The organism is Modicisalibacter radicis (assembly GCF_900961225.1).
GTDB lineage: Bacteria > Pseudomonadota > Gammaproteobacteria > Pseudomonadales > Halomonadaceae > Modicisalibacter.
The window spans coordinates 56,909-111,754 of sequence record NZ_CAAHFN010000087.1 but is presented as its reverse complement, the minus strand read 5'-3'; the positions used below and the strand labels follow the sequence as shown (position 1 = coordinate 111,754).

Sequence of the window (54,846 nt, the reverse complement as noted above, 5' to 3'; positions counted from 1 at the left end):
CATCGCCGTCAGGCAGGCCTGCTCGGCGGCGGCGATTCCGGTCGAGAAGTTGCCCTCGCCGACCAGTTCGCGCAGCTGGTGGTTGCTCTCGAGACTGGCCCGCGGCGAGCCGATGCCGATCACCCGGCGCGCGGTGCGCAACAGGTCGGCGCCGCGGTCGAGCGCCGCATCGACCTCCAGGGTAACCGGGGCGTCGCCGCGGTCGCTGCGCCACTCGGGGCGCAACGGGCGGTCGCTGCGATTGACGTAGCCGTAGCCGAAGCGCCCCCGGTCGCACAGGAAGTAGCGGTTGACCTCGCCGTGGTAGCGGTTCTCGATGCGCCGGATGTCGCCGTAGCGTTCGCCCGGGCTGATGTTGCAGCCCGAGGCACACTGATGGCAGATGCTCGGCGCGAACTGCAGGTCCCACTTGCGGGTGTAACGCTCGGAGTGGGTCTGGTCGGTGAATACCCCGGTGGGGCAGACCTCGGTGAGGTTGCCGGAGAACGGGCTCTCGAGCACGCCGTCCTGGTGACGGCCGAAATAGATGTTGCTGTTGGCGCCGAAGGCGCCGAGGTCGGTACCGCCGGCGTAGTCGCGATAGAAGCGCACGCAGCGATAGCAGGTGATGCAGCGGTTCATCTCGTGGGCGACGAACGGGCCCAGGTACTGGTTGCGGTGGGTGCGCTTGCGAAAGCGATAGCGACGCCGGTCGTGGCCGGTCATCACGGTCATGTCCTGGAGGTGGCAATGACCACCCTCCTCGCATACCGGGCAATCGTGCGGGTGGTTGATCATCAGCCACTCGATGACGCTGGCGCGGAACTCGCGCGCCTCGTCGTCGTCGATCGAGATCCAGCTATCGTCGGTCGCCGGCGTCATGCACGACATCACCAGCATGCCCTGGGTATCGTCGGCGTCCTTGTACTTCTTGACCGCGCACTGGCGACAGGCACCGACGCTGCCCATCGCCGGGTGCCAGCAGAAATAGGGCACATCGAGGCCCAGCGACAGGCAGGCACTGAGGAGGTTGTCCGCCCCGTCGACGTCGTAGCTGTGCCCGTCCACGTGAATCGTCGCCATGCCGTTACCTCGCCTTCAGGTTGATGGTTGCGCTCATACCGCGCCCACCGGGATGGGATCGGCGTGGGCGTTGCTCGGCGGATGCGCGACGCCGCGCTCGAACTCGTCGCGGAAGTACTTGAGCGCCGACTGCAGCGGCATCGCCGCGCCCGGGGCATGAGCGCAGAAGGTCTTGCCCGGCCCCAGGTCGCTACCCAGCTTGTCGAGCATCTCCAGGTCGCCGCGCTCGCCCTCGCCGCGCTCGAGCGACTGCAGGATCTTGACGGTCCACGGCAGGCCATCGCGGCACGGCGTGCACCAGCCGCACGACTCCCGGGCGAAGAACTGCTCGAGGTTGCGCACCAGCGACAGCACGCTCTGGTCCTCGTTGATCACCGTCAAAAGCCCGGTGCCCATGCGACTGCCCAGCTTGCCGATGGTGTCGAAGTCGAGCGCTTCGTCGAGGTGCTCGGGCAACAGGAAGCCGGTACTGCCGCCGCCGGGCAGCCAGGTCTTGAGCGCACGGCCGTCGCGCATGCCGCCGGCGCGCTCGAGCAGTTCGCTGCCGCGGGTGCCGATCGGCAATTCCCACAGCCCCGGCTTGGCGACCTTGCCCGAGACGCCGTAGAGCTTGGTGCCGCCATCGTTGCTGAGTTCGCCGGACAGCGCCTGATACCACGCGGCGCCGTGGCGCATCACCGCCGGAGCGTTGCAGAAGGTCTCGACGTTGTTGACCACGGTGGGCTTGCCCCAGGCGCCCGACTGGCCCGGAAACGGCGGCTTGGCACGCGGGTTGGCGCGGTTGCCCTCCAGCGAGCTGATCAGCGCCGTCTCCTCGCCGCAGATGTAGCGCCCGGCGCCGGTGTGCAGGGCAATGTCGAAATCGTAACCGCTGCCGGCGATGTCGTTGCCCAGCCAGCCGGCGGCACGCGCCTCTTCGATCGCGCGGGTCAGGGCCCGGGCGGCCTCGACGTACTCGCCGCGCAGGAAGATGTAGCCGAAGCGCGAGTGGTTGGCGTAGCCGCCGATGATCATGCCTTCGATCAGCAGGTGCGGCAGCTGTTCGAGCAGCAGGCGATCCTTGAAGGTGCCCGGCTCCATCTCGTCGGCGTTGCACACCAGATAGCCGCGCGGGATGCCCTCGCCCTTCATGGTCAGGCTCCACTTCATGCCCGCCGAGAAGCCGGCGCCACCGCGCCCGCGCACGTTGGCCTCCTTCATGGTGGCGATCACGTCGTCGGACGACTGGTGGTCGAGCACCTCGCGCGCGGCGGCGTAGCCGTCCTTGTCGAGGTACTCGTCGAGCCCGACCACGGCGCCGTCCTCGCGCAGCCGCCAGGTCAGCGGGTGGGTCTCGGCGCGGCGCTCGGCGGCGCTCTGGCGCAGCTGGCAGTGATAACGACTCACGCTCATGCATAGCCCTCCAGCAGATCGGCCACGTCGTCGGGCGCGACGGGACCGTAGGTGTCGTCGTCGACCATCAGCGCCGGGCCGCGGTCGCAGGCGCCCAGGCAGCACACCGGCAGCAGCGTGAAGCGGCCGTCCTCGGTGGTCTGGCCCAGGCCGATGCCGAGCCGTGCCGACAGCGCCTCGAGCAGCTCATCGTAATCGTTGAGAAAGCACGAACTGCTGTCGCAGACCAGGATCACATGGCGCCCTACCGGCTGGCGGAAGATCAGGCTGTAGAAGGTCGCCACGCCCTCGACGGAGGCCGGGCCGATGCCCAGCACCTCGGCGATGGCGGGGATCGCCGCGTCGGGCACCCAGCCGTGGCGGCGCTGGACGATCTTCAGCGCTTCGATGCAGGCGGCCTGGGGCTGCTCGTAATGGTCGCGCTCGTGCGCGATGGCATGGCGGTCCTCGTCGGCGAGGGTAAAGCCTTCGCCATCGCTGGCGATCTGTCGTGCGGTCTCGGTCATGTCAGCGATCCACGTCGGCCATCACGAAATCGATACTGCCCAGGTGGGCAATCAGGTCGGGCACGAAGCCACCGCGCATCACCGCCGGAATCTGCTGAAGGTGCGGAAAGCTCGGCGTGCGGATACGTGTACGGTAGCTCATGGTATTGCCGTCACTGGTCAGGTAGTAGCTGTTGATGCCCTTGGTCGCCTCGATCATCTGCTGCGACTCGTTGGGCTTGAGCACCGGCCCCCACGACACCTGCAGGAAGTGGGTGATCAGCGTCTCGATGTGCTGCAGCATCTTGTCGCGCGGCGGCGGCGTGGTCAGCGGATGGTCGGCCTTGTAGTCGCCGGCCGGCATGTGATCCACGCACTGCTGGATGATCCGCAGGCTCTGGCGCATCTCCTCGATGCGCAGCTGGCCGCGATCGAAGACGTCGCCATTGCTGCCCAGCGGAACCTCGAAATCGAAATTCTCGTAGCCGCCGTAGGGGCGCTTCTTGCGCAGGTCGAAGTCACAGCCGGTGGCGCGCAGGTTGGGCCCGGTCACCCCCCAGGCGAGCGCCTCGCGGGTGGTGAAGGCGGCGACGTGGCGGGTCCGTTCGCGGACAATGGCATTCTCCATCATCGCCCGCTCGTACTCGCGCAGCCGCTTGGGCATCCAGTCGAGAAAGCCCTGCACCAGCGTCTCCCAGCCGCGCGGCAGATCCATCGTCACCCCACCGATGCGGAACGACGCCGGGTGCATGCGAAAACCGGTGATCGCCTCGATCACCTCGTAGCCCTTCTGGCGATCGGTAAAGGTGAAGAACACCGGCGTCATGGCCCCCAGGTCCTGCAGGTAGGTCCCCAGGAACAGCAGGTGGCTGGTGATGCGGAACATCTCGGCCATCATGATGCGAATGGTCTGCGCCCGCTCGGGCACCTGGATCCCGGCGAGCTTCTCCACCGCCAGGATGTAGGGAAAGTTGTTCATCACCCCGCCGGTATAATCGACCCGGTCGGTGTAGGGAATGTAGCTGTGCCAGGATTGACGCTCGCCCATCTTCTCGGCGCCGCGATGGTGATAGCCGATATCCGGCACGCAGTCGACGACCTCTTCGCCGTCGAGTTGCAGGATGATGCGGAAGGCACCGTGGGCCGAGGGGTGGTTGGGTCCCAGGTTGAGGAACATGAACTCGGTGTCGGCGTTCTCGCGCCGCATGCCCCAATCCTCGGGCTTGAACTTCAGCGCCTCCTGTTCGACGTCCTGGCCCTCGACGGTCAGGGTGTAGGGGTCGAACTCGGTGGCCCGCGCGCCATGGTCCTTGCGCAGCGGGTGGCCGTTCCAGGTCGGCGGCATGAGGATCCGGGTGAGATGCGGATGCCCCCGGAAATCGATGCCGAACATGTCCCACACTTCGCGCTCGTACCAGTTGGCGTTGGGGTAGATCGACACGCTGGTGGGCAGCGCCAGGTCGTCCTCGTGCAATGCCACCTTGAGCATCACATCGCGGTTTCGCGCTATCGACAGCAACTGGTAGAAGACCGTGAAATCCGACGCCGGCAGGCCGCGCCGATTGCCGCGCAGACGCTCGTCGATCGCCGACAGGTCGTAGAGCATCTCGAAGGGCTCGGGCATGTCGCGCAGGAAGCTCAGTACCTCGATGACTATGTCACGGGCCACCCACAGCACCGGCATGCCGGTCAGCGTCGCCTGCTCGAGGATGGCTTGATCGCCGAAGCGCTGCTTGAGCGCGCCGACGACAGGATCGTCGGCGGCCGTCGAATCGATGGTCGGTGTGGCAACGCTCATGGACGTGAACTAGCTCCTGCAACAGAAGGTGGAGACGGGTTCAGGTACTGCTCAGACACTATCGGGCGTACGCAACTCGGTGGCCTGGATGCGCCGCTCGCGGTGCTTCTCGCGCTGCGAAGGCATCTCGGCGCGGTAGACCCCCTGGTCGCCGACGACCCACGACAAGGGCCGCCGCTCCTCCTGGATCGAGTCCTGGAGCAGCTGCAGCCCCTGCAGGAACGCCTCGGGCCGCGGCGGGCAACCGGGTACATACACATCCACCGGCAGGAACTTGTCGACGCCCTGCACGACCGAATAGATATCGTACATGCCCCCGGAGTTGGCGCAGGAGCCCATCGAGATCACCCACTTGGGCTCGAGCATCTGATCGTAGAGCTGCTGGATGACCGGCGCCATCTTGATGAAGCAGGTCCCGGCGATGACCATGAAGTCCGCCTGGCGCGGGGAGGCACGAATCACCTCGGAACCGAAGCGGGCGACATCGTGCGGTGCGGTGAACGCCGTGGTCATCTCCACATAACAGCACGACAGGCCGAAATTATAGGGCCACAGGGAGTTCTTGCGACCCCAGTTGACGGCCGAGTTGAGCACTTCTTCCAGCTTGCCGGTAAAGACGTTGCGATGGATCTGCTGCTTCATCGGGTCGTCCTCGACCCGCTGGCGCTCGCCCAGCGGATAGCGCGCATCCGCTGACACGGCGTCTTCGGCACGCGTGAGGGTATAAGCCATGCATCTCCTCCAGCTAGCGGCTAGCTGCCACGTCGTTGTTGAGCATCCGGACCGATGCCGGAACGGGCCCGGCCACGGTCGAGGCCGGAGCGCCCGGGTCAGGAACCGGGGTCGCGCATCTTGCGTTTCGGGGCCCAGTCGAGGGCACCGACACGGCTGTCGTAAACCAGGCCGGCGAGCAGAATGAAGATGAAAACCGCTGCGCCAGCGAAGCCGACCCAACCCACTTCACGCACCGACACGGCCCAGGCGAACAGGAACACGGCCTCGATATCGAAGATCACGAAAAGCATCGCGACCAGATAGAACTTGACGGAAAAGCGCTGGCGAGCACTGCCCGTACCCACCACGCCGGACTCGAAAGGCAGGGATTTGCTGCGTCCCTTGCTGCGTCCACCCAGCAGGCTGGAAGCACCGACCATGAAGGCGCACAGGGCCATGACGGCAACGACGAACAGGCCGACAGCCCAGTATTGCGCGATGATCGCGGTAGCGTTCTGGTTCATGCATTCCCTCGTTCAAACCATGAACGGCAGGCAGGCCCAATCGTCAAGCGACCAGTGTTTGTATAGTGGTTATTACCTGTCATTTGCCCGTACGGGTTAAGCATAGGAGATCATTAGAGAATTGTCAGAGGCAAGCTGTACTTTCGGTGCACCCTCGCGAACTGAGAAACATTCGTAGTCATCGACATCCCGCGCCGTTCACCCTACCCACCCCATCGGCCGGCATGGCTCGTCCTTGAATCCGGGCAACGTGTCAGCACAGCGGCGCGAGCCAGCGCCCGGCCAGCCATAACAGCACCGCGTAGCGTGCCCCCTTGGCGAACGCGATCAGCAGGCTCGCGCGCCACCAGGGCAGGCGCATCACACCGGCCACCACGGTCAGCGCATCGCCCACCAGCGGCGCCCAGCTCAACAGCAGGCTCCACGCGCCCAGCCGGGCGTACCAGCGCTCACCGCGCGCCAGGACGTCCGGCGAGACAGGGAACCAGCGCCGCCCCTGAAAACGGCGGGCATAGCGCCCCAGGGCAACGTTGACCAGGCTTCCGAGCGTGTTGCCCAGCGTCGCCACCCCCCACAGCGCCAGCGGCGGCTCGCCGAGACACCACTGGCGCGCCAGCCACACTTCCGAGCCGCCGGGCAACACGGTGGCGCTGGCCAGTGCCACCAGAAACAGGCTCAGCATGGCCGACACCCGGGCCGATGCACTAGGCTATAGCTTTCCCGACACAGTAAGCCGTCTTCGATAATGTCCGCGACTCCTCGTATCGCCAACGTCCTGACCATCGCCGGCACCGACCCTTCCGGCGGCGCCGGCATTCAGGCCGACATCAAGACCTTCTCGGCGCTGGGCACCTATGCTACCAGCGTGATCACCGCCGTCATCGCGCAGAACACCTGTGGCGTGCGCGCGGTCACCCCCGTGGCCGCCGAGATGGTGCGCGCGCAGATCGATGCCGTATGCGAAGACATCGCCATCGATGCGGTCAAGATCGGCATGATCGGCGACATCGACCTCGCGAGAACGGTACGCGACGCCCTGCAACGCTACCGGCCGCGCTGGGTCGTGCTCGACCCGGTGATGGTCGCCAAGAGCGGCGACATCCTGGTCGACGACGAGGGCATTGCCGCAGTACGCGAGATCCTGGTGCCCTGCGCCGACCTGATCACCCCCAACCTGCCCGAGGCGGCGGTACTGCTCGGCGCCGACACGCCGCGCGACGCCGATGCCATGCAGGCACTGCTCCCGCGCCTGCTCGACCTGGGCGCACCGAACGTGCTGCTCAAGGGCGGCCACCTCGACGGCGAACGCTGCCCAGACCTGCTGGGCTCCACCGAGGGCTACAGCTGGCTCGAGGCCGAGCGCATCGCCACGCAAAACCTGCACGGCGCCGGCTGCACGCTGTCCTCGGCGATCGCCGCCCACCTGGCGCGCGGCGAACCGCTGGTCAGCGCCGTCCAGCACGCCAAGGTATGGCTCAGCCAGGCGCTGCACGAGAGCCACCGACTCGACGTCGGCCGGGGTCGCGGTCCGGTGCATCACTTCCATGCCTGGTGGTAGCCGGCCGGCGAGACTTGCAGACCCCGATGGGCCGCACCATGCTTCCAGTCACGCTCGAGACGTCAGCGCCGAGCGACCAACCGTGGGAGGATGCCGTCATGCCTCAGACCCTGCTGTTCGCCTGTGACCTTTCCGCCGAGAATCGCGCCGCCTTCGCCCGGGCGGTGCGCCTGGCCGTGGACAACGGCGCGCGCCTCGACGTGCTGCATGTGCTCGATCCGCATTTGCCGCGCCAGGCGTTGCACGATCTGGAAGGCGCCGTGGTCGCCGACATGGAACGCACCCTGCAGGACCTGCGCGAGGACTATGCGCTCCCCGAGCCCGAGGTGCTGATCCAGACCATGACCGGCGACCCCTACGCCGAGATCGTGCGCGAGGCGCACGAACGCGGGGCATCGCTGATCATGCTCGGCGCCCACCGCAAGCGCGGCCAGCCCGACCTGGCGGGCGGCACCACCCTGGCCCGGGTGATGCGCAGCGCCCCCTGCCCGGTGTTCTCGGTCAGCCATTCGCCCGACCAGCAGTGGCGCGACATCCTGGTGCCCATCGACTTTTCCCTGGCCGGCAGGCAGGTCCTGCGCCAGGCGCTTACCCGCTTCCCCGAGGCGCGCTTGACGCTGCTCCACGCCTGGGACATTCCCGGTGAGCATGAACTCGCCTCGAACAGCGACTACGCCCGCTGGCGCGATAGCGAGGTCGGGCGCCTGCGCAGCCAGCTCGAGCGCGAGATCGACCAACTGCTCGACGAACTGGGCGACGTGCCCGAGCTCGAGCTGGTCCTCGAACAGGGCGACCCCAGCGAGGTACTGATGAGCCGCCTGCGGCGCCTGCCCCCCGATCTCCTGGCTTTGGGCAACCAGTACCGCCGAGGCCGCCCCAGCCCGCCATGCGAGCAGCTGCTCGCCGAGCCCCGCTGCGACCTGATGGTCTGCCGCGCCTGGTAGCAGCCGGCACGACGCCCGGGCGGACCCGATCAGGCGGCCACCGCCATCAAACAGGCCCGGCGCAATGCCGGGCCCGCTGCTTGTCGGCCGCGCGGATCAGTTGCCGCCTCGGCCACCCTCCTGCTCGGCGGCCGCGATATCCCTTTCCAGCGTCTCGAGAATCCTCTTGCCGCGCTCGCCGGCCCGTTCGACGTAAGTGTCGCGGACCGGCATGCTCAGCTCGCGGAAGGCGGCACGCTGTTCCTCGTCGAGTGTGGAAACCTGAATGTCGCTGCTCTCCTCGATGGCCTCGAGACGTGCGTCGTTGAACTGCGCCTGCGTGGCGAAGATGTAGCGGCGCAGGTCCCCGGTGACCTCGTCGATCATCCGCCGCCGCGCGTCCGGCAAGCCCTCGTAAAAGTCGTTGGCGACCACCAGCGTGGTCATGAACTGCGCCGGCTTGGCCTGGATCAGGTAATCCTGGACTTCGTGGAAGCCCATCTCCGCGATGGCGAAGAGCGGGTTGGCCTGACCATCGATCCGATCGAGCTGCAGCCCTGAATAGACCTCGGAATAGGGCATCGGTACCGGATTGGCACCATAGGCACGGTAGGACTCGACCAGGATCGGCGAGGTCATGGTGCGAATCCTGAAGCCTTGCATATCGACGGGCATGCGGATCGGGCGATCGGCGGTCCAGGCCATCCAGCCTTCGGGAATCACCCCGAGCAGCTCGAGGTTCTGCTCGTTATAGGCTTCTTCAAGCATGCCGACGGCCTCGGAACCGCTCAGCACCTCCTCGTTGATCGCGTTATCGTCCGAGAACAGGAAGTGCAGGGTGAAGACCCCGGTCTCCGGTATCACCGAGGCCAGATGGCCCGGCGAGGCGAAAGCCAGCTGGACGGCATCCTGCTGGACCAGCTCGGTCAGCTGCGAGGAAGTCCCCAGCGAGCCATACGGATAGATCTCGACCGTGATATCGCCGTTGGACTGTTCCTCGATACGCTCCTTGAACGCTTCGGCATAGGCGTCCTGCACGCCGCCATCGGCTTCTTCGAGGGCGAAACGCCAGGTTTCCGCGTGAGCCAGGCCCATCAACGGGAGCCCCGCGATGGCGACAGCGGTGGCCAGGGCGATTTTCCTGCGCATCGGGTTATCCCCTTTTCGATGGTGACCTGTTCAGGACAGCTTGAGCGAGGGCTGGCCGGAAATCCAGCCGCCCCTGGTGGCGACATGCTACGCTCGTCCGGCGGACAAGGTTCTTGGCGACGGGGGTGCCCATGCGAGCATTGATTCAACGCGTCAGCCACGCCAGCGTCGCGGTCGACGGCCGGACCGTCGGTGCGATCGATCACGGCCTGCTGGCGCTGATCGGCGTGCAGAAAGGCGACGATGCGGCGTGCGCCGACAGACTGTTGCACAAGCTGCTGCACTATCGGATGTTCGGCGACGCGGCGGGCAAGATGAACCGCGACCTGCGACAGGTCGACGGCGGGCTGTTGCTGGTCTCGCAGTTCACCCTGGCCGCCGATACCGGCAAGGGCCTGCGGCCGGGCTTCTCCAGTGCGGCCCCGCCCGATGAGGGCCGGCGGCTTTTCGACCACCTGCTCACCCAGGCGCACCGGGCCTGGCCGCGCGTCGCCAGTGGCGAATTCGGCGCCGACATGCAGGTCGCGCTGGTCAACGACGGACCGGTGACCTTCCTGCTGGAAACCTGAATCACACCTCCGATCGAGTGCTCCGGATCAGCTTTCGCCGACCAGTTCGGCTTGCAGTTTTTCCAGTTTCTCCTCGGCCTCGAGCCAGGCCTGCTCGAGTGCATCCACCTCGGCCTTGAGTTCGCCCTGGCGGGTCAGCAGATCGGTCAGCTCGGCCTTGCGCGCCGCATCGGTGTAGAGCTCGGGCTCGCCCAGCGCCGCCTCGAGTGTCTCGAGCCTGCCCTGGGCCTCGCTCATGCGCCGCTCGACCTTGTCGCGCTCGCGCTTGAGCGGACGCAGCTTCTCGCGCAGCTCGGCAGCGGCACGCCGCGAGGCCTTGCGGTCGGGCGCCGGCGCCTCGGCCGTTGCGTCGCCGGCCTTCTCGGCACGCGCCTCGCGCCGCGCTCCCTCGAGACGCGCCTTTAGCCAGGCCCGGTAGTCGTCGAGATCGCCGTCGAACGGCGTCACCTTGCCATCGGCGACCCGCCAGAACTCATCGACCGTGGCGCGCAGCAGGTGACGGTCGTGCGAGACGATGATCACCGTGCCCTCGAAGGCGGCCAGTGCCTCGGTGAGTGCCTCGCGCATCTCCAGGTCGAGATGGTTGGTGGGCTCGTCGAGCAGCAGCAGATTGGGCTTCTGCCAGGCCACCAGGGCCAGCGCCAGGCGCGCCTTCTCGCCGCCGGAAAAGCGTCCCACCTCGCCGAACGCATCGTCGCCGCGAAAGCCGAAGCCCCCCAGGAAATTGCGGATCGCCTGGTCGCTGGCCGTCGGCGACAGCCGCTGCACGTGCATGAACGGCGTGGCGGTCAGGTCGAGCCCATCGAGCTGATGCTGGGCGAAGTAGCCGACCTTGAGATGCTCGCCGGGCACCCGCTTGCCGGCCAGCAGCGGCAGGTCGCCGGTCAGCGACTTGATCAGCGTCGACTTGCCGGCGCCATTGGGCCCCAGCAGGCCGATACGCTGCCCCGGCAGCAGCGTCAGCTTGACGCCGTCGAGCAGCGCCGAGTCCTCCGCATAGCCCAGCCGCGCCTCGTCGAGCACCAGCAGCGGATGCGAGGTCTTGTCGGCGGACGGCAGCGTGAAGTGGAACGGCGAATCGACGTGGGCCACGGCGATGGTCTGCATGCGCTCGAGCATCTTCAGCCGGCTCTGCGCCTGACGGGCCTTGGTTGCCTGGGCGCGGAAGCGCGCCACGAAGCGCTCGATCTCCTCGCGTCGCGCCTGCTGCTTGGCGGCCTCGGCCTGCTGCTGGGCAAGCTTGTCGGCACGGGTGCGCTCGAAGGTGGTGTAGTTGCCGCTGTAGAGCGTCAACTGGCGCCGCTCGACATGCACGATGTGTTCACACACCGCGTCGAGGAAATCGCGGTCGTGGGAGATCAGCAGCAGGGTGCCGGGGTAGCGCGTCAGCCACTGCTCGAGCCACAGCAGCGCGTCCAGGTCGAGGTGGTTGGTGGGTTCGTCGAGCAGCAGCAGGTCGGAGGGCATGAACAGCGTCTGGGCGAGGTTCACGCGCATCCGCCAGCCACCCGAGAACGCCGCCAGCGGACGCTCGAGATCGGCCTGGGTGAAACCCAGGCCGACCAGCAGCCGAGCGGCCCGGGCCGGCGCGCTGTAGCCGTCGAGCGCCTCGAGCCGACCGTGCAACTCGGCCTCGCGATGCGCCTCGCCGCTGGCGCTGGCGGCATCGAGCGCGGCCTGGGTGCGGCGCAGTTCGCGGTCGCCGTCGAGCACGTAGTCGAGAATCGAGCGCTCGAGCGACTCGACCTCCTGGGCCATGTGGGCGATACGCTGACCACCGGACAGGCTCACCTCGCCGCGGTCGGGGGCCAGCTCACCGAGCAGCAGCTTGAACAGGCTCGACTTGCCGCTGCCGTTGGCACCGACGATACCGGCCTTGTGACCGTGGTGCAGAGTCAGCTCGGCGTCCTCGAACAGCGGCTGAGTGCCGCGTTGCAGGGCCAGCTGGCGTAATGCGATCATGCCGTTCTCCCGTCGACTCCAAAGGCTTCAAGGACGCACTGTTCGTCGTCGCTAATGACCGACCATTGTACCCAATCCCCCTTCGCCTTGGCCGCCCCCGATGCACTCTGGCGCTACGCCCTGGCCATGTACGCCGATCCAGCGATCGCCGGCGCCTGCCTCGACCTGCAGGACCGGGCCGATGCCGACGTCTGTGAACTGCTGTGGCTGGGCTGGCTCGATCACCTCGGCCTGGTGACGACCCCGGGGGTCTCGGAGGCCCTGGCGCCGGTTCGCGAGCATCAGGCCCGCCAGACCTATCCCCTGCGCGCCCGTCGCCGCGCCCTCAAGCCCCTGGCCCGGCCCGGCTCGCCACTCGCCGATTGGCGCGAACGGCTCAAGCATGCCGAGCTGGCAGCCGAACGCGAGGCCCTGGCACAACTGCAGGCCCTGACACGACGCGGCGAGGGGGTTCGCCCCTGGCGCGCAACCGACGATGACCTGTACATCCGCCTGGCCCGGCACATGGAGCGCCGGTTCGACGCCACCTTCGCCGGCCCGCTGGCCACACTGGCCGTCGGCCTGCAGGCGACGCAAGCCCCGGGCGACGTGTGGCACTGATGCCGCAAAGGCTGTAACTTCAAAACGAGTGCTTCGCCTGCGTCCATGGGCCACGCTGCCGGTGGCCCTCAGGCCGGATGTCCGCCATCAACGGCACGCCAATCCTGACACAACAAGGAAAGCTTGCGACATGACCCAACCATCCTCGCCCCCCGGCGATAGCCAGAAACGATACGGCGGTCTGCTGCGCATACTGAGCATCCTCGATCGGGGGCTTGGGGTGGTCGAGCGAACCATCGTAGCGGGCAGCGTACTCATCATGGCCGCCCTGATGAGCGCTCACGTGGTCGGCAACATCCTCTTCGGCAGCGGTATCGCCGGCACCTACGAAGTCACCGAGATGCTCATCGTGGTGATCACCTTCGTCGGCGTAGGCTACGCCGCGCGACACGCCCGTCACATCAGCATGTCGGCCATTTACGATCAGCTCGGCGGTCGCCTGCGCAAGGCGCTGATGATTGTCATCTGTCTCGGCACGGCCGTGCTGATGTTCTATTTCGCCTACAAGTCGGCCGAGTACGTCATCACCATCTACGGCCGGGGGCGGGCCAGTGCCTCGCTGGGGATCCCGCTATGGATCGTCTATCTCGCGCTCCCCGTCGGTTTCATCCTGGCTGGGGTCCAGTACCTGCTGACCGCCGCACGCAACTTCGCAAGCGACGACATCTATCGCTCATTCACGGAGAAGGAAACCTATTCCGAGATACCCGACGACGACAACGACAACAACGATGCGCCTGGCCGCGACGAGTCAAAGCGCGATGTATAACCACGCGACAAGACCAAAAACCATGGTAGACACGGGGATTATCTCATGCTCATCTGGCTAGGCGTAATCATGCTCGTGCTGCTCCTGCTCGGGTTTCCGATGATGGTCCCCCTGGCGGCGGGCACGCTTTACATGATGTTTACCGGCATGACCTTCTTCGGCCCGGACCAGGCGGTCAGCTGGATGATCAACGGTGTGGGCAGTTGGGTGCTGGCCGCGGTACCGATGTTCATCTTCGCCGCCGACATTCTCACCAAGGGTCACACCGCCAACCGGCTGCTCGACGTCGTGGACGTCTTCACCCGCCAGGTGCGTGGTGGCCTGCCCATCACCACCGCCGCATCCTGCGCCCTGTTCGGTGCCGTATCGGGCTCCACCCAGGCAACGGTAGTGGCGATGGGCGGGCCGATGCGACCGCGCCTGCTGGCCCGCGGCTACTCCGACAGCTTCACGTTGGCGCTGATCATCAATGCCAGCGATATAGCGTTGCTGATTCCCCCCAGCATCGGCTTCATCGTCTATGGCGTGGTGATGAAGACCTCGATCGGCGACCTGTTCCTGGCCGGCATCCTGCCGGGGGTGCTGATTCTCGGGATGTTCGCGGTCTACTGCTACATCGACGCACGCCTGAAGGGCATCGAGCCCGAACCCAAGGCGACCTGGAGCGAGCGCTTCCGCGCCATTCGCCGGGTGATCCTGCCGATGGGCTTTCCGGTGCTTGTCGTCGGCGGCATCTATGGCGGTTTCTTCAGCGCCGTCGAGGCTTCCGCGGTGGCCGTGGCCTATGCCCTGATCCTGGAGGTGGTCATCTACCGTCAGGTCTCGATCCGCGACCTCGGCAGCCTCGCCCTGTCCACCGGCATGATCACCGCCGTGGTGTTCATCCTCGTCGCCATTGGCGCCGCCTTCTCCCAGACCCTGGGAACGGCCGGCATCCCGGAAAAGATCCTCGGCCCCATCATCGATGGCATCGGCGACAATCAGTTCCTGGCCTTGCTGCTGATCGCCGCCGCCTTCTTTGTCGGCTGCATGTTCGTCGATCCGATCGTGGTCATCCTGATTCTGGTGCCGATCTTCAAGCCGCTGGTCCAGTCCACCGGACTCGATCCGGTGCATGTCGGCGTCATCGTCACGCTGCAGGCCGCCATCGGCTCGGCCACGCCGCCGTTCGGCTGCGACATCTTCACGGCCATCGCCGTGTTCCGCCGCCCCTACATGGACGTGATCCGCGGCACGCCACCGTTCATCGCCATCCTGCTGCTGGCGACCCTGGTGCTCATCCTGTTCCCCCAGATATCCCTGCTGCTGCCCTCCCTGGGCGGCGATTGATCGCTGCGGCCCGGCTACGCGCCGGGCGATTGGCCCGCGTGGCCACGCCACAAGGGACATGCCCGGCCTGCCGCATCGAGCGGGCCGGGCATGTCCATGCCACGGAATCGGCCGGCGCTGCCGCGGCAGCACGCCAGGCCCCGCACGAGAAAGCCCCTGCCGCGCACCGGAACCCCGGACGAAAACGAAATCGCCCGGAAGCAAGGCTTCCGGGCGATGGTGACGCGGCGGGCCGGCTAACCGGCCTGCCAGGCTACGACATCAGGAACCCTGATTGCCGGCCCCTGCCTTGTCGATCTCCTCGAGCAGGATGTCGAGCGACTGCTTGCCGCGCTCGCCGGCCATGTCGACATAGGTCTGGCGAACCGGCTTGGCGAGTTCACGGAACTTGGCACGTTCCTCGTCATTCAAGTAAATGACGTTGATGTCACTCTTTTCCTTGATGATGTCGAGACGCTCGGAATTGAACTGCGTCTGAATATCGTGGCCCTTCTGGACCATTTCATCCAGCGTGGAACCGACCATCTGACGCTGCTCGTCGGACAGCCCTTCGTACCAATCGAGGTTACCGATCAGGTTGGCGATGAACTGCGACTGATCGGCGAAGATCATGTAGTCCTGAACTTCGTAGAAGCCCATGTTCTCGTGGGCGAAGACAGGCTGGATGTTGCCTTCGGCCTGGCCCTGCTGCAAAGCGCTGTATAGCTCACCATAGGCGATGGTGATCGGGGCCGCGCCGTAAGCCTGATAGGTGCTGCGCAGCAGGCTGTTATCCATGACGCGGATCTGCAGCCCCTGCATGTCTTCCGGGGTACGGATCTCCTGGTTGGCGGTCCAGACCTGATAGCCCTCGGGCAGCGCGCCCAGCGGTACCAGATCGCGCTCGCGATACGCCTGCTGCCAGGGATCGCTCTGCAGGAAGGCATCGGAGTTGAGTATCTTCGCCGTTTCGAGCTGATCGTTCGGCATCACGAAGTTGAGACTCATCAGCTGACTTTCCGGCACCGTGCCGCCGAGAAAGCCAGAGCCGAAACCCATCTGGATCGAACCGTTCTGAATTGCATCGTAGAGCGCCGAGTAGCTCGAGCCCCAGGACCCGTAGGGGAGAAGTTGCACGGTGATATCACCGTTGCTCTTCTCCTCGATCATTTTCTTGAATTCTTCGGCGTAGCCATACTGAACACTGCCTTCGGTCTCCTCGAGGCCGAAGCGCCAAGTTTCGGCGAATGCCGATGAAGCGACACCCACCATACCCAAAGCGGTCACACCGATAACGATATTGCGCATTTGCATACTTGTCCCCTTTATTGTCGATGTTGATTCAGAAAAGAGCAAAGCCACAGCAATGTCAAGTCGGGGCCCGGGCGTCGCATGGGTGCGGAACAAAATCAGCCCTGTTAGAGTCCCATGACACGTTTGGCGCCCCATCATTGTGCCGAATCACGCAACCAAGGAGGTTTCATGAAAACTCGGGTGACCGCCGTTGCCTTAACGCTACTGGCAAGCGCGCCGTGGGCCCTCGCCGCCCCCCAGAGCGATCAGGAAAAGCTCAGCTACAGCATCGGCGTCACGCTCGGCCAGAGCCTCTCCCAGGATATCCAGGATCTGGATATCGACAGCTTCAACCAGGCCATCGAGGACGTTTACGCCGACAACGACCTGCAGATGAGCAAGGAAGAGATGACCCAGGCGCTGACCCAGTTCCAGCAGCAGCAGAACGCCGAGCGCCAGAAGCAGGCCAAACAGGCCGCCGAGCAGAACAAGGCCAAGAGCGAGGAGTTCCTCGCCGAGAATGCCGAGAAGGAAGGCGTCGAGGTCACCGATTCGGGGCTGCAGTACAAGGTGCTCGAATCGGGCGACGGCGCCTCGCCGGATGCCAACGACACCGTCAAGGTCGACTATGAAGGCAAGCTGATCGACGGCACCGTCTTCGACAGCTCCTACGAGCGCGGCGAACCGGTCGAGTTCCGCGTCGATCAGGTCATTCCCGGTTGGCAGGAAGCACTGCAGATGATGAGCGTCGGCGATACCTGGATGGTCTATCTGCCTTCCGACCTGGCCTACGGCCCCGCCGGCACCGGCGGTCCGATCGGCCCCAACCAGGCACTGACCTTCAAGGTCGAACTGCTCGACGTGACCAAGGCCGACGCCCAGGACTCGGGCCAGGCGGAAAACGCGGAAGGCGATCAGAGCGATAACGACCAGAACGGCTGAGAGTGCGCGTTGCAGGACCGAGCCCTGGCGCCGGTATACAGACGTGTTCCTGATGCGCTCCAAGGCTCTCGAGCAAGACTCGCCACGCGAGTGACGCTCGACCCTGCACGCCAATGAACTGCACCCCGAAAGTTGGACACCCGTCCGACCTTCGGGGTGTTTTCGATGGCAAGATACGACGGGAACTGCAAGCGGCGGGTCGTAGAGCCGTGCCTACGTGAGGGCGACAGTCAGCGAGAGGTGGCGGTCGCGCATTGTCGTCGTCCGGGCGATACGATGGGCGTTGTGGCAAGTCCATCCTGGCCGGCAAGATCGCGATAAGCCTAGCAGCTCGTCAGCGCCGGCGACCCGGGCAGGATGTCGCATCCGCCGGCCGCTTCGGTCGAACTCGATGACGAAGGAGAGCCGATGAGTAGCGTTCAGGGTGCCCTGGGCCCGCTGTTCCTGTTGATCCTGCTGGGAGCCCTGCTCGGCTGGCGGCGCCTGCCCGGCGGCGACTTCTGGGCGCAGCTGGAGCGCCTGGTCTATTTCCTGCTGTTTCCCGCCATGCTGGTATCGACGCTGGCCACCGCCGATGTTTCCCAGGTCCCGGTGGGGCGCGTGGCCATCGTGCTGCTGGGCGCCATCGCCGGTTTCGCGGCCGTGCTGTGGTGGGCCCGCCCCGCGCTGGGACTCGACGCCGCGGCGTTCACCTCGGTGTTCCAGGGGGCTCTGCGCTTCAATACCTACGTCGGTGTCGCCGGCGCGGCCGCCCTGCACGGCGCCGCCGGGGCGACGGTCGCCGCGGTGGCGGTGGCGCTGATGGTGCCGATCGTCAACGTGCTGTGCGTGGCCTGTTTCATCGCCGCCGGCACCCTGGGCCCGTCGAGCCTCGCCAGGAGCCTGGCGGCGCTGACCCGCAACCCGCTGATCCTTGCCTGCCTCATCGGCATCGGGCTCAATCTATCGGGCATCGGCCTGCCGGGCTGGAGCGAGCACGCCGTCGGCCTGCTGGGTCGTGCCGCCCTGCCCCTGGGCCTGGTCGCGGTGGGCGTGGCGCTGCGTCCGCGCGCGCTGGTCCGCCTCGACCGGGGCGTGTGGGTCACCCATCTGGTCAAGCTGTTGCTGATGCCGGCCACGGTGCTGGCGCTGGCCCGGCTGACCGGGCTCGACCCGGTCAGCCGCGATGTCGCGCTGCTCTTCGCCGCCCTGCCCACCGCCACCTCGGCCTATATCCTGGCGCGTCAGCTGGGGGGCGATGCCGAACTGATGGCGGCGCTGATCACCGGTCAGACGCTGCTCGCCATGCTCAGCCTGCCGGCCTGGCTGGCGCTGTCCGGGTAGCCGCGGACCCATCCCGGGCTTTATTGAAAATATTTCTCTTTTAGATTTGACAACCAAAATGAGAACCATTACCTTTTGATTGTGGCGTTCGCCAAAGCGCCACGGACCATCGCAGCGAATGTCAGGTTCCTGCCATGGTTATCTCCTCATCAAGCTAGTCACGGTCTTACAGCCGCCCTCACGGGCGGCTTTTTTTGTGACGCCATCCCGACGCGTCGTTTTGCTCACCGGCCCCCTGCATCGTGTCCGCCGTCATCGGCGGCCACTCAGCGCAGCGTCTCCGCGCGCCATGGCCCGCGTGCGAAAAGCCGTTCGCGCAGCAGGCCGGCCAGCGCCTCGACGGCGGGGCGCGAGGCTCGTTCGATCTGCGTGGCGCAGTGCAAGCGTGCCTCGCAGGGGGCAAGTGTCGGCAGCCCTTGCGCCTCGCCCAGCTCGCGCATCGACGGCGTCAGGCGCTGGCGGTCGATCACGCCGATCGCCAGTCCCGCCTCGATCGCTTTCTCCACCGCCTGGATGCTGGTACTGGTAAACACCGCATGCCAGGGCCTGCCGATGGCCTCCAGCGATTCCACCGCCAGGTCCCTATAGGGGCAATCGATGGGATGCAGCGCCAGCGGCAGACTGAAGCGCTCGGTGAGCTGCCCCAGGCGGGGGCCAGCCCACACCGGTGAGGTCTGCCACAACGCTTCGCCACCGGGCAGGCGCCGCGGTCGATCCAGCAGCACCGCCAGGGCCAGCCTGGATTGGCTCAACTGACGGGCCAGCTCGCCGCTGGTCGCGGTGAACGCCTCGAGCAGGACGTCGGGATGGCGCGCCATGAAATCGGGAAGTACATCGCCCAGCAATTCACGCGCGTAATCCTCGGGCAAGCCGAAACGCACCCTGCCACCCAGCCCGCGGCCGGTGAAGCGCGCCAGCATGCCATCATGCAAGCGCAGCAATTCGCGCGATTCACGCAGCAGCGACTCGCCCGCCGCGGTCGGTATGACGCCGCGCGGGCCGCGCTCGAGCAGCCGGGTCCCCAGCACGTCCTCGAGCCGCTTGAGCTGCATGCTGATCGCGCTGACGGTGCGGTGACGCTGCTCGGCGGCGCCAGCCAACGAGCCCAGGTGCGCCGCTGCCTGAAAGGTACGCAACAGCTCGAGATCGAGGGCGGCGGTGGAGACTTCACTCATGCTGAACCCTGGATGAAATATTATTCGATTTATTGAAGCCCGATGCTGCGCCACGCTCAAGCCCTGAATTCGCCTACACAGGGAAAAGCGCATGGCGACATCGCTGGTGTCCTTGCTGGTCGCGTTGGGCTTCGTGGTGTGCTGGAGCTCGGGATTCATCGGCGGCCGGCTGGCAGCCGAGGCCGCCCTGCCGCCGATGGCGCTGTTTGCCTGGCGCTTCGCGTCGGCCGCGCTGTTGACTGCCGCCTGGTGGCGGATAGCGGGGACCCGCTCGGCCCCGCGCCGCGACCTGCTCATCGAGGCGGGGATCGGTAGCCTGACCATGGGCGGGTATCTGCTCGGCGTGATGCTGGCGATCGAGGCCGGCGTAGGCACCAGTGTCACCGCCTTGATCACCGCGCTGCAGCCGCTACTTGCGGCGTGCCTGGCCAGCCGGCTGCTGAAAGAACGCTCGGGCGGGCTGCGCTGGCTGGGCATGGCCATCGCCAGCGCGGGGGTCGCCCTGTGCGTCGCCGACGATTTCAACGCCCAGGGCGGCGCGGCGTTGTGGGCCTATGGACTGCCGCTGCTGTCCGTCGTGTCGGTGACGCTGGGCAGCGTACTCGCCGCGCGCTACCCCACGGCCCTGGCCATGGATGCCACCCTGACCGCCCAGTTGGCGGCGGCGACCGGCGTGTTCGCGGTCGCCGCGCTGATCGAGGGCCACGGCCGGGTGCCGCTTCCGGCGCTGGATACGTCCACCCTGGCGGCCATCGGCTGGCTGGTGTTCTTCTCCAGCCTCGGCGGTTACGGCTTCTTCGTCGCCTGCCTGCGCCGCTTCGGGGTCAACCTGACCTCGACACTGATTTATCTGACCCCGCCGGTGACGATGGTCTGGGCGGCGGCGATGTTCGGCGACACGCCGGGAACGCTGGGGATACTGGGCATGCTGCTGGCCTCGGCCGGCGTCGGCGTGGCGTTGATGGGAGCCGTCACGCGATCGCCGGTCGCCGGCAGCCGGCGTGCCTGCTGAACACTCGCCAGCCGCGCCGTCGCTCAGTCGCGGGCGAAGATCAGGTCCCACACCCCATGACCGAGCTTCGCGCCGCGCCGCTCGAACTTGGTGAGCGGGCGGAACCCGGGGCGCACCACGTAATCGCCCTCGGTCGCGGTGTTGCGATAGCCCGGCGCTGCGGCCATCACCTCGGCCATATGCTCGGCGTAGGCCTGCCAGTCGGTGGCCATGTGCAGCGTGCCGCCGGGCTTGAGCCGGGTGCGCACCAGCTCGACGAACCCCGGCCGGACGATGCGCCGCTTGTGGTGTTTCTTCTTCGGCCAGGGGTCGGGGAAGAACAGTTGCAGGCCATCGAGGCTGGCCTCGGGAATGCACTGCGACAGCACCTCCAGGGCGTCCTCGCGGTACACCCGAAGGTTGGCCAGTTCGCGCTTGTCGGCCTCGTCGAGCAGCTTGCCCACCCCCGGGGCGTGAACCTCGATACCGATGAAATCGGTTTCCGGGTGGGTCTCGGCCTGCTCGATCAGCGAGGCGCCCATGCCGAAGCCGATCTCCACCACCCGCGGCGCGCGGCGCCCGAACAGCGCATCGAGATCCAGCGGGCCATCGGCGACACGCAGCCCGAGGCGCGGCCAGACCTCCTCGAGGCCGCGGTTCTGGGCAGCGGTCATGCGCCCGGCGCGCAGCACATAGCTCTTGATGCCGCGCTGAGGGCGCGGCTCGTCGGATGCTGGAATCCCGGGGTCGACGCTCGAACGGTTATCGGTCATGCCACTCGCACTTGGGTTGGTTGGAATGGGAAGCTTCGAACGTGGACGCTCTGACGCGACGTGCCGTGCGCTCAGGCATTGATCCGCCCGCTGGCGGGAGACGAGGCCTCGGCGCGCTCGCGCCGCGGCATGCGCTCGGCAAGAAAGGCTTCGCGACCCGCCTCGATGGCCTTCTTCATGGCCCCGGCCATGACCACAGGATGGCGGGCGTGAGCGATCGCCGAATTCATCAGCACCCCGGCACAGCCCATCTCCATCGCCAGCGCCGCGTCGGAGGCGGTGCCGATGCCGGCGTCGACCAGTACCGGCACGCCGGCATTTTCGACGATCAGCGCCAGGTTCGCCGGGTTGAGCAGGCCGTGCCCCGAGCCGATCAACGAACCCAGCGGCATCACCGCGCTGCAGCCGAGCGCCTCGAGTTCGCGGGCGACGATCGGGTCGTCGCTGGTGTAGACCATCACCTCGAAGCCGTCGCGGACCAGCTCGTCGGCGGCCTTGAGCGTCTCGACCACGTTGGGGTAAAGCGTCTTGTCGTCGCCCAGCACCTCGAGCTTGACCAGGTTGTGACCGTCGAGCAGCTCGCGCGCCAATTTGCAGGTCCGCACGGCGTCCCTGGCGGTGTAGCAGCCGGCGGTGTTGGGCAGCAGCGTGTAACGCTCGGGGGAGACGGCGTCGAGCAGGTTGGGCTCGTCGGCGTTCTGCCCCAGGTTGGTGCGGCGCACGGCGAAGGTGACGATCTCGGCGCCGCTGGCGGCGACCGCCGCGGCGGTCTCGTCGAGATCGCGGTACTTGCCGGTGCCGACCAGCAGCCGGGAATGGAAAGCACGTCCGGCGACCTGCCACGGCCGGTCGAGTTGAAGATCGCTCATAAGGGCTCCGAGAGAATAGTGACTGCGACCATCGCCGCTGTCGCGCTGCCCGCCATCAACCGCCGCCGATGGCATGTACCACTTCGACCCGGTCGCCATCGGCCAGCCGGGTCGCGGCGTGCTGGCTACGCGGCACGATCGCTTCGTTGACCTCGACCGCGATACGCCGCCCCGTCAGGCCCAGCGTCGCGACCAGGTCGTCGATGGTCGGCTCGCCGTCGAGAGCGTGGCGTTGTCCATTGAGCTGTATCTGCATGGCGCCTCTACCTCTGATGATCAAAGCAATGACGGCCCGTCGTGGGAACGGACCGTCATTTTAACGCCAAACCGCGTCGCGAACACCCTCGACGTCAGGCGTCCCGCGGCGGCCAGACGTCGCTGTCGACCTGCTCGGGCTTTCTGAGCACCTTGGGGTCGAACACCGGCTCGGCGATGCCCTCGCGGCGCTGGCGCTCGTAGTCCTGGAGCACGCGAATGGCGATCGGCGACATGATAAGGATCGCGAACAGGTTGGTGGTCGCCATCAGCCCCATCGCCAGGTCGGCGAAATGCCAGACGAATTCGAGCTCGGCCAGGGCGCCGATCATGGTCATCCCCAGGACCGCCCAGCGCAGCACGCTCACCGCCCGCTTGGCGTGGCCGCGGAACAGGTACTCGATGTTCACCGCCGAGAACGAGAAGTTGGCGATGATCGAGGTATAGGCGAACAGCAGAATGGCGATGGCGATGAAGATCTCGCCGAACGTCCCCAGGTGATCGGCCATCGCGTCCTGGGTCAGCTTGATGCCCTCGATCGAGTCGCCGGGGGAATTGCTCAGCAGCGTTTCGTAGACCCCGGACAGCAGGATCGCCACCGCCGTGCAGCTGCAGATCACCAGGGTATCGACGAACACCCCGAACGACTGCACCAGCCCCTGCGCGGCGGGATGCTTGACCGTGGCCTGGGCCGCGGCGTTGGGCGCCGAGCCCATGCCCGCCTCGTTGGAGAACAGCCCGCGCTTGATGCCGTTCTCCATCGCCGCCTTGATCGCGTAGCCGGCCGCGCCGCCCACCGCCGGGCCGAAGCCGAAGGCACTCTTGACGATCAGCGCCAGCATCGCCGGCACCTCGCCGATATTGGCGAACAGGATCCACAGCGCGACCAGCAGGTAGGCGATGGCCATCACCGGCACGATCATCTCAGCGGTACGCGCCACCGACTTGAGGCCGCCGAAGATCACCACCGCCACCACGCAGACCAGCACGATGCCGGTCAGCCAGTTGGGGATACCGAAGGCGCCGCTCATGCCCTGGGCGATGGTGTTGGACTGGGCGGCGTTGAAGGCCAGGCCGTAGGCGATCAGCAGGAAGATCGCGAACAGCGCGCCCAGCCAGCGCCAGCCCAGGCAGCGCTCGATGTAATAGGCCGGGCCGCCGCGAAACACGCCGTCCTCGTTGCGATGCTTGTAGGTCTGCGCCAGAGTCGACTCGACGAAGGCCGTGGCGAAGCCCACCAGGGCGGTCATCCACATCCAGAAGATCGCCCCGGGGCCACCGACCCACAGGGCGATCGCCACCCCGGCCAGGTTGCCGGTGCCGATCCGCGCCGCCAGCGAGGTGGCGAACGCCTGGAAGCCGCTGACCCCCTCGCCGGCGCCACGCGCCGAGACGGTGACCCGCGCCATGTGGCCGAACAGCCGAAACTGCATGCCGCGGGTGAGCACGGTGAACAGCAGCCCCGCGCCGAGCAGCAGATAGACCAGTATGTAGCTCCAGATGAAGTCGCTGACCGGCATCATCACCGCTTCGATACTGTCGCGCAGCGGCGCGACGAGCGACATGAGGGCTTCCATGGCAGTATTTCTCCTTGGCTGTTGTTGTCTCTTCGCGGTCGGCCGGTGAGCGAACGGCTTCGTCAGGCAGTCCGACGCGGCGGCATCATAGCGAGCCACGCCGAGCGACGAAAGCCTTGGAGTGCGGTTCCAAACCGAGCCCTGCCCGCCGGTACACGGGCGTGTTTCAACAGGCCCACACTCGACGACAACCGGTGGCTTCGAACAGCCCCCTCGTCCACCAGGTCTCACTAGAACAGCGTAGTCAGGAGTACTCCATCATGCCCCATCGGTTCATCTGGATCGGCGTCGCGCTGAGCGGATTCATCAGCGTGGCCGCCGGCGCCTTCGGTGCCCACGGCCTGCAGGGACATGTCGCGCCACGTCTGCTCGAGGCCTTCGAGACCGCCGTGCGCTACCAGGCCTGGCATACCCTGGCAATGCTGGGCGTGCTGGTCTGGCGCGAGACCCGGCCGCTGCGCGGTCAGCGCCTGGTACTGGCGCTGTGGGCCACGGGGATCGCGCTGTTCTCGGGCTCGCTGTACCTGCTGGTGGTGACCGGCGCCCGCTGGCTGGGGCCGGTCACGCCGCTGGGTGGGCTGTTGCTGATGGCCGGCTGGCTGGCGCTGGCGGTCTGCGCCGGTCGGGCACGCCCCGAGACGTGATCAATCGTCCTCGTCCTGGTCGGGCAGCACGTAGGTCGCCGTGACCAGCGCCACCGGCTGGTCGTCGCCGGCCGAGAACAGCTCGACCTCGCCCACCGCCAGGCGCTGGCCCAGCTTGACCAGCCGGGCATTGGCGATCAGGTCGCGATCGCCGCGCGCGCGGCGCAGGAAGTGGCAGTTCAGATCGCTGGTCACCGCCATCGCCTCGGGGCCGATCTGGGCGAGGATCGCCACGTACAGGCAGACATCCGCCAGCGCCATCATGCTCGGCCCCGAGACGCAGGCGCCGGGACGCAGATGCTCGTCCTCGATCGCCAGGCTCATGGTGGCACGCATCTCGTCGACCCCTTCGATGGTGCCCTGACGGTGGGGGAACACCTCGTCGAGAAACTCCTCGATGGCGGCGGCGGTCATTACGGTCATGGCTCTCTCCTGGCGGGCTCGATGGCGCTCGGCGGTTGCGCCCAAGATAGCGCAAGCGACTCGCGACGCACAGACCGCGAGCCGCGAGCCGCGAGCCGCGAGCCGCGAGCCGCGAGCCGCGAGCCGCGAGCGCCAGGATAGCTCTTGGCTCGAAACCCGAAGCCCAAAGCCCGAAGCCCGAAGCCCGAAGCCCGAAGCCCGAAGCCCGAAGCCCGAAGCTCAGGCTTTCGCCTTGTGCACCGCGCGCCAGTGATGCAGCAGCGGCTCGGTGTAACCGGCCGGCTGCTCGCGCCCCTTGAAGATCAGGTCCGAGGCAGCCTGGAAGGCGCTGGAGTCGGCCAGGTGCGCGGTCATTGGCGTGTACTCCGGGTCGCCCGCGTTCTGGTCGTCGACCACCCTGGCCATGCGTTCCAGGGTCTCGCGCACCTGGGCCTCGCTGACCACGCCGTGATACAGCCAGTTGGCGATGTGCTGGCTGGAAATGCGCAGCGTGGCGCGATCCTCCATCAGGCCGACGTCGTGGATGTCGGGCACCTTGGAGCAGCCCACGCCGTGCTCGACCCAGCGCACCACGTAGCCGAGGATGCCCTGGCAGTTGTTGTCGAGCTCCTGCTGGATCTCGTCGGCCGCCCAGTCGGCCGATTCGACCACCGGCACCGTCAGCAGGTCGTCGAGCAGGTCGCTTTCGCCCCGGCTTTCGAGCTCCTGCTGGATGGCGGCGACGTCGATCTGGTGGTAATGCAGCGCATGCAGCACCGCCGCGGTCGGCGACGGCACCCAGGCGGTGTTGGCGCCGGCCCTGGGGTGGCCGACCTTCTGCTCGAGCATCGCCGCCATCTTGTCGGGCATCGCCCACATGCCCTTGCCGATCTGGGCGCGCCCGCGCAAGCCGCAGGCCAGCCCTACCTGGACGTTGTTCTTCTCGTAGGCGGCGATCCATGCCGCACCCTTCATGTCGCCCTTGCGCAGCATCGGCCCGGCTTCCATGGCGGTGTGCATTTCGTCGCCGGTGCGATCGAGGAAGCCGGTGTTGATGAAGGCCACCCGCGAGCGCGCCGCGTCGATGCAGGCCTTGAGATTGACGGTGGTGCGCCGCTCCTCGTCCATGATGCCGATCTTCAGCGTGTCGCGGGCCATCCCCAGCACCTCCTCGATGCGCGAGAACAGCTCGTTGGCGAACGCCACCTCCTGCGGGCCGTGCATCTTGGGCTTGACGATGTAGACCGAGCCGGTACGGCTGTTGCCACCTTCGCGCTTGAGATCGTGCAGCGCGATCAGGCTGGTCACCAGGCCGTCGAGGATGCCCTCGGGGATCTCGTTGCCGTCGCCGTCGAGCACCGCCGGGGTGGTCATCAGATGGCCGACGTTGCGCACGAACAGCAGCGAACGCCCGGGCAGGCTCAGCGCGCTGCCGTCGGCCGCGCGGTACTCGCGGTCCGGATTGAGGCGGCGGGTGAAGGACTTGTCGCCCTTGGCGATGGTCTCGGTAAGATCGCCGCGCATCAGCCCCAGCCAGTTGGCGTAGACGCCGACCTTGTCCTCGGCGTCGACCGCCGCCACCGAGTCCTCGCAGTCCATGATGGTGGTCACCGCCGCCTCGAGCACCACGTCCTTGACATGCGCCGGGTCGGTCTTGCCGATGGCGTGCTCGGCGTCGAACTGGATCTCCAGATGCAGGCCGTGGTTGGCGAGCAGAATCGCCGTCGGCGCGGCGGCCTCGCCCTGAAAGCCGAGGAACTGGTCGGGGCGTTTCAGGCCGACATCGCGCCCGTTTTTCAGCGTCACCACGAGATGACGGCCGCTGACGCTGTAGCGCTGTGCATCGCGATGCGAGCCCTCGGCCAGCGGCGCGGCCTGGTCGAGGACGTTACGGGCGTAGCCGATGACCTTCTCGCCGCGCCTGGGGTTGTAGCCGCCGCCCTTCTCGGCGCCGTCTTCCTCGCCGATCGCGTCGCTGCCGTAGAGCGCGTCGTAGAGACTGCCCCAGCGCGCATTGGCGGCGTTGAGGGCGTAGCGGGCGTTGCTCATCGGCACCACCAGCTGCGGGCCGGCCTGCACGGCGACGGCATCGTCGACGTTGCGGGTGGTGGCCGCGACGTCGGCCGGCGACTCGACCAGGTAGCCGATCCGCTCCAGGAAGTCGCGGTAGGCGGCCAGGTCGCGAACCGGCCCGGGATGCGCCTTGTGCCAGGCATCCAGCTCGCCCTGCAGACGCTCGCGTTCGGCGAGCAGTTCACGGTTTTTGGGTGTCAGATCGTGAACCAGCGCATCGAGGCCCGACCAGAAGGCCTCGGGATCGACCCCGCTACCGGGCAGCGCAGCCTCGTTGAGGAAGCGGTCGAGTTCGGCGGCCACCTGGAGACGGTGGCGAGTGACACGTTGAGTCATGGCAAGCTACCTCCTGCTGCACTGCATGACCGCCATCGCGGTGCGAAGCGCGCTCATGGAAGGATTGTGGAAATTCATTCCACATATTAGTCCAGAAAAGCCCGCAGGGGGCAAGCCTTACCCTCATCAGCGTCATCGGTTAGCGACACACTGCCCGGGCTGGTTCACAATCGATGCTGGCACTAGCATGGAGGCGTACAACAAGGAGTCCAATGAGCCAATTCGAACCCCTACAGGCCCTCGGACCGCTGTCACGGATCAGCGCTTCGCCGCCTCATGCGCTGAGCGATTACCTGGCGCACTACCGTCTGGCGCCGCTGCTCAGCCATGGGGTCGGCCTTTACGCCGGTTTCGTCGACACCGAGCGCTACCGGCTGTGGGCGCAGGTATGGACGCCCGAGCACGCGTGCGGCACGGCATTCGTGGTACACGGTTATTTCGATCATCTGGGGCTCTACCGCCACCTGCTCGAACGCCTGCTCGACCAGGGCTGGCGCGTGGTGCTTTGGGACCTGCCGGGCCATGGACTGTCCAGCGGCGCCCGCGCGACCATCGACGATTTCAAGGACTATGGCGCCTGCCTGCAGGCACTGCAGCGCCAGCTGGCCGACGAGGGCCTGGCGCCGCATCCGTGGGTGGGCATCGGCCAGAGTACCGGAGCGGCGATCCTCGCCACCGATGCACTGGGCCGCGGCACGGCATCGCCCTGGCAGGGGCTCGCGCTGCTCGCGCCGCTGGTGCGTCCCTGGGGCTGGCCGCAGTCGAGCTGGCTGCATCGCCTGGCCAGCCCGTTCATCCGCTCGATCCCGCGTACCTACCAGGCCAACTCCAACGACGCCGATTTCGCCGCCTTCCTGCGTGAGCAAGACCCGCTGCAACCCGACCGACTGACGCTGGCCTGGGTCACCGCGATGCGTCGCTGGATGAGCCATATGCTGGCCTTGCCGGCCAGCGATCTGCCGGTGCTGATCCTCCAGGGCGAGCAGGACCTGACCGTCGACTGGGCGTGGAACCTCGAGGTACTGACCGGCAAGTTCCCGCAGGCGCGGGTGGTTCGCCATCCCGAGGCGCGCCACCACCTGGTCAACGAGTCGTCCTTCATCCGCGAGCCGCTGTTCGACGAACTCGACGGCTTTCTCGCCGACCTGCACGACGCCCCGGCCGCTGCCGGTCAACCCACCACGGCGCCCTGAACATGCCTCGATACGTACCCTCGATGCGCACCGCGAAATGGCTGGTCGCGCTGCTGATCGCACTGGCCCTGGGTGCCTGCGCGAGCAACCCGGGCCCGCCCAAGACCGTCCGGCAGGCACTCTACGGGCTGGGCGAACGCGCCGCCGACGCCACCCTCGCCGCGCCGGTGTGGCAGGTGCCCGATGGCGATCGCGTGCTGTTGCTCGCCCCTCCCGAGATCGACGCCACGCTGGCCGTCGAGCCCGACCAGTTCGGCGAGACCCTGACCCGGGCCCTGCTTGCCGTCGACTCGGGTCCCCAGGTGCTCGACTGGACGCCGGACGGGACCACGCGCGAGGCGCCCGACAACCAGTGGTTGCTGGAAAGCCGCCTGGTCGCCGAAGGCCCGCCGCTGACGCTTTCCGACCGGCGGCTGCTGCCTTACCGGCTGGAACTCGCGCTGCGCCGGCCCGGCAACCCCGCGCCCCGCTGGCAACAGACCCTGACCGGCGCGCTCGACGCCTCGGCGCTGTAAGCGAGCCGCGGCGCTTTGTCAGGCCACGCGCCGAGCGCCACAATGGGCCCGGCTAGACCGCTCGTCCGCGCCACGTTCGTGCATCCGTTCGCCAGAATCGAGGAACCGCCATGCCGCGCTACGCCCGCCACCTGCTGGACCGTCAGGGCCCGACCAACCCCTTCCCCGGCCTCAAGGCGCTCGAGCGCCGCCTGGGACGCCACATTCCGCATCGCCTGGGTTCCAACGAAGGCCTCGACATGCCGCACCGGGCGCTGGCGGCGCGCTTCGGCGACGAATTCGCCGAACTCGCGCGTGCCTACGGCGACGCCGAAGCGCTCGGCGTCCGCCGACGCCTGAGCGAGGCGCTGGGCACGCCACTCGAATCGCTGCTGGTCGACGCCGGCGCCGATAGCCTGCTCGCACTGGTGTTGCGCGCCACCTGCGGGCCCGGCGATCCGGTGATCGCCAGCGCCGGCACCTACCCGACCTTCGGCTATTTCGCCGCGGGTCACGGCTGCCGGCTGAGCGAGACCGCCTACCGCGACGCGCCCGGGCTGCTCGCCCCCGACCTTCAGGCGCTTGCCGAGCGGGCAAGCCGCGAGAACGCGCAGCTGGTGTACCTGGCCAATCCCGACAATCCCGGCGGCCACCTGCACGACGATGCCGCGATACTCGCCCTGCGCGACGCCCTGCCCGAAACCTGCACGCTGCTGCTCGACGAGGCCTATCACGATTTTCGCCGCGATGCCGAGTCACCCGCGGCAGGGGCCGTATGGCCCGGGGTGATCCGCCTGCGCACGTTTTCCAAGGCCCACGGGCTGGCCGGGCTGCGCATCGGCTACGCGATCGCCGAGCCCGAGGCCCTGGCCATGCTGAACCGGGTGCGCATCCATTACGCCGTCTCGTCGCTGGCGCTGGCCGCCGCCGAAACCGTGCTCGATCATCCCGACGAGACCCGCGACCACGTCGGCATGGTCATCGCCCGCCGCGAGCGTCTCGCCGCACGGTTGCGCGACCTGGGCAGCGACGTGCCGCCCAGCGACACCAACTTCATCGCCGTGCGTCTCGCCGACGCCGACCAGGCCGCCGACATTCACCGGCGGCTGCTCGACGACGGCACGCTCGTCCATCGTCCCGCGCACCCGGCGCTCGGGCATGTGCTGCGCATCAGCACCCTCGCCGCGGCCCTCGAGCCGGGACGACTGGACGCGCTGATCGACGCGCTCGGCAACTGAACGCCATGTCCATGCCCTGTCTACTGTCGATTGCCGGGCGGCTGGCGCTGGCATTGGTCGTCGCACTGTCGGCGGCCTGGGCGTGCCTGGCGCTGTGGTTTCGGCTGCCGGGCTCCGAGGGGCTGCGACTGACCGCCGCCGCGCTATGGGCCCTGCTCGCGCTGGGCTGTTGCGTGGCGCTGTTCCTGCCGCCGCCGCTGCGCTGGCGGGCGGGTGCCGGCTACCTGCTGCTGTTCCTGGCGCTGGGGCTGTGGTGGCTGTCGATCCGCCCCTCCGGCGAGCGCGACTGGGCCCCCGAGGTGGCCCGGCTGGTGTCCGCCGAGCGCCACGGCGACCGGCTGACGCTGCATGACGTGCGCAACTTCGACTGGCAGACGCCCGAGCGCTACACCGTGCGCTGGGAAACCCGCAGCTACGATCTCGCCCAGCTGCGCTCGGTGGACCTGCTGGTGTCCTACTGGATGGGTCCGGCGATCGCCCACACGCTGGTCAGCTTCGGCTTCGCCGACGGCCGCCAGCTGAGCTTCTCGGTGGAGATTCGCAAGGAGCGCGGCGAGGCCTTCTCGACCCTGGGCGGCTTCTTCAAGTCCTACGAGGTTGCGGTGATCGCCGCCGACGAGCGCGACATCGTGCGCCTGCGCAGCAACGTGCGCGGCGAGGACGTGTATCTCTACCGGGTGGCGATGCCGCCCGATGTCCAGCGCGCGCTGCTGCTCGCCTATCTCGATGAAGCCGAGTCGCTGCGCGAGTCGCCGCGCTTCTACAACACCCTGACCAGCAACTGCACCACGCTGGTCTATGACATGATGACGCGGATCGTGGCGGGGTTGCCGATGGACTACCGGCTGCTGCTGTCGGGCTATCTACCGCAGTACGTCTACGATGTCGGCGCCCTGGCCGACCGCCTGCCGTTCGCCGCGCTCAAGGCCCGTGGCCATATCAACGAACGTGCCCGGGCCGCCGATGACGCCGCGGATTTCGCCGCGCGCATCCGCGACGGCGTCCCGTCGCCGCGCTGAGGATCGGCGCTGCATCACCGGGACCTAGCCGGACTGACCGCCGAATATCACCATGACCACGCCGGCGGCATAGCAGCCGATGATCGCCACGCTCTCGAAGCCGATATGCCCGGGGCCCTGCTCCTGCCGGCGAATCAGCCCGGTCATCAGGATCCCGGTCATCAGCAACGCCAGGGCGATCCACAGCGACACCTGGTCGGGCACCGCATGATAGATCGAGCCGCCCCGGTAGGCGATGTCCGAGACCGCCGCGAACAGGGTATCGAAGGCGTTGCCGCCGATGATCCCGGCCACCGCCAGGGTCAGCGCGCCACGCCGCACGGCGGCGATCGAGGTCACCAGCTCGGGCAGCGAGGTGGCGATCGAGGTCATCAGCACGCCCACCGCCGCCTGGCTGAGCCCGGTCTCCTCGGCGATCACCGTGGCGCTGCGCTCGAGCAGCCAGCCGGTCACGCCCAGCACGGCCGCCATGAGCGCGAAGGTCAGCCACAGCGAGCCCAGCGAGCGCTGCAGGGCTTGCGCGTCGGGCTCGTCGAGGCGCGTCTCGTGGGTGCGTGACGGGCTCCACATGGGATTGCTCTCGGCACGCCGCACCAGATGCAGGCCGAACAGGTAACCGCAGAACAGCAAGGGCGTGATGGGGTGGACCTGCCACAGCGTCCACTCCGGCGAGAAGCGCCCCACCAGCAGCAGCGACAGCAGGCACAGCAACAGCCCGCCCTGCATCAGATTGCCGAGCGAAGCGGCGGCGTGCTCGAGATTGGCACGCCGATGCACCACATCGGCCATGGTCAGGAACAGGGTCTGTACGGCGATGCCGCCCAGGGCGTTGCTCATCGCCAGCTCGGGCCGGTCGGACAGCGCCGCGGAGACCGACAGCACGATCCCCGACAGCGAGGTCGCCATGCCCAGCAGGACGGCGCCGGCGATCGCCTCGCCGATGCCGGTGCGATCGGCCAGGTCGTCGACCACATGGGTCAGTCGCGTGCCCAGCACGCCGATGACCAGCGTACAGGCGCCGAACAGCCCCCAACTGGCCGCCAACGGCAGCGATTCCAGCAGTTCGATCATCACCCGGCCCGCCCGTCACTGTCGGCCGGCGTCGTGTTCGCCGCTGATCGAGTCCCGCATCCTTTGCGCATCAAGCCTCCTTGGCATGGCCGTGGCTGTCGTTCCAGAAGTGGAATGGCGACAGTCCGCAATGGCAGAAGGGCCGCATCGGCCCTCGTGTGTCGTGTCGGCGCGTCGCCGATGTTACGGGCTGCCCGCCGTGGCGGGCCGATCCTGTCCGCTACGCAGGCGGTCGAGCTGACGGTAGCCGATCGCCTCGAGCAGTTGACTGCGCCCCGGGTGCGGCTCGCCGGCCAGGTCGGCCAGCGTCAGCGCCACCCGCAGCACGCGATGATAGGCCCGCGCCGATAGCTTGAGCCGGGTCAGGACGTCGGCCAGCCAGGCGCGCTCCGCGCCGTCCAGCGCACAGGCCGCCTCGAGCTCGGGGCCCGGCAGGCGCGCATTGAGAAAGCCGCGCGTGCGTTGCCGCTCACGGGCCGCCAGTACCCGCTCGCGGACGCGCGAGGAGCTTTCGCCGCGGGTATCGGCGGTGAGCTGGTCGGGCGGGATCGCCGGCACTTCGACCTGCAGGTCGATACGGTCGAGCAGCGGGCCGGAAAGTCGCCCCTGGTAGCGCTGTATCTGGGCCGGGGTACATACGCAGGTCTGGCGCGGATCGCCCAGGTGACCGCACGGGCAAGGGTTCATCGCCGCGACCAGCTGGAAGCTGGCCGGAAAGCTGCGCTGCTGGCTGGCCCGGGCGATATGGATCTGCCCCGACTCCAGCGGCTCGCGCATCACCTCGAGCACGCTGCGATCGAATTGCGGAAGCTCGTCGAGAAACAGCACCCCCTGGTGGGCCAGCGAGATCTCCCCGGGACGCGGCCGCGAGCCGCCGCCGACCAGCGCCACGCCGCTGGCGGTGTGATGCGGCGAGCGAAACGGCCGCTCGCCCCAGTGGCCGAGCAGGTCGAGCCCGCACACCGAGCGGATCGCCGCGACCTGGAGCGCCTCGTCGGACGACAGCGGCGGCAGGATCCCCGGCAGGCGGCTGGCGAGCATGGTCTTGCCGGTCCCCGGCGGGCCGGAAAAAAGCAGGTTGTGGCCTCCCGCCGCCGCGACTTCAAGGGCACGCCGCGCCTGATACTGGCCACGCACGTCGGCCAGGTCGGCCAGCGGTTGTTCGGGAAGCGCGGGGGGCGTGACCCGGTGCGGCTCGATGGGGGACTGGCCCAGCAGGTGGGCGACGACCCGGGACAGGTGCTCGGCGGGCAGGACCTTCAGGTCGCCGGCCAGCGCGGCTTCGTCGGCGTTGCCCGCCGCGAGCAGCAGGCCGCGCCCCTGCGCCTTGACCGCCAGTGCCGCCGGAAGCACGCCGGTAACCGGGCGCAGCCGGCCGTCGAGGGCCAGCTCGCCGAGACACTCCAGTCCCTCGAGCGCGGCGGCCGGAATCTGCTCGGAGGCCACCAGGATGCCCAGTGCAATGGGCAGGTCGAAGCGCCCGCCCTCCTTGGGCAGGTCGGCCGGTGCCAGGTTGATGGTGATACGCCGGGTGGTAGGAAATTCGAAGCCGGCATTGACCAGCGCGCTGCGCACCCGCTCGCGGCTTTCGCGAACCGCGGTTTCCGGCAGGCCGACCAGGGTCATGCCCGGCAGGCCGTTGGACAGGTGGACCTCGACCAGGACTTCCGGCGCATCCAGCCCCAGTCCCGCACGCGTGGTGATGATGGCTAATGCCATGGCCGCTCCTTGCCCGACGGTTGCTCAAGCGAAGTCGGATGCCACCGATTCTTCAAGGACCTGGCGTCGACCCTCGCCCCGTGGCTGTTTATCGATACAGGCCCAGTGATACAGATCGGCGCGGGAACTGCAAGCCTCGACTCGCCCCAGGGACGCCTAGGTCGGCTTGGACGACGAGGCGTCACGATCTTCGCGAGGCGGCGTATCCTCGGGGGGTGCTGCCGTGTCGGCGGCAAGCATGGCCGGCGAGCCCGGCGCTCCGGCGTCGTCGTCGAGGCTGGCCTCGAGCGCGGCGACCTGCTTTTCCAGCGACTCGACCCGCGCCCGGGTGCGCTGGAGAACATCCATCAGGATATCGAAGTCCTCGCGGGTCACCAGCTCCATGCGATCGAAGGCGCCACGCATCACGTTGTGCACGTTGCGCTGGATCTCCTCGGGCGCGTGAGAAGCATCCTGAAGGCGCTCGCCCAGTTGCTGGGCGAGGCGGCTGATCCGTTCGTTGGTGATCATCGGCCCACTCCTTGTTGAGATGGTCTTCAGCATACGCAAGGCAATTCGACAACGCATGCCCCGTTATGATGCATCGGCACGACCACCGCGCACCAAAAGGGTGACTCGCCCCGGGGCATGACGTGGCGGCCCGCCATGGCTCACCCCCTGAAACATCCCACCCCATTGAAATCAATGAAGAAAATTTCAGCTGGCATGACTCGCGCTTAGCAATGTCAGGCGCAAGCCGACAACGGGAGACAAGGGATGAAACTCATCACCGCCATTATAAAACCATTCAAGCTCGACGACGTCCGGGAGGCACTGGCCGATAACGGTGTCCAGGGCATTACCGTCACCGAAGTCAAGGGCTTCGGACGCCAGAAGGGTCATACCGAACTCTACCGGGGTGCCGAGTACGTGGTGGATTTTCTGCCCAAGGTGAAAATCGAGATCGCGGTCGACGACAGCCGCGTCGAAGGCGTACTCGAGGCCGTCAGTCAGGCCGCCAACAGCGGCAAGATCGGCGACGGCAAACTCTTCGTCACTCCGCTTGAAGACGTCATTCGTATTCGCACCGGCGAACGTGGGGCCGACGCCGTCTGAGGCGCGGACTTAGGAGATTATAACTATGACAGAGCTCAATTACGCGCTCGACACATTCTACTTCCTCATCTGCGGCGTGCTGGTCATGTGGATGGCCGCCGGTTTCGCCATGCTGGAAGCAGGACTGGTACGCTCGAAGAACACTGCGGAAATACTGACCAAGAACGTCGTTCTGTTCGCCATCGCCTGCACCATGTATCTGGTGGTCGGTTACTACATCATGTACTCGAGCAGCGCCGGCGGCTTTTTGCCCAACCTCGGCTTCCTGCTGGGCAGCGAAAACAGCGTCGACGCGGTCCTCAACGGCGGCGATGACGCACCCTACTATTCGGCGCGCGCCGACTTCTTCTTCCAGGTGGTGTTCGTGGCGACCGCCATGTCCATCGTCTCGGGCGCCGTCGCCGAGCGCATGAAGCTGTGGGCCTTCCTGGCCTTCGCCGTGGTGATGACCGCGATCATCTATCCGGTGGAAGGTTACTGGACCTGGGGCGGCGGCTGGCTCTCCGAGCTGGGCTATTCCGATTACGCCGGCTCCGGCATCGTTCACCTGGCCGGCGCCGCCGCCGCCCTGGCCGGCGTGCTGGTGCTCGGCCCGCGCAAGGGCAAGTACGGCAAGAACGGGGCGATCTATGCGATTCCCGGCGCCAACATGCCACTGGCCGCGCTCGGTACCTTCATCCTGTGGATGGGCTGGTTCGGCTTCAACGGCGGCTCCGAGCTGAAGGTCTCCGACGTCGCCTCGGCCAACAACATGGCCCAGGTACTGCTCAACACCAATGCGGCCGCCGCCGGCGGCGTCATCGCCGCGCTGATCCTGGCCAAGATCTGGTTCCGCAAGGCCGACCTGACCATGGCGCTCAACGGCGCGATCGCCGGCCTGGTGTCGATCACCGCCGATCCGCTGTCGCCGACCGGCCTGGGTGCCACCGTGATCGGCGCCATCGGCGGCCTGCTGGTCGTGGCCTCGATCGTCACCCTCGACAAGCTCAAGATCGACGATCCGGTGGGTGCCATCTCGGCCCACGGCGTGGTCGGCATCTGGGGCGTGATGGTCGTCCCCATCAGCAACGGCGATGCCTCCTTCGGCGCGCAGCTGATCGGCGTGATCGGCATCTTCGCCTGGGTCTTCATCGCCAGCCTGATCGTATGGCTGATCATCAAGGCGATCATGGGCGTGCGGGTGACCGAAGAGGAAGAATACGAAGGCGTCGACCTGGCCGAATGTGGCCTCGAGGCCTACCCCGAGTTTACCGCCGGCGGCAGCAACAAGTAGCCCTGGCGCAACGAGTGAGCTGGCGTGCTCCCCTGGCCCCCTTCGGGGGGTCTTTTTTATTCCTATAGCGAGCGGTGTATGCTTGATAGCAACATAACCGACGCAACCCGGGGCCGCGACGCCCGCTAGGCTCGCGGCAACACCCGCACCATAGCTGCGAGGAGCAAGACCATGAAACTGGTGACCGCCATCATCAAGCCGTTCAAGCTGGACGATGTCCGAGAATCGCTGTCCGAAATCGGCGTTCAGGGCATCACCGTGACCGAGGTCAAGGGCTTTGGTCGCCAGAAGGGCCACACCGAGCTGTATCGCGGTGCCGAGTACGTGGTCGACTTCCTGCCCAAGGTAAAGCTGGAAGTCGCAGTCGACGACGCCATGGCCGAGCAGGTCATCGAAGCCATCACCCAGGTTTCCAATACCGGCAAGATCGGTGACGGCAAGATCTTCGTCTCGCCGCTCGAGCAGGTGATCCGTATCCGCACCGGCGAAACCGGCAAGGACGCGGTCTGAGCCGTAAGCCGCGAGCCGTAAGCCGTAAGCCGTAAGCCGTAAGCCGTAAGCCGTAAGCCGTAAGCCGTAAGCCGTAAGCCGTAAGCCGTAAGCCGTAAGCCGTAAGCCGTAAGCCGTAAGCCGTAAGCGCAGAGCTTATTGAACCAGCAGAAAAAGAGAACCCCATCGGTAAAGCCGATGGGGTTCTCTTTCTTATAGCTTATAGCTTATAGCTGCTATTTTTCCACGAACGCTCGCTCGATCACATAGTCCCCCGGCTCGCCCATGCGCGGCGAGATCTTGAACCCCAGGTCGTCGAGCAGCGCGCTGCTTTCGTCGAGCATGGCCGGACTGCCGCAGATCATCGCCCGGTCCTGCTTGGGGTCGAGCGGCGGCAGGCCGGTGTCCTCGGCGAGCTTGCCACTGCGGATATGGTCGGTCAGGCGACCCATGGTGTGGAACTCCTCGCGCGTCACCGTGGGGTAGTAGACCAGCTTCTCGCTGATCTCCTCGCCCAGGTACTCATGCGCCGGCAGCTCCTGGCCGATGAAATCCGCGTAGGCAAGCTCGCTGACGGTGCGCACGCCATGGACCAGCACGATCTTGTCAAAGCGCTCGTACGCCTCCGGGTCCTGGATCAGGCTCAGGAACGGCGCCAGGCCGGTACCGGTGGAAAGCAGGTAAAGGTTGCGACCCGGCAACAGGTCGTCGGTGACCAGCGTTCCGGTCGGCTTGCGGCTGACCATGATCTGATCGCCCACCTCGAGGTGCTGCAGGCGCGAGGTCAGCGGGCCGTCGGGCACCTTGATGCTGAAGAACTCGAGGTGATCCTCGTAGTTGGGGCTGGCGATGGAGTAGGCACGCATCAGCGGCTTGCCGGCGACTTCCAGGCCGATCATCACGAATTGCCCGTTCTTGAAGCGCAGGCTGCGTTCGCGCGTGGTACGGAAGCTGAACAGAGTATCGTTCCAGTGATGGACACTCAGCACTTCTTCCAGGGCAAACTTGCTCATCAAAGCCTCCAAGAATATTCCATAAAAGCATAAAAGCCAGGTAATTTCGTTACGTACATTCTAAGCTGACCATGAATATCTGTTAAATGGGTTGTCTGGATAACGCTTATCGGCAATATTGATATAGACAACGTTTCGGGGTCCTTATGCGTTACACCCTGCGCCAGCTCGAAGTCTTCGTCGCCGTCGCCCAGCACCAGAGCGTATCGCGCGCCGCCCGCGAACTGGCGCTCTCGCAGTCCGCCGCCAGCACTGCCCTCGCCGAACTCGAACGCCAGTTCGACTGCCAGCTGCTCGACCGTATCGGCAAGCGCCTCAAGCTCAATGCGCTGGGCTTTCAACTGCTGCCCAAGGCGGTCGCACTACTCGACCGCGGCGAAGAGATCGAGGAACTGCTGCGTGGTCAGCGCGGCGTCGGCTCGCTCGATGTCGGCGCCACGCTGACCATCGGCAACTACCTGGCGACCCTGCTGATCAGCGATTTCATGCAGCGTCACCCGGGCAGCCGGGTGCGCCTGCAGGTACGCAACACGGCCTCGATCATCGAGCGCATCGTCCAGCACGAACTCGACCTGGGGTTGATCGAGGGCGATTGCCAGCATGCGGACGTGGTCCTGCAGCCCTGGGTCGAGGACGAGCTGACGGTGTTCTGTTCGCCGCGTCACCCCCTGGCCGGTGCCGCCGACGTCTCGCTCGAGCAGCTGCTGCGCGAGGCCTGGATCATGCGCGAGCAGGGCTCGGGCACCCGACTGACCCTGGAGCATGCCACCCGTCATCGGCGCGGGCGCTTCAACATCCTGCTCGAGCTCGAACATACCGAGGGCATCAAGCGTGCCGTCGAATCCGGCCTGGGCATCGGCTGCGTCTCGCACCTGGCGCTGCGCGACGCCTTCCGCCGCGGCAGCCTGGTGCCCATCGCCACCCCGCAACTCGACCTCAAGCGCCAGTTCGCCTTCATCTGGCATCGCCATAAATACCTGAGCACCGGCATGCGCGAGTTCCTGCGGCTTTGCCAGCAGATGACCGAGGGCGTCCGGCGCAGCGACGAGATCGAGCTGCCGGCGATCCTCTGAGCGCCAACGCCACGTCGACTCCTTTCACGCCGTGGATGGCCTGCTATAGAAGAGTCCGCAACCGCTCGACCAGCAGTCCCGGGGCGCTCATGTGCGGATAATGACCGCGGCACGGCAACCATTCGAGGCGGGAGTCAGGGATGTTGGCGTGCAGGTACTCGGCAGCCTGCTGCGGTACCACGGCATCCTCTTCAGTGTGCATCACCAGCGTGGGGGTCGTCAGCTGCGGCAGCGCGGCACGGGTGTCGCTGTAGAAGGTGACCTCGGCGAACTGACGGGCAATACGCGCATCGCTGGCCAGGAACTGGTTGCGCAGATGCCGCTCCGCGGCATTCCTGGACTGTGGCCCGATGACCTCGGCCGCCATCGAGCCCGCCCAGGCGAAGTAGTTCTGCTCCATCATCGTCAGCAGTTCGCCCAGTTGGGCCTCGTCGAAGCCACCCTGATAATCGGGCGGATCGTCGAGATAGCGGCTGGAGGCGCAGAGCATCACCAGTTGCTGGAAACGCTGCGGCGCCTCGATAGCCGCCAGCATGGCGATGATGCCGCTGATCGAATGGCCTACCACGGTTACCGCTCGATCCCCGAGTGCCTCGCAGATCGCCAGCAGATCCCCGGCGTAGCCCTGCAGGGTGGCGTAACGGTCCCGGCGGTAGGCGGACTTGAGGGCACGGCCACAGCCGGCCTGATCGTAACGTACCACCCGCCAGTCGGCTTCGAAGGCACGGACCAACGGCGCCCAGACTCGCTGATCGCAACCGAAGCCATGCAGCAACAGCAGTGTTCGCTCGCCCTGCCCGGTGACGGTCACGCTGTGTCGATCGAGTATCGATGCGGCCATGCAAGCTGTCCATGGAGGAGTGACGGCGATCTTCATGACGTCGGGACGACTCGACATCGATTAAAACGCCAGAAACCAAATATCCTAATGTAACAAAGCCGCAATTACACGGCGCCCGGTCACGCCCGATTTAACGCTCGGCTCGCTTGCCCCGCCCGGCAGGCTGCCGCAGAGTGGGAACTCGTTCATGATTCCCGGATCCCGCGCAGCGCATGTCTTTCGATACCACCACGCTCAACCAGCAGATGACCCACTTCGACGGCCATGACTCGCTGTGGCTGTTCGGCTACGGCTCGCTGATCTGGAAGGCCGGCTTCGACTACCTGGAACGTCGCCCTGCGCACATCGTCGGCTGGGCCCGGCGCTTCTGGCAGGCCTCCCACGATCATCGCGGCACACCCGAGGATCCCGGCCGGGTGGCCACCCTGGTTCAAGCGCCGGGGGCGGCCTGCCACGGCATGGCCTACCGCATCACACCGCGAACCCTCCAGCCCCTCGACGAACGCGAGAAGAACGGCTACCTGCGGGTCGTCACCGAGCTCTACTTCGACGACGGCGGTCGTCACGAAGGGCTGGTCTATATCGCCCGCGAGGACAACGCCGCCTTTGCCGGGCCCGAGTCGGAAGAGGCGCTGGCCCGGCGCATCGCCACCGCCCGCGGCCCCAGCGGTGCCAACCGCGACTATCTGCTCAACCTGGCCGCCGCGCTACGGGAGCTCGGCCACGACGACCCGCATGTCTTCGCCCTCGAGGCACGGTTGCTCGCAGCCGAGTGAGCCCGACCGCGCGCCATGAACGGCTCAGGCCATCGTCAGCGCGGCGGCCCCCTCGGCTGACGGCGCGTGCTCGCGCCAGGCCGACGGCACCGCCTGACGCAGATGCTCGAGCAAGCGGGTGGTCTTGCGCGGCAGCCGGCCGAAGGGATAAAGCAGGGTGACCGGCACTGCCGGCGGGTACCACGCCTCGAGGCAGGGGACAAGCGTGCCCGGATGCGCCCGGGCGTACTGCGTCGCCATCCAGCGGGGCAGAATGCCGAGCCCCTGGCAGCGGGTGATGGCGTCGATCTGCAGCACGTACTGATCGACCTTGAGGCGCGACAGCAGCGGCGTCATCTCGTAGGCGCCCTCGCGCGCGTGCTGCAGGGTCAGGCCGTCCGCGGTCTCGCCAAGCAGGTCGACCCAGGCGTGGCCGGCCAGCTCGCGGGGGTGGCCCGGCGTGCCATGCCGGGCCAGGTAGTCCGGATTGGCATAGAAACCACGCTGCAACTGCCCCAGCCGTTCCTGACGCAAGCCACATTCGACGACGCTACCCAACCATAGACAGATGGCGTTCTCGCCGGGATCGCAAGGCGCCTGCAGTTGAGTGCACAGCGTCAGTCGCACGCCGGGATAGTCATCCAGGAACTCCTCGACCCGACGCGAGAACCAGCCGCGCATGAAGACGCTGTGCACGTGCACCGTCAGTTCGCCGCTGACCGCCTCCTTGAGATCGTCCAGCGCCTGCTGACTCTGATCCGCCAGGTGCAGGATCTGCCGGCAGTAGTTGTGATAGACCGTGCCCGCCTCGGTGGGCATCAGTCGGTTGGCCTGACGGCGCAGCAACGGCTGGCCGAGCCGCGCCTCGAGCTGGCTGATACGCCGACTCAGGGTCGACTTGGCCAGGCCCAGCTGGCGGGCACTCTGCCCCAGGTTGCCGGATTCCATCACCGAGACGAAAGCGTGCAGTTCGTTGAGATCGTGCATGGCGATAATCGATCTGGTCGTGCCGCACCACAGCCGATGGACGTCGTGCGCGGCTGGATTGGATTGAGCAGGGAGTCTCGCATAACAACCGCTCGGGTTGTAAACAATTTGCGTTTACGCCTGGTATAATACTGCGCAAGCCAATGCTTCGTTGCGCGATGCGCAACATGGCGTACCGGGAAATCCAACGAGTTCTGTGGAAGAATCTCAATGATAAAGATTCTTATTAACAAAGCGAGCCGCGTCTCGACGACGGCTCGCATCCACTAAGCAAGGTGAACTCATGTTGGAATTCTCCCGGACCACGCTATTGCTGCTGGGCGCCGGCCTGGCCACACCACTGCCGGTGCTGGCCCAGCAAGCCAGTGAACTCGACGAGGTCGTGGTGACGGCCGCCGGCTATGAACAGCTGACCAAGAACGCCCCGGCCTCGATCAGCGTGCTCGAGCGCGAGGACCTCGAGGATCGCTACTACCAGAACGTCACCGACGCCCTGCGCGACGTGCCCGGGGTGATCGTCACCGGTGGCGGGGCCGGCGACAACGGCGCCGACATCAGCATTCGCGGCATGCCTTCTCAGTACACGCTGATCCTCGTCGACGGCCGGCCGCAGACGACCCGCGAAACCCGCCCCAACGGCAGCGCCGGTTTCGAGCAGGACTGGCTGCCGCCGTTGCAGGCGATCGAGCGCATCGAGGTGATCCGCGGGCCGATGTCGACCCTCTACGGCTCGGACGCCATCGGCGGGGTGATCAACATCATCACCCGCAAGGTCGCCGACCAGTGGCACGGCAGCCTGCAGGTGCAGAGCGTCATCCAGGAGGACAGCGATTCCGGCAACAGCCAGCAGAGCAACCTCTACCTCAGCGGCCCGCTAAAGTCCGACCTGCTCGGCCTGCAGCTCTACGGTCAGGTCAGCTCGCGGGAGGAGGACGAGATCGTCAACGGCTACGAGGACAAGGACCTGCAGAGTCTCACCGCGCGATTGACCCTGACCCCCGGCGACGACCACGACTTCGCCCTCGAAGCCGGCACCTCGGAACAGACCCGCGATTCCAACGTGGGCCGCTCGGCACCCAGCGAAGGTTGCCGTGGCGGCTGCGAGGACAGCTACAACGAGTACACCCGCGAGCATTTTGCGCTCACCCATACCGGTCGCTGGAACATCGGCACCAGCGAGAGCTACGTCCAGCGCGAGGTCAGCGAGAACAAGAGCCGCGAGATGGAAATCACCAACACCACCGCCAAATCCAGCCTGGTGATGCCGCTCGACGCCCACATGCTGACACTGGGGGTGAGCTACGAGGAGGAGGAACTCGTCGACACCACCTCCAACCAGATCTCCGATCGCACCCGGGTCGAGACGTCGCAATGGGCGATGTATGCCGAGGACGAATGGATGCTCACCCGGGACTGGTCGCTGACCGGTGGCGTACGTCTCGACGACAACGAGAACTACGGCAGCCATGTCAGCCCGCGCCTCTACAGCGTCTGGAACATGACCCCGCGGTGGACGCTCAAGGGCGGCGTCTCCAGCGGTTACCGCTCGCCCAACCTGCGCGAGATCGCCGCCGACTGGGGCGCCATCAGCCGTGGCGGCACGACCTATGGAAACCCCGACCTTGAGCCGGAAACCTCGCTCAACAAGGAACTGGCTCTGCTCTACTCGACCCGCGGCGGCCTGAACGCCGGCATCACCGTGTTCCATAACGATTTCGAGGACAAGATCACCCGGGTACGCTGCCAGTCGGCAACGAGCTGCCCACCGGTGACGCAGTACGATACCGACGAAGACGGCAATCTGCTGACGAATACGCGATACAATATCGACGAGGCAGTGACCCGGGGCGTCGAACTCTCGTTGTCGGCGCCGCTCACCGAGACGCTGGAGTTCTCGACCAGTTACACCTACACCGATTCCGAGCAGAAGAGCGGTGAGTACGAAGGTGAGCCGCTGACCCAGTTGCCCAAGCATCAGGTGACGGCCGGCCTCGACTGGCAGGCCAGCGAGCGGCTCACCCCCTGGGCGCGGGTCACCTACCGCGGCGAGGAGAGCCAGCCCACCACGGGCCCTTCGCAGAACTCGCTGGTCGCCCCCTCGTACACTTTCGTCGACACCGGTTTCGGCTACCAGCTGACCCGGCAGGCGCGTGTCAACATGGGCGTCTACAACCTGTTCGACGAGAACGTGACCTACGACGAATACGGCTATGTCGAGGACGGCCGCCGCTATTGGCTGGGCCTGAATGTCGACTTCTGAGCGCAACGGAACAAGCATGCCGCCCCCCGCCCCATCCACAGGAGATAGTTGATGCCCACTGCTGTTCATCACCGGCGCGGCCCGGCCACGCTGTTCGCCGGCCTGGCCCTGAGCCTGATCCTGGCGGCGCTGCCGGCCAGCGCCCGCACCCTCGACAGCGCCTACGGCGAGGTCAGCGTCGACGGCCAGCCGCAACGCGTGGTCACGCTCTACGAAGGCGCCCTGGACACCGCGCTGGCCGCCGGTGTGACGCCGCTCGCGGCGGTCGCCACGCGCGGCGGCGAGGGTGTGGCCCGCTACCTGCAGGATCGGGCCGGCGACATCGCCATCGTCGGCACCGCCCGCGAGACCAACATCGAAGCCGTGGTCGCCCAGCGTCCCGACCTCATTCTCGCCTCGTCGCGGCTGCCCGAAACGCAATACAAGCTGCTGTCGCAGATCGCCCCGACCCTGGTACCCGATGTCGAGCCCTATACCCCCGACAGCTGGAAGCAGGAGGCGCGCTTCTTCGCCCGCGCGCTGGGCCGCGAAGCACCGGTCGAGGAGGCGATCGCCGCCGTCGAGGCGCGTGCCGCCGAATTGCGCGAGAACCCGGCGACACGGGCCAGCGCCAGCCTGGTGCGCTGGATGCCCCAGGGCGCGCTGGTGATGTCGCCGCGGATCTTCTCCAGCACGCTGCTCGCGGCCAGCGGTTTCGAGGTCGACGACGGCGGTATCGTCAAGGCCGGGCGGCCGCACAGCGATCCGCTGAGTCTGGAGAACCTGTCGCGCATCGATAACGACTGGCTGTTCCTGGCGACCCTCAACGCCGAGGGCGACGAGGCCCTGGCGTCCGCCAAGGCATCGCCCGCCTTCGCTCGGCTCGGGGTCATCGAGCGTGGCCAGGTGGTCCCGGTGGACGGACAGCTATGGACCAGTGCGTCGGGACCGCTGGCCGCCGAGGCGATCCTCGACGACATCGCCGCGGCCATTCGATGAGCCCGCGTCGTTTTCGCGCCCGGCCCGCCGGGTAGGCCATGAGTGTCGTTGAGCACACCGCGCCGACGAGGCGCCGCGCCGGCCTGCTGACGACCGGCCTGGCGCTCGTCGCCGGGCTGGCCGTATTGTGCCTGGGCAGTCTGCTGATCGGTGCCGGCGAGGTCGGGCCGCTGGCCTCGCTGGCAACGCTGCTCGGCAGCCAGGGCGCCAGCGACGAGGCACGCTTCGTGATCGGCGCGCTGCGTGGACCGCGCACCCTGGTCGGCCTGGCGGTAGGCGCCGCGCTGGGTATCGCCGGCGCGCTGCTGCAGGCGGTGGCGCGCAACCCGCTGGCCGAACCCGGGCTGCTCGGCGTCAGCGCCGGCAGCGCCTTCGCCGTGGCCATCGCCCTGGTGCTCGGCGCCAGCGCCGCGACCCTGCGCGTCCCCGTGGCCCAGCTCGGCGCGCTGGGCGGCTGCCTGTGCGTGCTCGCCGCGTCGCGGCTCGGCGGCGTGGGCAACGATCCGGTCCGCCTGGTGCTCGCCGGCGCGGTGCTTTCGGGGCTGCTCGGCGCGCTGACCTCGCTGTTGCTGCTCGCCGACCAGCGCGCCGCCGACGAGATCCGCTTCTGGATCGTCGGCAGCCTGGCCGGCCGCCGCCTCGCCGACCTGCAGGCGATCCTGCCCAGCCTGGCGATCGCCGGACTGCTGACGCTGGCGATCGGCCGGCCGCTGGCGGCGCTGGCCCTGGGCGAGCGGGTCGCCGTGGGGCTGGGCCACCATCCGCGCGTCGTGCGGCTGCTGGCGATCGGCGTGGTGGCGCTGCTGGTCGGCGCGGCCACCGCCGTCGCCGGGCCGATCGCCTTCGTCGGGCTGGTGGTGCCATTCGCCGCGCGCGCCCTGACCGGTCCGGATATCCGCCGCACGCTGTGGCTCGCCGTGCCGCTGGGGCCGATCGTGGTGATCGCCGCGGATATCGTCTCGCGGCTGGTCGTGGCACCCTCCGAGTTGCCGCTGGGGGTGATCACCGCGCTGATCGGCGCCCCGGTACTGATCGCGGTGGTCCGCGCCCGCCGCCTGCCGACGCTATGAACCCGACCAATCCACCAGGGGAGCTGATGTCGCCCAGCCATGACCCCGGCTCGCCGTACCGGAGAGCGACACTCGCGCCGCGCGACGAGGCGCCGCGCGTGGCGCCACCCACAGGTACCTGGCGGCTGGCGCTGCCCGGCGGGCGGGCGGTGCTCGTCGACCGCCGGGCAAGCGCCGCCAACCTGGGCCTGGCCGCAGTGCTGCTGATCGTCGCCTGGTTGTCGCTGTGCCTGGGCGGCGTGCCGCTTTCACCACTCGAGGCCGGCCGCGCGCTGTTCGGCCACGGCGAGCCGATGACGGTGTTCGTGGTCCAGGAGCTGCGCCTGATGCGGCTCGCCGCGGGGCTGGCCACCGGCGGCGCCTTCGCCCTGGCCGGCTGCCTGATGCAGACCCTGGCGCGCAACCGTCTGGCCACGCCGGGGATCATCGGCATCGACAACGGTGCCACCGCCTTCGCCGTGGCCTCGGTGGTCGGGCTCGGCGTGAGCATCGCGCCACCGGCCATGGCGCTGGCCGGCGCGGCGACGGCGACCGCGATCACCTTCGGTCTGGCCGGCGGCGCCGGCACCCGGGGCTATCGCTTCATCGTCGCCGGCATCGGCGTGGGCGCGGTATTCGGTGCGCTCACCCAGCTGTTGCTCGCACGGGTCGCCATCGACACCGCCAATGCCGCCTACCCATGGACCATCGGCAGTCTCAACGCTCGCGACGGGGAGGCGTTGGGCGTGCTGGTCGTGGGGCTCGCGCTGGGCCTGGTCGCCGCCCAGTGGCTGACCCGGCCACTGGCGGTACTGCGCTTTTCCGACAGCGTCGCGCAGGGCCTGGGCATTCGCGTGCGCGCCTGTCGCTACCTGGCGCTGGGCCTGGCGGTCGCGCTGACCGCGCTGGCCGTGGCGGTCGCCGGCCCGGTCGGGCTGGTCGCGCTGATCGGCCCCGAGATCGCCCGCCACCTGTCGTCGCCACGCGGCGTGCCGCTCGTCGGTTCGGCGCTCGCCGGCGCGCTGGTGATGGTCGCCGCTGATCTCGCCGGGCGGCTGGCGCTGGCGCCGATCGAAGTCCCGGTAGGCATCGTCACCGCGATCGTCGGCGGGCCGATGCTGCTGTGGATCCTGCTGAGCCCCGCCATGAGGAGGCATTGATGGAGCAAGACATGGACGACGCGCCGCTTGTCGCCCGGGGGCTGGGGCTGGGCTACGGCCGCGGCGCCGGCCACCTGACGGTGATCGAGGCGCTCGACCTGACGCTGCCGCGTGGCCAGGTCACCGCCATCGTCGGCCCCAACGGCTGCGGCAAGTCGACGCTGCTGGCCGGCCTCGCCCGTCTGCATGCGCCCTCGGCGGGCGCGGTGCTGCTCGACGGCCGCGACATTCAGCGCCTGCCAGCGCGGGAACTGGCCCGGCGCCTGGCGCTGTTGCCCCAGCAAACCCACGCGCCGGAGGGGCTGACCGTGGCCGAACTGATCCGCTTCGGCCGTCAGCCGCACCAGGGGTGGCTGCGCCAATGGTCGGCCGAGGACCGGCGGGTGGTCGACGAGGCGCTGGCCGCGGCCGACCTGGCCAATCTCGCCGAGCGGCCGCTGGAAGCGATGTCGGGCGGCCAGCGCCAGCGCGCCTGGATCGCCATGGCGATCGCCCAGCAGACGCCGCTGCTGCTGCTCGACGAGCCCACCTCGGCGCTCGACCTGGGCCATCAGATCGAGGTCTTCGAGCTGATTCGGGCACTGGCCGCAACCGGCAAGACGCTGGTAATGGTGGTCCACGACCTGGTCAGCGCCTGTCGCTTCGCCGACCACCTGGTCGCCATGCACGCCGGCCGTGTCATCGCCGCCGGCTCGCCAAGCACGGTGGTCACCGCCGAGCTGGTGCGCCGGCTCTATGGGGTCGATTGCACGCTGCTCAGCGATCCGGCGACGGGCAGCCCGATCCTCGCCAACATGCGGCGTACCGCGGAGCCTTTGACCGGTAGTGCGGATTAGCCGGCCATGACTCGCAGCCAACCTATAAACATGGGTTATAAAAAACACCCCCAATCTGCGCTTTACACTAATTAACACGTATACTATATTGAAGTCGTTCGATCGTGATCAGGATGATTGCGCAAGCAAGGATTGCTACCGGCCAGGATGGCCGACGACAGGCAGGCAAGGCACCCTCTAGACAGGACGTCTCGACCGCCAAGGAAGCCCGGAACGGCAGTAGCCACGCCCCGCGTTGACCCGCGGGGCGTTTTTTATGGCGGCCTTTCCAGCCCCGGGTCAGTCGCTTCCCCCGGCCACGGCGGTGCGATTGCGTCCCTGGGACTTGGCCCGATACAGCGCGTCGTCGGCACGCTTGACCAGGTCGTCCGCGCTAGCGTCGCGCCCCGGTGTCAGTGTCGCCACGCCGATGCTCACGGTCAGATGCCCGGCGATGGGCGAATCGTCGAAAGGCACTCCGCGGCGCGCCAGGCATTGATGGATTCGCCGGGCGATCGTCAGGCCACCCTCGTCGGGCGTATCGGGCAGCAGCACGACCAGCTCCTCGCCGCCATAGCGGGCGACCAGGTCCCCGGGCCTGGCGACGGCTTCGCACAGTACGCCGGCGACCTGCTTCAGCGCGGCATCGCCGGCGGGATGGCCGTAGCTGTCGTTGTAGCGCTTGAAGTAATCGACATCGATCAGCAGCAGGCTGAGCGGTTGGGCGTTTCGCCGAGCGCGCTGCCATTCGCCATGGATCGCGCCCTCGAAACGTCGGCGATTGCTGATGCCGAGCAGCGCGTCGGTGCTCGCCAGCCGATCGAGCTCGCGGTTGGCCCGCTCCAGGGTCCGCAGGTTGATGCTGATGACCCCCACCGAAAGCAGCGTGCCAGCGGCGAAAATCAAGAACAGGATGGTGTTGCGCCATCGATCCGGTTCGAGTTCATCACGGAACTGGCGATAGCTGCGCGACACGGTCACCGCCAGGGGAAAGCCCGCCAGGTTGCGATAGGCGGCGATCCTCCGGCTACCGTCGAGGGGCGACTCGAGGCGTGTGACATCGGCGGCATGGGAGCCGAACAGCTCGGCCAGATCCCTGCGCGCCCCCGGCAGCACCTCGTGAGGCGACGGAAACACCGCCAGGGTGGTGCCGTCGGCATGGAACATGCCGATCCGGTATTGATTGTTGCGGCTCACCGCGTCGTAGAAATCGCTGAAATAGTCGGAATCCAGCAGTACCACCGCCACACCGGCGAAGGCCCCGTCGGGGGCGTTGAGGCGCTGACTGACCGGAATCAGCCGACGCTGGACACCGGCCTGCGCGAACGGCTCGCCGATCACCATGAACTCCCCCGCGCGATGCGCCGCGAACAGCGGCTGTGCCAGCACCCGGGAAGTTTCGATGGGCTGACGGTTGGCGGTGAATACCGGCTCGCCCGCGGCATCGGTAACCAGCAGCCCGGCGAACTGGGGAGTACGCAGGATGCGCTGATAGAACGGCTGTTCGGTCAGCCCCTGGCGTAATGTCACCAGGTCGTTGTCCCACTCGATGTCCATCAGCAGCCGTGTCGCCGAGGAGAAGGTCAGCTCGGCATGTTCGGCGAGCAGCGTGGCCTCGGCCTTGAGGTTCTCCTCCAGGCCGGCGAGCTTGCGCTGCTCGAGCTTGCGGGTCTCCTCGAACAGAAAACCGCCCACCGCCGCCACGGCCAGCGAACCGAGCGCGATCAACAAGCGCTGAGGGGTCTTCCAGGTCGTCGAAGCGCCTGGCCGCTTGGCGGAGGACGAGGCACGCTCGTGCAGAATCGGTTTCATGTGCTGACAGTATCGGTCATATCGGCCCTGCGCTGAACCACCGGATACCTGCAGCGTACCTCGCAATCGCCTATCATCGTCGGGCCACCCCGTTGCGAGCGACTCATGCGCCTGGACTACGCCGGCCCCCTGCCCGAGCCGATCGGCTTTCTGCTGATGCCACGCTTCTCGATGATGGCGTTCTTCTCCGCCGTGGAGCCCCTGCGCATCGCCAATCGCATCGCCGGGCGCACGCTGTTCGCCTGGCGGGTGATCAGCCAGGACGGCGCACCGGTCACCGCCAGTAACGCCATGACCCTGCTCGCCGACGAATCCATCGCCAGCGCCCCGGCGCTGCCCAGCGTGGCGGTATGCGCCAGCTTCGAGCCCGAAGCGACGCTGACCCGGCCGCTGATTCGCTGGCTCAACCGGCTGGCCAACGGCGACTGCGTGCTCGGCGGCATCGACACCGGCAGCGTGGTGCTGGCCAGCGCCGGGCTGCTGCGCGATCAGCGGGTGACCCTGCACTGGGAAAGCCTGCCGGCCTTTCGCGAACGCTTCCCCGACATCGAGACCCGCGAGGCGCTGTTCGAGCTCGGTCCGCGCGGCTTTTCCTGCGCCGGCGGCACCGCGGCGATGGACATGTCGCTCGACCTGATCGCCCGTCGTCACGGCGAGGCGCTGGCCACCGCGGTCTCGGAGCAACTGATCCACGCCCACATGCGCACCCACCACGATCAGCAGCGCATGGCGCTGACCCAGCGCCTCGGCACCCACAAGCACGTGCTGATCGAAGCCGTGGCACTGATGGAAGCGCATATCGAGGCACCGCTGTCGATCGCCGACCTGGCGTATCGCGTGGGCATCTCGCTGCGCCAATTGCAGCGACTGTTCGAGCGCGAGCTGGGCGTGCGCCCGCGCGATCACTACCTGAACCTGCGCCTGACCCGGGCCCGCCAGCTGCTGCTGGAAACCGATCACGACATCCTCGGCATCGGCCTGGCCTGCGGCTTCGCCTCGGCGTCGAGCTTCTCGCGCGCCTACCGTCAGCGCTATGCCGAAAGCCCGCGCGAGGCTCGTCAATAAAAGGGACGCTGGTCAACAAGAACTCATACTCCAAACTCCCGACAAAATGTCGGTCGCCGGAGGCAAGGTAAAGCAAGGGTCCTTTGCCATGGCCGGAAAGTGTTCCTTCCATTCCGGCATTTCCGCCATCCATGGCGGTCAGATGGCAAAGGTAGCGCCCAAGGATGGATTCACGGCGCCCTTGCGAAGATTTTCCGCCGGAAAGCGACCGGGTTGCGAAAGGTACTCTGAATGACCACCATCAATGGCGACTCATGGCAAATAGCCGTCGCCTGATGGCTAATCATCGGCGCGGCGACTCGGCATCCTGAAGGTCGCCATTTCACTCAGGAACGCCGCCATGACAACGACGCACGCGCCGACACTGCCGTCGACCCCGGATTACGACGCCTGGCCGATCGAGGTCGAGGCGACGCGGGTCGACCACGACACGCGTCTGGTCGAGCTCGCCTGGGCCGATGGCCGGGTCAGCCGCTACCACGCCGTGTGGCTGCGCGAGAACGCCGCCGACGACACCACCGTCAACCCGGCGACCCGCGAGCGCATCCTGAACCTGTCGCAGCTCGCCGCCTGGCCGACCATCGACGCGGCCTGGCTCGACGCCGCCGGCGCACTCAGCGTCACCTTCGCCCCGGAAGCGCGTACGCTGCGCTTTCATCCCGGCTGGCTGCGCGCCCACGACTACTCCAACGCCGAGGCGTTCGACACACCGCTGGTCGCCGTCGACGTCTGGACAGGCGCCGAACTCGACGCCCCGCCGAGCCTCGACGCCGCGGAGTGGATGGACCAGGACGAGCACGCCGAAGCCGCCGAAGCGCTGCTCGAGGACGCGCTCGACGCAGTGCTGCGCCATGGCCTGGTGCGGCTGCGCAACCTGCCCACCGCGCCGGGCAGTCTGGACGCCATCGCCCGGCGCATCGGCCCGCCGCGGCCGACCAACTTCGGCACGCTGTTCGACGTGCGCGCCAAGCCCGATCCCGACTCCAACGCCTACACCTCGATCGCCCTGCCGCCGCACGTCGACCTGCCGACCCGCGAATACCAGCCGGGCCTGCAGTTGCTGCACTGCCTGGAGAACAGCGTCGACGGCGGCCAGGCGGTGATGATGGACGGCTTCGCGGTGGCCGAAGCGCTGCGCCGGCAAAGCCCCGAGGCGTTCGCCACCCTGACCCGGGTCAAGTGGTGCTACGCCAATACCGCACGCACCAGCGACTACGTGTGGTTCAACCCGATGATTCAGTGCGACGCCGAGGGCAGGCTGAGCGAGGTGCGCATCGCCGACTTCCTGCGCGGGCCGCTGATGGCGCCGTTCGACGAGATCGAGCCGGCCTACGACGCGCTGATGCAGCTGCAACGGCTGCTCCGGGAGCCACGCTTCGCGATGCGCTTCGATTATCGTCCGGGCGACCTGGTGATCTTCGACAACCGCCGGTTGCTGCATGCCCGCGACGCCTTCGAGGGCGCCTCCGGCCATCGCTGGCTGCAGGGTTGCTATCTGGAGCGCGACGAAGTGCGCTCGCGGCTGCGCATGCTGCGCCGGGCCGCACGGCAACGCCGCGTCGAGGCGCTGGGCCAGGCCGAGCGCTAGCTGAAGAAAGACTGCAACGCCCGCTCAGGCCATCCCGCGCTCGCCGGTCCTGCTCGGGCGTTCGCCGAAGCGCGCCTGGTAGGCCCGCGAGAAGTGCGTCATGTTGCTGAAACCGGTGGCCAGCGCCGCCTCGGTGACCCGGCAGCGGCTGTCGGCGAGAATCCGCCGCGCCAGGTCCAGGCGCATGCCCAGGTAGCACTGCTTGGGCGTCTCGCCGAAGTGGCCGACGAACAGCCGCGTCAGCTGGCGCTGCGACTGGCCGACCAGCCGGCAGATCTCGGGGATCGCCAGCGCCTGGCCGAGATGCGCCTCCATGATCGCCAGCGCCCGCACCACCGCCCGCGGCAGCCGGTCGAGACGATGCTGGCTCTGCAGGGCATCCTCCTCGGACACCCGCTGGTGGACCAGCTGACGACCCACCGCGTTGGCCAGCGCCGGGCCATAGTCGTACTCGATCCACTGCAGCATCATGTCGATGCCCGCCGCGCCGCCGGAGCCGGTCAGCCGCCGGTCGGCGAACTCGAAGCGCGCCGGGCTGATCGCGATGTGCGGGAACTCCTCGCGAAACGCCGGCACGCTCTCCCAGTGCAGCGCCACGCGCTGCTGATCGAGCAGCCCGGCCCGGGCGAGAATGAACGGCGCGGTATCCAGCCCGCCGACCCGGCCGCCGTGCGCGGCGACCTGGCGCAGCGCCGCGCGGTCGGCGGCGGTCACCGTGGCTTCCGCCTCGTAGGAGGAGATCGCCATCAGCATCTCGCGATCACCGGCATCGCCGAGCGCGCCGTCGACATCGATGCGCACGCCGTTGCTGGCGACCACCGCCTGGCCGTCGCTGGACAGCAGTTGCCAGGCGAACAGCGTGCGACCGAAGCGGTTGGCGACCCGCAGCGGCTCGAGCAGGCAGAACAAGGTCAGCATCGAGAACTTGGGCAGCAGCCATACGCTGACGGTGTGCTCGGCCTCGCCGGGACGCGCCACCGGCGGCTGGTCGGGACGCGGGTAGGGCCAGGCCTGGGCCCAGTTGGCCGTATCGGGATCGCTCATGGCCAGAATAGTCCATTAAAAGGCGATTTTTGGCAAATTGCCTTCGCGCTATGGCCCTAGGGTAGAGCCAAGGTCGCACCCGCCGCGGGCGGCGACAGCGCTTCGGACTCAGGTCCCGTACCCAATCGACTCAGCCAGCCGTGGAGATTTGCGCCGCCATGTCCACCGTCGACGCCGTCATCAACTTCCAGGGCCGCCGCCTGACGCTCAGCGCTCCCGGCCTCGAACAGCACTTCGCCGCGCTGTGGCTGCGCGAACGCGCGCCGGACGGCGAGACCCTCGATGCCCGGACCGGCCAGCGGCTGATCGAGGCCGCCGAACTGCCGCTCGACCTGGCCATCGAATCCGCCGCCGTCGAAGGCCGGACGCTGCGTATCGGCTTCAGCGACGGCCACCGCACCGCCTTCGCCATCGACGACCTGATCGTCGAGGCTCGACCGCCCCGGAGCGAGTCGCAAGGCGCGGCCGGCGACGGGCATCAACTGTGGGATGCCGGCCTGCCCCACCTGCCCGAGGCCGACTTCGCCGCCGCCCTCGACGATGACCGGGCGCTGCTGGCGCTGCTCGAGGACCTGCAGCGCTACGGCTTCGTGCGTGTCGTCGGCGTACCCGGCGAGGAGGACGGCATGCAGGCGCTGATCGATCGCATCGGTCCGTTGCGGCGCACCAACTGGGGCGGCATCGCCGACGTCAAGTCGGTGGCCAACGCCTACGACCTGACCATGACCCAGCGCGGACTCGAGCCGCACACCGACAACCCCTACCGCGATCCGATCCCCGGCTACATCTGGCTGCACTGCCTGAGCAATGCCGCCGCGGGCGGCGACAGCACGCTGGTCGACGGTTTCATGGCCGCCCGCCGGCTGCAGCGCGAGGACCCGGCGGCGTTCGACTGCCTGACCCGGCTGTCGCCCGGCTTTCGCTACGTCGATGCCACCACCCAGCTGGAAAGCGAAGGCCCGCTGATCGAGCTCGACAGCCACGGCCGGCTCGCCAGGGTGCGCTTTTCCAACCGCACCGAGCGCGTCGCCGCCTACGATGCCGAGACCCTCGAACGCTACTACGCCGCGCGCCAGCGCTTTCATGGGCTGATCACCGACCCGGCGCTGACCGTGCACCTCAAGCTCGCCCCCGGCGAGATGCTGATCATGGACAACTACCGGCTGCTGCACGGACGCACCGCCTACCAGCTCGAAGGCGGCGTGCGCCACCTGCGCCAGGGCTATGTCGATCGCGACACGACCGCCAGCCGCCGCCAGGTACTGCGCCGTGCGCTCGGCGCCACGTCCAGCGCCAACGACGCCGCCGTATCCCGCGCCGCCACCCAGGGAGGACCGGTTCGATGAGCC

At 67.3% G+C, this 54,846-nt stretch carries 53 protein-coding genes (2 of these 53 only partly in view); 28 read left to right on the top strand and 25 right to left on the bottom strand.

Features of this window, described 5'->3' with window-relative positions; genetic code table 11:
- The 7 genes from nuoG to HR9077_RS16435 form a co-directional block, all read right to left on the bottom strand.
- Nucleotides 1–1,062 carry the 5' portion of an NADH-quinone oxidoreductase subunit NuoG gene (gene nuoG / locus HR9077_RS16465; protein ID WP_136068235.1) on the bottom strand. It extends 1,719 nt beyond the left edge of the window, so 1,062 of the gene's 2,781 nt are visible here — the first part of the coding sequence; the start codon lies at nt 1,060–1,062; its stop codon lies beyond the left edge, outside the window.
- A gap of 33 nt (nt 1,063–1,095) precedes the next feature.
- On the bottom strand, nt 1,096–2,454 hold the full coding sequence (gene nuoF / locus HR9077_RS16460) for an NADH-quinone oxidoreductase subunit NuoF (protein ID WP_136068234.1): 1,359 nt from the start codon (nt 2,452–2,454) through the stop codon (nt 1,096–1,098).
- Complete coding sequence (gene nuoE / locus HR9077_RS16455) at nt 2,451–2,960, bottom strand: NADH-quinone oxidoreductase subunit NuoE (RefSeq protein WP_136068232.1); 510 nt, start codon at nt 2,958–2,960, stop codon at nt 2,451–2,453. The genes nuoF and nuoE overlap by 4 nt, the downstream gene beginning before the upstream one ends.
- A gap of 1 nt (nt 2,961) precedes the next feature.
- Complete coding sequence (nuoC, locus tag HR9077_RS16450; RefSeq protein WP_136068230.1) at nt 2,962–4,737, bottom strand: NADH-quinone oxidoreductase subunit C/D; 1,776 nt, start codon at nt 4,735–4,737, stop codon at nt 2,962–2,964.
- A gap of 51 nt (nt 4,738–4,788) precedes the next feature.
- Entirely contained in the window at nt 4,789–5,469 is a 681-nt protein-coding gene (locus HR9077_RS16445; RefSeq protein WP_136068228.1) for a NuoB/complex I 20 kDa subunit family protein, read from the bottom strand.
- A gap of 98 nt (nt 5,470–5,567) precedes the next feature.
- Nucleotides 5,568–5,975 carry an NADH-quinone oxidoreductase subunit A gene (gene ndhC / locus HR9077_RS16440; protein ID WP_136068226.1) on the bottom strand — a complete coding sequence of 136 codons (408 nt, stop codon included), beginning with the start codon at nt 5,973–5,975 and terminating at the stop codon, nt 5,568–5,570.
- A gap of 253 nt (nt 5,976–6,228) precedes the next feature.
- The gene (locus tag HR9077_RS16435) at nt 6,229–6,657 is read right to left on the bottom strand and encodes a YqaA family protein (protein WP_136068224.1); all 429 of its coding nucleotides are present in this window, start codon (nt 6,655–6,657) and stop codon (nt 6,229–6,231) included.
- 63 nt (nt 6,658–6,720) lie between these two features.
- Between HR9077_RS16435 and thiD the strand changes: the two genes are divergently transcribed.
- Nucleotides 6,721–7,533, top strand: a complete 813-nt coding sequence (gene thiD, locus HR9077_RS16430) for a bifunctional hydroxymethylpyrimidine kinase/phosphomethylpyrimidine kinase (RefSeq protein ID WP_136068222.1) — start codon at nt 6,721–6,723, stop codon at nt 7,531–7,533.
- Between the two features lie 98 nt (nt 7,534–7,631).
- On the top strand, nt 7,632–8,477 hold the full coding sequence (locus HR9077_RS16425; RefSeq protein WP_136068220.1) for a universal stress protein: 846 nt from the start codon (nt 7,632–7,634) through the stop codon (nt 8,475–8,477).
- A gap of 96 nt (nt 8,478–8,573) precedes the next feature.
- On the opposite strand, the gene HR9077_RS16420 is transcribed toward HR9077_RS16425, so the two are convergent.
- Complete coding sequence (locus tag HR9077_RS16420) at nt 8,574–9,605, bottom strand: TRAP transporter substrate-binding protein (RefSeq protein ID WP_136068218.1); 1,032 nt, start codon at nt 9,603–9,605, stop codon at nt 8,574–8,576.
- 131 nt (nt 9,606–9,736) lie between these two features.
- Between HR9077_RS16420 and dtd the strand changes: the two genes are divergently transcribed.
- Nucleotides 9,737–10,174 carry a D-aminoacyl-tRNA deacylase gene (gene dtd, locus HR9077_RS16415; protein WP_136068216.1) on the top strand — a complete coding sequence of 146 codons (438 nt, stop codon included), beginning with the start codon at nt 9,737–9,739 and terminating at the stop codon, nt 10,172–10,174.
- 27 nt (nt 10,175–10,201) lie between these two features.
- Here dtd and HR9077_RS16410 read toward each other — a convergent pair whose 3' ends face one another.
- Entirely contained in the window at nt 10,202–12,136 is a 1,935-nt protein-coding gene (locus HR9077_RS16410; RefSeq protein WP_136068215.1) for an ATP-binding cassette domain-containing protein, read from the bottom strand.
- A gap of 54 nt (nt 12,137–12,190) precedes the next feature.
- Between HR9077_RS16410 and HR9077_RS16405 the strand changes: the two genes are divergently transcribed.
- The 3 genes from HR9077_RS16405 to HR9077_RS16395 all read left to right on the top strand — a co-directional run bounded on the left by HR9077_RS16405 (nt 12,191) and on the right by HR9077_RS16395 (nt 14,834).
- Entirely contained in the window at nt 12,191–12,736 is a 546-nt protein-coding gene (locus tag HR9077_RS16405; RefSeq protein WP_136068213.1) for a TIGR02444 family protein, read from the top strand.
- 130 nt (nt 12,737–12,866) lie between these two features.
- On the top strand, nt 12,867–13,505 hold the full coding sequence (locus HR9077_RS16400) for a TRAP transporter small permease (RefSeq protein ID WP_136068211.1): 639 nt from the start codon (nt 12,867–12,869) through the stop codon (nt 13,503–13,505).
- Between the two features lie 45 nt (nt 13,506–13,550).
- Nucleotides 13,551–14,834, top strand: coding sequence for a TRAP transporter large permease (locus HR9077_RS16395; RefSeq protein ID WP_136068209.1), 1,284 nt, complete (start codon nt 13,551–13,553; stop codon nt 14,832–14,834).
- 261 nt (nt 14,835–15,095) lie between these two features.
- On the opposite strand, the gene dctP is transcribed toward HR9077_RS16395, so the two are convergent.
- Nucleotides 15,096–16,127 (bottom strand): TRAP transporter substrate-binding protein DctP, encoded by a 1,032-nt coding sequence (gene dctP / locus HR9077_RS16390; protein WP_136068207.1) that lies wholly within the window; start codon nt 16,125–16,127, stop codon nt 15,096–15,098.
- 168 nt (nt 16,128–16,295) lie between these two features.
- Here dctP and HR9077_RS16385 point away from each other — a divergent pair, with 168 nt between their 5' ends.
- Both HR9077_RS16385 and HR9077_RS16380 read left to right on the top strand, forming a co-directional pair.
- Nucleotides 16,296–17,048 carry an FKBP-type peptidyl-prolyl cis-trans isomerase gene (locus HR9077_RS16385; protein WP_136068205.1) on the top strand — a complete coding sequence of 251 codons (753 nt, stop codon included), beginning with the start codon at nt 16,296–16,298 and terminating at the stop codon, nt 17,046–17,048.
- A gap of 408 nt (nt 17,049–17,456) precedes the next feature.
- The gene (locus HR9077_RS16380; protein WP_136068203.1) at nt 17,457–18,371 is read left to right on the top strand and encodes an AEC family transporter; all 915 of its coding nucleotides are present in this window, start codon (nt 17,457–17,459) and stop codon (nt 18,369–18,371) included.
- A gap of 266 nt (nt 18,372–18,637) precedes the next feature.
- On the opposite strand, the gene HR9077_RS16375 is transcribed toward HR9077_RS16380, so the two are convergent.
- Nucleotides 18,638–19,546 carry a LysR family transcriptional regulator gene (locus tag HR9077_RS16375; RefSeq protein WP_136068201.1) on the bottom strand — a complete coding sequence of 303 codons (909 nt, stop codon included), beginning with the start codon at nt 19,544–19,546 and terminating at the stop codon, nt 18,638–18,640.
- A gap of 91 nt (nt 19,547–19,637) precedes the next feature.
- On the opposite strand from HR9077_RS16375, the gene HR9077_RS16370 reads away from it, so the two are divergent.
- Nucleotides 19,638–20,558 carry a DMT family transporter gene (locus tag HR9077_RS16370; RefSeq protein WP_136068199.1) on the top strand — a complete coding sequence of 307 codons (921 nt, stop codon included), beginning with the start codon at nt 19,638–19,640 and terminating at the stop codon, nt 20,556–20,558.
- A gap of 23 nt (nt 20,559–20,581) precedes the next feature.
- Here the strand turns inward: HR9077_RS16370 and trmB are convergent, their stop codons facing one another.
- From trmB to HR9077_RS16350, 4 genes are all read right to left on the bottom strand, one after another.
- Entirely contained in the window at nt 20,582–21,310 is a 729-nt protein-coding gene (trmB, locus tag HR9077_RS16365; RefSeq protein ID WP_136068197.1) for a tRNA (guanosine(46)-N7)-methyltransferase TrmB, read from the bottom strand.
- 71 nt (nt 21,311–21,381) lie between these two features.
- Nucleotides 21,382–22,179: a thiazole synthase gene (locus HR9077_RS16360; protein WP_136068195.1), complete on the bottom strand. Its 798-nt coding sequence runs from the start codon at nt 22,177–22,179 to the stop codon at nt 21,382–21,384.
- Nucleotides 22,180–22,234: 55 nt separating this feature from the next.
- Nucleotides 22,235–22,435, bottom strand: coding sequence for a sulfur carrier protein ThiS (gene thiS / locus HR9077_RS16355; RefSeq protein WP_136068193.1), 201 nt, complete (start codon nt 22,433–22,435; stop codon nt 22,235–22,237).
- Nucleotides 22,436–22,529: 94 nt separating this feature from the next.
- Nucleotides 22,530–24,011 (bottom strand): alanine/glycine:cation symporter family protein, encoded by a 1,482-nt coding sequence (locus tag HR9077_RS16350; RefSeq protein WP_136068191.1) that lies wholly within the window; start codon nt 24,009–24,011, stop codon nt 22,530–22,532.
- A gap of 260 nt (nt 24,012–24,271) precedes the next feature.
- On the opposite strand from HR9077_RS16350, the gene HR9077_RS16345 reads away from it, so the two are divergent.
- Complete coding sequence (locus tag HR9077_RS16345) at nt 24,272–24,655, top strand: DUF423 domain-containing protein (RefSeq protein WP_136068189.1); 384 nt, start codon at nt 24,272–24,274, stop codon at nt 24,653–24,655.
- Here the strand turns inward: HR9077_RS16345 and HR9077_RS16340 are convergent, their stop codons facing one another.
- The gene (locus tag HR9077_RS16340) at nt 24,656–25,078 is read right to left on the bottom strand and encodes a PaaI family thioesterase (protein ID WP_136068187.1); all 423 of its coding nucleotides are present in this window, start codon (nt 25,076–25,078) and stop codon (nt 24,656–24,658) included.
- A 219-nt stretch (nt 25,079–25,297) separates the two neighbouring features.
- Complete coding sequence (locus HR9077_RS16335; protein ID WP_136068185.1) at nt 25,298–27,466, bottom strand: malate synthase G; 2,169 nt, start codon at nt 27,464–27,466, stop codon at nt 25,298–25,300.
- Between the two features lie 212 nt (nt 27,467–27,678).
- Between HR9077_RS16335 and HR9077_RS16330 the strand changes: the two genes are divergently transcribed.
- The 4 genes from HR9077_RS16330 (at nt 27,679) to HR9077_RS16315 (ending at nt 31,410) form a co-directional block, all read left to right on the top strand.
- Nucleotides 27,679–28,659: an alpha/beta hydrolase gene (locus tag HR9077_RS16330; protein ID WP_136068183.1), complete on the top strand. Its 981-nt coding sequence runs from the start codon at nt 27,679–27,681 to the stop codon at nt 28,657–28,659.
- 2 nt (nt 28,660–28,661) lie between these two features.
- Nucleotides 28,662–29,174: a hypothetical protein gene (locus HR9077_RS16325; RefSeq protein WP_136068181.1), complete on the top strand. Its 513-nt coding sequence runs from the start codon at nt 28,662–28,664 to the stop codon at nt 29,172–29,174.
- Between the two features lie 110 nt (nt 29,175–29,284).
- Complete coding sequence (locus HR9077_RS16320) at nt 29,285–30,391, top strand: aminotransferase class I/II-fold pyridoxal phosphate-dependent enzyme (RefSeq protein ID WP_136068179.1); 1,107 nt, start codon at nt 29,285–29,287, stop codon at nt 30,389–30,391.
- Between the two features lie 11 nt (nt 30,392–30,402).
- Nucleotides 30,403–31,410: an Lnb N-terminal periplasmic domain-containing protein gene (locus HR9077_RS16315; protein WP_244613309.1), complete on the top strand. Its 1,008-nt coding sequence runs from the start codon at nt 30,403–30,405 to the stop codon at nt 31,408–31,410.
- Nucleotides 31,411–31,434: 24 nt separating this feature from the next.
- Here the strand turns inward: HR9077_RS16315 and HR9077_RS16310 are convergent, their stop codons facing one another.
- The 3 genes from HR9077_RS16310 to HR9077_RS16300 form a co-directional block, all read right to left on the bottom strand.
- Nucleotides 31,435–32,481: a sodium:calcium antiporter gene (locus tag HR9077_RS16310; protein WP_136068175.1), complete on the bottom strand. Its 1,047-nt coding sequence runs from the start codon at nt 32,479–32,481 to the stop codon at nt 31,435–31,437.
- A gap of 183 nt (nt 32,482–32,664) precedes the next feature.
- On the bottom strand, nt 32,665–34,200 hold the full coding sequence (locus tag HR9077_RS16305) for a YifB family Mg chelatase-like AAA ATPase (RefSeq protein ID WP_136068173.1): 1,536 nt from the start codon (nt 34,198–34,200) through the stop codon (nt 32,665–32,667).
- 156 nt (nt 34,201–34,356) lie between these two features.
- A complete protein-coding gene (locus HR9077_RS16300) occupies nt 34,357–34,710 on the bottom strand; it encodes an accessory factor UbiK family protein (protein WP_136068171.1) in 354 nt (117 codons plus the stop codon).
- Nucleotides 34,711–34,956: 246 nt separating this feature from the next.
- Here HR9077_RS16300 and HR9077_RS16295 point away from each other — a divergent pair, with 246 nt between their 5' ends.
- The 3 genes from HR9077_RS16295 to HR9077_RS16285 all read left to right on the top strand — a co-directional run bounded on the left by HR9077_RS16295 (nt 34,957) and on the right by HR9077_RS16285 (nt 37,078).
- On the top strand, nt 34,957–35,295 hold the full coding sequence (locus HR9077_RS16295; protein WP_031384898.1) for a P-II family nitrogen regulator: 339 nt from the start codon (nt 34,957–34,959) through the stop codon (nt 35,293–35,295).
- 25 nt (nt 35,296–35,320) lie between these two features.
- Nucleotides 35,321–36,568: an ammonium transporter gene (locus HR9077_RS16290; protein ID WP_458692927.1), complete on the top strand. Its 1,248-nt coding sequence runs from the start codon at nt 35,321–35,323 to the stop codon at nt 36,566–36,568.
- 171 nt (nt 36,569–36,739) lie between these two features.
- A complete protein-coding gene (locus HR9077_RS16285) occupies nt 36,740–37,078 on the top strand; it encodes a P-II family nitrogen regulator (RefSeq protein ID WP_136068168.1) in 339 nt (112 codons plus the stop codon).
- Between the two features lie 215 nt (nt 37,079–37,293).
- Here the strand turns inward: HR9077_RS16285 and HR9077_RS16280 are convergent, their stop codons facing one another.
- Nucleotides 37,294–38,070 (bottom strand): ferredoxin--NADP reductase, encoded by a 777-nt coding sequence (locus HR9077_RS16280; RefSeq protein ID WP_136068166.1) that lies wholly within the window; start codon nt 38,068–38,070, stop codon nt 37,294–37,296.
- A gap of 146 nt (nt 38,071–38,216) precedes the next feature.
- On the opposite strand from HR9077_RS16280, the gene HR9077_RS16275 reads away from it, so the two are divergent.
- Nucleotides 38,217–39,143: a LysR family transcriptional regulator gene (locus HR9077_RS16275; protein WP_136068165.1), complete on the top strand. Its 927-nt coding sequence runs from the start codon at nt 38,217–38,219 to the stop codon at nt 39,141–39,143.
- A 43-nt stretch (nt 39,144–39,186) separates the two neighbouring features.
- On the opposite strand, the gene HR9077_RS16270 is transcribed toward HR9077_RS16275, so the two are convergent.
- The gene (locus HR9077_RS16270; protein WP_168380977.1) at nt 39,187–39,984 is read right to left on the bottom strand and encodes an alpha/beta fold hydrolase; all 798 of its coding nucleotides are present in this window, start codon (nt 39,982–39,984) and stop codon (nt 39,187–39,189) included.
- 212 nt (nt 39,985–40,196) lie between these two features.
- Between HR9077_RS16270 and HR9077_RS16265 the strand changes: the two genes are divergently transcribed.
- Nucleotides 40,197–40,760 (top strand): gamma-glutamylcyclotransferase, encoded by a 564-nt coding sequence (locus HR9077_RS16265; protein ID WP_136068161.1) that lies wholly within the window; start codon nt 40,197–40,199, stop codon nt 40,758–40,760.
- Nucleotides 40,761–40,784: 24 nt separating this feature from the next.
- On the opposite strand, the gene HR9077_RS16260 is transcribed toward HR9077_RS16265, so the two are convergent.
- Entirely contained in the window at nt 40,785–41,726 is a 942-nt protein-coding gene (locus HR9077_RS16260; RefSeq protein ID WP_136068159.1) for a LysR family transcriptional regulator, read from the bottom strand.
- A gap of 283 nt (nt 41,727–42,009) precedes the next feature.
- Here HR9077_RS16260 and HR9077_RS16255 point away from each other — a divergent pair, with 283 nt between their 5' ends.
- Genes HR9077_RS16255 through HR9077_RS16235 form a run of 5 tightly spaced genes read left to right on the top strand, consistent with a single transcriptional unit; the run spans nt 42,010 to nt 48,009 of the window.
- The gene (locus tag HR9077_RS16255; RefSeq protein WP_136068157.1) at nt 42,010–43,986 is read left to right on the top strand and encodes a ligand-gated channel protein; all 1,977 of its coding nucleotides are present in this window, start codon (nt 42,010–42,012) and stop codon (nt 43,984–43,986) included.
- A gap of 51 nt (nt 43,987–44,037) precedes the next feature.
- Nucleotides 44,038–44,964, top strand: a complete 927-nt coding sequence (locus tag HR9077_RS16250) for an ABC transporter substrate-binding protein (RefSeq protein WP_136068155.1) — start codon at nt 44,038–44,040, stop codon at nt 44,962–44,964.
- A gap of 38 nt (nt 44,965–45,002) precedes the next feature.
- Nucleotides 45,003–46,034, top strand: a complete 1,032-nt coding sequence (locus HR9077_RS16245) for a FecCD family ABC transporter permease (protein WP_136068153.1) — start codon at nt 45,003–45,005, stop codon at nt 46,032–46,034.
- Between the two features lie 26 nt (nt 46,035–46,060).
- A complete protein-coding gene (locus HR9077_RS16240) occupies nt 46,061–47,173 on the top strand; it encodes a FecCD family ABC transporter permease (RefSeq protein ID WP_136068151.1) in 1,113 nt (370 codons plus the stop codon).
- Nucleotides 47,173–48,009 (top strand): ABC transporter ATP-binding protein, encoded by an 837-nt coding sequence (locus HR9077_RS16235; RefSeq protein ID WP_244613307.1) that lies wholly within the window; start codon nt 47,173–47,175, stop codon nt 48,007–48,009. Before HR9077_RS16240 ends, HR9077_RS16235 begins: the two co-directional genes overlap by 1 nt.
- A 279-nt stretch (nt 48,010–48,288) precedes the next feature.
- Here the strand turns inward: HR9077_RS16235 and HR9077_RS16230 are convergent, their stop codons facing one another.
- Nucleotides 48,289–49,800 (bottom strand): sensor domain-containing diguanylate cyclase, encoded by a 1,512-nt coding sequence (locus HR9077_RS16230; RefSeq protein WP_136068149.1) that lies wholly within the window; start codon nt 49,798–49,800, stop codon nt 48,289–48,291.
- Nucleotides 49,801–49,905: 105 nt separating this feature from the next.
- On the opposite strand from HR9077_RS16230, the gene HR9077_RS16225 reads away from it, so the two are divergent.
- Entirely contained in the window at nt 49,906–50,865 is a 960-nt protein-coding gene (locus HR9077_RS16225; protein WP_136068147.1) for a GlxA family transcriptional regulator, read from the top strand.
- Between the two features lie 340 nt (nt 50,866–51,205).
- Complete coding sequence (locus HR9077_RS16220; protein WP_136068145.1) at nt 51,206–52,453, top strand: TauD/TfdA family dioxygenase; 1,248 nt, start codon at nt 51,206–51,208, stop codon at nt 52,451–52,453.
- Nucleotides 52,454–52,477: 24 nt separating this feature from the next.
- On the opposite strand, the gene HR9077_RS16215 is transcribed toward HR9077_RS16220, so the two are convergent.
- Nucleotides 52,478–53,497 carry a GlxA family transcriptional regulator gene (locus HR9077_RS16215; protein WP_136068143.1) on the bottom strand — a complete coding sequence of 340 codons (1,020 nt, stop codon included), beginning with the start codon at nt 53,495–53,497 and terminating at the stop codon, nt 52,478–52,480.
- A gap of 158 nt (nt 53,498–53,655) precedes the next feature.
- Between HR9077_RS16215 and tmpA the strand changes: the two genes are divergently transcribed.
- A complete protein-coding gene (tmpA, locus tag HR9077_RS16210; protein ID WP_136068141.1) occupies nt 53,656–54,843 on the top strand; it encodes a 2-trimethylaminoethylphosphonate dioxygenase in 1,188 nt (395 codons plus the stop codon).
- Nucleotides 54,840–54,846, top strand: partial view of an HD domain-containing protein gene (locus HR9077_RS16205; RefSeq protein ID WP_136068139.1) — the start only. The gene runs 596 nt beyond the window's last position; 7 of the gene's 603 nt are visible here — the first part of the coding sequence; the start codon lies at nt 54,840–54,842; its stop codon lies off the right edge, out of view. Before tmpA ends, HR9077_RS16205 begins: the two co-directional genes overlap by 4 nt.

Excerpts from the sequence above, each read along its gene's own strand:
- HR9077_RS16385 (WP_136068205.1), top strand. The coding sequence starts at position 16,296 with ATGAAAACTCGGGTGACCGCCGTTGCCTTAACGCTACTGGCAAGCGCG.
- HR9077_RS16420 (WP_136068218.1), bottom strand. The coding sequence starts at position 9,605 with ATGCGCAGGAAAATCGCCCTGGCCACCGCTGTCGCCATCGCGGGGCTC.
- HR9077_RS16240 (WP_136068151.1), top strand. The coding sequence starts at position 46,061 with ATGTCGCCCAGCCATGACCCCGGCTCGCCGTACCGGAGAGCGACACTC.
- ndhC (WP_136068226.1), bottom strand. The coding sequence starts at position 5,975 with ATGAACCAGAACGCTACCGCGATCATCGCGCAATACTGGGCTGTCGGC.
- HR9077_RS16335 (WP_136068185.1), bottom strand. The coding sequence starts at position 27,466 with ATGACTCAACGTGTCACTCGCCACCGTCTCCAGGTGGCCGCCGAACTC.
- HR9077_RS16345 (WP_136068189.1), top strand. The coding sequence starts at position 24,272 with ATGCCCCATCGGTTCATCTGGATCGGCGTCGCGCTGAGCGGATTCATC.
- HR9077_RS16445 (WP_136068228.1), bottom strand. The coding sequence starts at position 5,469 with ATGGCTTATACCCTCACGCGTGCCGAAGACGCCGTGTCAGCGGATGCG.
- HR9077_RS16325 (WP_136068181.1), top strand. The coding sequence starts at position 28,662 with ATGCCTCGATACGTACCCTCGATGCGCACCGCGAAATGGCTGGTCGCG.
- HR9077_RS16300 (WP_136068171.1), bottom strand. The coding sequence starts at position 34,710 with ATGATCACCAACGAACGGATCAGCCGCCTCGCCCAGCAACTGGGCGAG.
- HR9077_RS16405 (WP_136068213.1), top strand. The coding sequence starts at position 12,191 with ATGACCGACCATTGTACCCAATCCCCCTTCGCCTTGGCCGCCCCCGAT.
- nuoE (WP_136068232.1), bottom strand. The coding sequence starts at position 2,960 with ATGACCGAGACCGCACGACAGATCGCCAGCGATGGCGAAGGCTTTACC.
- HR9077_RS16395 (WP_136068209.1), top strand. The coding sequence starts at position 13,551 with ATGCTCATCTGGCTAGGCGTAATCATGCTCGTGCTGCTCCTGCTCGGG.
- HR9077_RS16270 (WP_168380977.1), bottom strand. The coding sequence starts at position 39,984 with ATGGCCGCATCGATACTCGATCGACACAGCGTGACCGTCACCGGGCAG.
- HR9077_RS16220 (WP_136068145.1), top strand. The coding sequence starts at position 51,206 with ATGACAACGACGCACGCGCCGACACTGCCGTCGACCCCGGATTACGAC.
- thiS (WP_136068193.1), bottom strand. The coding sequence starts at position 22,435 with ATGCAGATACAGCTCAATGGACAACGCCACGCTCTCGACGGCGAGCCG.
- HR9077_RS16360 (WP_136068195.1), bottom strand. The coding sequence starts at position 22,179 with ATGAGCGATCTTCAACTCGACCGGCCGTGGCAGGTCGCCGGACGTGCT.
- HR9077_RS16275 (WP_136068165.1), top strand. The coding sequence starts at position 38,217 with ATGCGTTACACCCTGCGCCAGCTCGAAGTCTTCGTCGCCGTCGCCCAG.
- dctP (WP_136068207.1), bottom strand. The coding sequence starts at position 16,127 with ATGCAAATGCGCAATATCGTTATCGGTGTGACCGCTTTGGGTATGGTG.
- thiD (WP_136068222.1), top strand. The coding sequence starts at position 6,721 with ATGTCCGCGACTCCTCGTATCGCCAACGTCCTGACCATCGCCGGCACC.
- HR9077_RS16320 (WP_136068179.1), top strand. The coding sequence starts at position 29,285 with ATGCCGCGCTACGCCCGCCACCTGCTGGACCGTCAGGGCCCGACCAAC.
- HR9077_RS16290 (WP_458692927.1), top strand. The coding sequence starts at position 35,321 with ATGACAGAGCTCAATTACGCGCTCGACACATTCTACTTCCTCATCTGC.
- dtd (WP_136068216.1), top strand. The coding sequence starts at position 9,737 with ATGCGAGCATTGATTCAACGCGTCAGCCACGCCAGCGTCGCGGTCGAC.
- HR9077_RS16305 (WP_136068173.1), bottom strand. The coding sequence starts at position 34,200 with ATGGCATTAGCCATCATCACCACGCGTGCGGGACTGGGGCTGGATGCG.
- HR9077_RS16260 (WP_136068159.1), bottom strand. The coding sequence starts at position 41,726 with ATGCACGATCTCAACGAACTGCACGCTTTCGTCTCGGTGATGGAATCC.
- HR9077_RS16315 (WP_244613309.1), top strand. The coding sequence starts at position 30,403 with ATGCCCTGTCTACTGTCGATTGCCGGGCGGCTGGCGCTGGCATTGGTC.
- HR9077_RS16375 (WP_136068201.1), bottom strand. The coding sequence starts at position 19,546 with ATGAGTGAAGTCTCCACCGCCGCCCTCGATCTCGAGCTGTTGCGTACC.
- HR9077_RS16350 (WP_136068191.1), bottom strand. The coding sequence starts at position 24,011 with ATGGAAGCCCTCATGTCGCTCGTCGCGCCGCTGCGCGACAGTATCGAA.
- HR9077_RS16435 (WP_136068224.1), bottom strand. The coding sequence starts at position 6,657 with ATGCTGAGCCTGTTTCTGGTGGCACTGGCCAGCGCCACCGTGTTGCCC.
- HR9077_RS16285 (WP_136068168.1), top strand. The coding sequence starts at position 36,740 with ATGAAACTGGTGACCGCCATCATCAAGCCGTTCAAGCTGGACGATGTC.
- HR9077_RS16400 (WP_136068211.1), top strand. The coding sequence starts at position 12,867 with ATGACCCAACCATCCTCGCCCCCCGGCGATAGCCAGAAACGATACGGC.
- trmB (WP_136068197.1), bottom strand. The coding sequence starts at position 21,310 with ATGACCGATAACCGTTCGAGCGTCGACCCCGGGATTCCAGCATCCGAC.
- nuoF (WP_136068234.1), bottom strand. The coding sequence starts at position 2,454 with ATGAGCGTGAGTCGTTATCACTGCCAGCTGCGCCAGAGCGCCGCCGAG.
- HR9077_RS16310 (WP_136068175.1), bottom strand. The coding sequence starts at position 32,481 with ATGATCGAACTGCTGGAATCGCTGCCGTTGGCGGCCAGTTGGGGGCTG.
- HR9077_RS16330 (WP_136068183.1), top strand. The coding sequence starts at position 27,679 with ATGAGCCAATTCGAACCCCTACAGGCCCTCGGACCGCTGTCACGGATC.
- tmpA (WP_136068141.1), top strand. The coding sequence starts at position 53,656 with ATGTCCACCGTCGACGCCGTCATCAACTTCCAGGGCCGCCGCCTGACG.
- HR9077_RS16280 (WP_136068166.1), bottom strand. The coding sequence starts at position 38,070 with ATGAGCAAGTTTGCCCTGGAAGAAGTGCTGAGTGTCCATCACTGGAAC.
- HR9077_RS16295 (WP_031384898.1), top strand. The coding sequence starts at position 34,957 with ATGAAACTCATCACCGCCATTATAAAACCATTCAAGCTCGACGACGTC.
- HR9077_RS16425 (WP_136068220.1), top strand. The coding sequence starts at position 7,632 with ATGCCTCAGACCCTGCTGTTCGCCTGTGACCTTTCCGCCGAGAATCGC.
- HR9077_RS16380 (WP_136068203.1), top strand. The coding sequence starts at position 17,457 with ATGAGTAGCGTTCAGGGTGCCCTGGGCCCGCTGTTCCTGTTGATCCTG.
- HR9077_RS16230 (WP_136068149.1), bottom strand. The coding sequence starts at position 49,800 with ATGAAACCGATTCTGCACGAGCGTGCCTCGTCCTCCGCCAAGCGGCCA.
- HR9077_RS16225 (WP_136068147.1), top strand. The coding sequence starts at position 49,906 with ATGCGCCTGGACTACGCCGGCCCCCTGCCCGAGCCGATCGGCTTTCTG.
- HR9077_RS16370 (WP_136068199.1), top strand. The coding sequence starts at position 19,638 with ATGGCGACATCGCTGGTGTCCTTGCTGGTCGCGTTGGGCTTCGTGGTG.
- HR9077_RS16215 (WP_136068143.1), bottom strand. The coding sequence starts at position 53,497 with ATGAGCGATCCCGATACGGCCAACTGGGCCCAGGCCTGGCCCTACCCG.
- HR9077_RS16340 (WP_136068187.1), bottom strand. The coding sequence starts at position 25,078 with ATGACCGTAATGACCGCCGCCGCCATCGAGGAGTTTCTCGACGAGGTG.
- HR9077_RS16255 (WP_136068157.1), top strand. The coding sequence starts at position 42,010 with ATGTTGGAATTCTCCCGGACCACGCTATTGCTGCTGGGCGCCGGCCTG.
- HR9077_RS16250 (WP_136068155.1), top strand. The coding sequence starts at position 44,038 with ATGCCCACTGCTGTTCATCACCGGCGCGGCCCGGCCACGCTGTTCGCC.
- HR9077_RS16265 (WP_136068161.1), top strand. The coding sequence starts at position 40,197 with ATGTCTTTCGATACCACCACGCTCAACCAGCAGATGACCCACTTCGAC.
- HR9077_RS16235 (WP_244613307.1), top strand. The coding sequence starts at position 47,173 with ATGGAGCAAGACATGGACGACGCGCCGCTTGTCGCCCGGGGGCTGGGG.
- HR9077_RS16410 (WP_136068215.1), bottom strand. The coding sequence starts at position 12,136 with ATGATCGCATTACGCCAGCTGGCCCTGCAACGCGGCACTCAGCCGCTG.
- nuoC (WP_136068230.1), bottom strand. The coding sequence starts at position 4,737 with ATGAGCGTTGCCACACCGACCATCGATTCGACGGCCGCCGACGATCCT.
- HR9077_RS16245 (WP_136068153.1), top strand. The coding sequence starts at position 45,003 with ATGAGTGTCGTTGAGCACACCGCGCCGACGAGGCGCCGCGCCGGCCTG.